We start from the raw sequence: 57,671 nt of genomic DNA on the forward strand, positions 1-57,671 counted from the left end.
CATCATCGTATTGGTCACTCAGTTCATTGAAACCTAAATTGTTTCCGAAGAAACTATTTGGATTATCATCAACGAGTACCCACACAGATTGATAGGTCTATATTGTTAAAGAGCTTTTTCTAACTGACTAGGCGCTCTGCGTCTTGCCGTTAGGGGTGCGAATAATACGCTCCCATTTTTGAGAGTCAAGAATTTTTTCAAACTTTCTTTTTCTCTCTTTACCAACTCGTCGTGTGACTTCCGTCTCACTCCGTGTCGGTGAGGCGGCATTATAGGGAGATCAGAATGGATGACAAGTCTTTTTTCAAAATTAATTTCCAAGTGAATAATTTTCAATCAAAAGTCGAATTATCGAATAAAATTTCAACATTTGAAGGGTATCACAGCAATTGGTTGGAATTTCATCATGCTTAAACGTAAGATCTGTGTGTCTATTATGTTAATAGCGCTTTGCATCTTATTACTTCACAATTTCAATGTAGTATTCAGATATGAACTCAAAAAAATCTTATTTATTAGTTATCGCACTGGCAGTATTGGGCGCTGCAGCCTTTTCACAAATTGCAGTACCACCAGCTACCGCTTTTATCATTGGCGTTTTTACTTGCGCGCTTATCTTATCCCTTTCTAACCCTTCTTCAGAGCAAGCAAGTAACGACAAATCAGCTACGACCACTCTTTATGTGGGGAATCTTCCTTATAAAGCTAACGAGACCCATGTTCGGCAGTTGTTTTCGAAACACGGACAAGTATTCGCTGTTAGGTTAATGAAGGACAAACGTACAGGTAAACGAAGAGGATTCGGCTTTGTTGTTGTATCAAGGGAAGACACAGACAAAGTCATTCAAGAATTAAATGAACAGGACTATATGGAGAGAACGCTTAAAGTTAGAGTCGCCAACGACCCTAAACATCCAGAAACGGCTGAATAACTGTTTCGGAAAAACCCATCTTTTTTAATGTAAAATTAAGTGCATCATCGCCTCGTGGTGGTGCACTACAAAAAATCTGATTTAACTGTTTCCTCTCTAACCCCGAGTTTGCTTTCAAAAGAAAAGCGACACGGCGAGCAATAGCGTTACCAGAATCTATCAATACAACGTCTTTCAACACTCGACTAATTTCATCTTTCAGAAGTGGGAAATGTGTACACCCTAAGACCGCAACATCTATTTGGTTAATAAGAGGCGAGAGCAAAGCCGTCATTTCTTTCGGACAAACCATTTCCGATCGTAGTTTTCGCTCGGCCATTTCCACAAGTTTTGTTGAACCTAATAGCTTTACTTCTGTGTCTTTAGCAAAGTCTTTGATGAGTTCGTGTGTATAGTCACGGGTTATCGTCGCTGGGGTTGCAATAAGGCCGACACCTATTTTGGAGATCAACGATGCTGGTTTTATAGCGGGAACCACTCCCACAATTGGAATGGATAACGCAGCCCTTAAGTGGGGTAAGACCAATGTACTGGCCGTATTACAGGCGATAACCACTAAGTCGATATCGTATTCTCGACAATATTGAGTGATCAAGGTTTGAACGCGATACACCAGCGTATCGCCATCCAGCTCTCCATATGGGTATGCCGCATTATCAAAAAGATAGAGGTACTCCAATTGCGGAAGCAACGCTTTCAGTTCTATGTATACGGAGAGACCTCCAACACCAGAATCAAAAATGAGCACTCTCTTTTCTGTTTTTTTATCCACGTTCGTTCATACCCCAATAAAAGCTGGACGTATATTACTGGTAAAGTGACTCCTCGCCAATATTAGCCACATAACGTAAGTGGTGAAATCGCTCGGTGCACTCGATGGAAATAGACCGCAAGCATAAATTATGGCTAAAACAAGGAGCTGATGTCACTAAAGTGTGAAATTCACCATTCTCTCCGCAGGGATCTATTCCGTTAGGTAAGTTAGCGATCAACTCTTTGCTATAACACTCACCACATAGGCTGGAAGGCAATTTGTTCCCATCCACTGTCACTACAATGGTTTCAATGCCTCTATCCAGTATTTCATTCGCTAATTCTGTACTGGGTGTCCCCATCAACGGAAATACACACTCCCACCCCTCTTTTTCAATATAGCTTTTTCGATATTCAATGATGCCATTACAAAACATATCGCCAAACGCAACAGCATCTATCTCTAGCTTTGAGTTTTTTAACCCTTTAACTATCGAACTCTGATACACCTCGTTGGGTGGAAATACTTCTGGAAGTTGAATCGTGACTAACTGCAAATTGGCGAGTGCCGCTTGCATTTTTACAACCGAAATGGGTGTGACTTGAAATGGGACTTCGCCGTCTACGTGAGTCGTGTACAACCCGACGACTTCATATTGAGGGTCTTCGAGTAGACGAATGAGCGTTAGCGTAGAATCTTTACCTGATGACCAACTGATGATGACTTTTTTGGGATTCTTCATGTTGTATATTGTAAAAAAACCGCCCGGAGGCGGTTTTTATTTTTAGAATTTGTAATCCAAGTTAATAAAGAAGCTTCTCTCTTGAGTATTGTAGCCCTTTGCCAAAACATAATTTTGGTCGAACAGGTTTGCAATTCGGCCTCGAGCTGTCAACTGTTCAGTAACAAAGTAACTTGCAGCCACATCGACTAAAGAGTAAGCACCTAATTCAGTCTTACCGTCATTATCTACGCGTTTACCCTGATAAAGGTAACTGATATCTGCTTGCCATTCGTCAGCAACATACGTTACGTTCCATTTTGCACTTTGCTTTGCACGGCGACTCAATTGAACATCATTGACTTTATCTTTTGGATCCATGAAATCTAAGCTTACTTCATGGGAGAATGCGCCAGTTTCAAATAAACCAGATAATTCAACACCTTTTATTTCAGCTTCACCCACATTTTTCGCTGGCCAACCAATTAACATATCTTTTATCTTGTTTTGATAGGCAGCTACACGCCAGTCAATCCAGCTTTGGCGACCTTCTAATGCCAATTCGTAATTTGTTGATTTTTCGGGTTTGAGGTCAGGATTACCTGAACCTGGCCAATATAGGTTATTAAATGTTGGGGCTTTAAAAGCTGTACCTGCATTTGCAGTTACGCGGTGGTTATCTGTAACTTTATAGCCCAGACCTACCTGCCATGTAGAGTTTTTTCCATAACGCTGGTTATCATCTCCACGTAACGCAAGCTCAGCTTGAAACGCTTGATTGTCAAAAAAACCACTCACATATGCAGACTTGTTGGTGCGAGAGGTCTCCGCATATTCAGTGGAAGTTTCTGATACATCATCTTTGTACCAATCTACACCAGCGCCAATTGAAAACTCTGAATTAACCAAATATAGGTTTGTGAAAGCAACTGATTGGCTGTCTGTTTGGTACGTACCATTAGATGAAGGGAAATAGCTTGAGTCTTGGGCTTTACTCACTGCTAGTTTACTTGAAAGGTTTTCACCATCGTAGTTAGCACTACCAACAAGGCTATATAGCTGCTGACTCTTTTCTGAATCTGCTGGGTCATATTCTACTTCTCCATCCGAATAGGTAGAATTAAATTTAAATTCAACTTCATCATTCAATTCATGGCTTATAGATGCTGCGAATTCGGCAACTTTGTGCCCATCAGCATCCTCATTACCTGATGAACTTTGAACACTAAAGCCTTCTGTTTCAGCAAACTTCACCGCAAATGAGCCACTTGTACTTTCGCTTAGCTCTCCAGCCACTGCTAAGCTCGCTTTTTGGTAATTATTTGATCCAAAACCTAAGCTTGCTTTCGCTTCTGCAGTTGATGTATCGGTAATAATGTTAATTACACCACCTATTGCATCTGAACCGTAAAGAGCTGCTCGAGGCCCTCTTACAAACTCAATACGCTGCACACCAACCAAAGGAATCGCCGATATATTAGCACCACCAGAAGTAGCGCTTGCGGTTTTGACACCATCAATTAATACCAAAACATGGTCAGATGATGTACCACGAACAAAAATACTTTGAGTCTGACCATAGCCACCATTACTAGAAACCTGTACTCCAGGTAATCTACGTAATACTTCAAATAGGTCATTTGCCTGAATTGCTTCTATTTCAGCTTTAGTTATTACCACTACCGGAAGCGTTGTACTCTGAGTACTTTGCTCAAATCGGTTCGCTGTCACTACGAGAGTTTCGGTATCTGCCGCTTCTTGAGCTACAGAAATGGAGGCGTGTGTAAGCAGCGACGCTACTGTGGTCGCTAGAAGAGTTTTTTTCATTGTCATTTCCTAAATCGCGAGAATCCTTCTAAGACCAAGCAGTACGTTTCAACACTGCTAATATCCGCTTGGCTCTTATTGCTGGCAGGTATTCGGACTTAAGAGCTCACCCAAACCTATAGGAACACTAATTCCATACAGATTCTGATACCTAGCACCTCACTTCCCACTTACAGACAGTAAGCAGTGTTTGGATTTATTCCGAGGTGTTCGTTCTCTTTTACCGCTGCGCGTCAGTTCTGGATTTCCACCAGATTCCCTTTTCAGTCAAAAATTGACCACCAGCTTGGGCGAGGATACTAGTTCGCATTCTTATGGATGTCTAGACGTATTTCTTCTAACCTATTATCACTCTCGTCAATAGAACAAACATTCATCAAATTGATGGCGTTAATAGTAATGAGGTAATCTCACAGACCAACCAGAAAGACAAAGCTGGACAAATAAAGTGGATTGAATAAAATCTGCGCTCCCTGTACCTAAGCAATAAGGCATGACTCCATGGCATCACTTGATGTAAACCCAGAGCATTATCAAGCACAACTTGCTGAGAAAACCCAGCGCCTAACTGAGATGTTTGCTCCTTTCAATGCACCAGAACTGGAAGTGCATGAGTCTCCGGAGCAGCACTACCGCATGAGAGCGGAATTTCGAGTTTGGCACGAAGGTGAAGAGCTCTACTACATCATGTTCAACCAAGAGACACGTGAAAAATACCGTGTGGATGCGTTCCCTGCCGCAAGTCGTTTAATCAATGATCTTATGCCCTTATTGATCGACGCGATGAAAGATAACGATACGTTGCGCCGAAAGCTGTTCCAGGTGGACTTTTTATCCACACTCAGCGGCGAAATCTTGGTGTCTTTGCTTTATCACCGTCAATTAGATGAAGACTGGATTTCGCAGGCAAAAGCCCTAAAACAACGGCTCAATGATGAAGGGTTCAATCTCAACTTAATTGGTCGAGCTCGAAAAATGAAAATCGTGCTCGATAAAGATTACGTTATCGAGAAGCTGAACGTGAATGGCGATACTTATGTGTATCAGCAGGTAGAAAATAGCTTTACGCAGCCTAATGGGATCGTTGCTCAGAAAATGTTGGAGTGGGCAGTTGATTGCACCCAAGAGAGTGCAGGGGATCTTCTAGAGCTTTACTGCGGAAACGGAAACTTCTCGTTGGCGCTGGCACAGAATTTCGAGCGCGTTTTGGCAACAGAGTTAGCTAAACCTTCTGTCGATTCTGCACAATTTAATATTGAAGTGAACAACATCAACAACGTACAAATTGTCCGGATGTCAGCGGAAGAATTTACAGAAGCAATGGAAGGCAAGCGAGAGTTTCGCCGTCTGAAGCAACAGAATGTCGATCTGACAAGCTATAACTGCAACACCATCTTTGTTGACCCTCCTCGTGCTGGCATGGATATCGACACATGTAAAATGGTTCAAGGGTACGAACGCATTATGTACATTTCTTGTAATCCAGAAACATTGAAAGATAACTTAGATATTTTGAGTGAAACTCACCATATCACTCGCTTTGCATTATTCGATCAATTCCCATATACCCATCATATGGAAGCGGGTGTTTTCTTAGAAAAAAAAGCATAAACAAAAAAACCGCTCATATGAGCGGTTTTTTTAGCTAGAATTTGGTGTTCTACTGAGGTTTCGCGATATACCCAAGCTTCTTACCGACCCAAACTAGGAGAAGCAGCGTCACTATAATCGAGAAGAAATTTGATCCTGACTCTGGGTGCTGCGCCCCTAAGAACGCCGAATAACCAAACGCCCCAACAAAGAAACATGCTAAAGCAACCATAGGGATTTCTTCAGAAACAGGGTGGCGTAGATATTCTTGATACAGATTCTGAACTGCCAATACCAATGCTATCAATGGAAACACTGAGAAAGCCACTTCACTGACTGTCAATGCTGACAACAGGGCATTACCACACATACCCGCGATTAGAGCTAAGAGGAGAGTTTTCTTTTCTGACCCTTGGTCAGCGATAGGAGCTTCATTCGACATTGCTTTGTCCTGCCTTATTCTTCTTTAGTTCATTTTCTTTTCGGTACACATGGGCACCTTTTGCAATCATTCTGAGCTGGGTTATCAAGCGATTCGCCAGTTCAGTTCGTTCATCTTTTTCTAAATCTAGAGCTTCTGCACCAGAGCTAAAAACCAGTGTGACAGATGCTTCGGCCTGAGTGAAAGCGCCTTCTCTAGATACACCATTGATTACTAAATATTCAGTAAGTTCCGCAACAAAGTGCTGAATTTCTCGAGCAACAGCTGCACGAAACTCAGACGATGTCCCCGAACGTTCTCGTAACAACAACCGAAAAACGTTTGGGCTGCTCTCGATAAACTCCATAAACGTGTCTACCGATGTTTTAATCACACTGCCTTCTTTGGCAATACGCTGCCTAGCTTGGCGCATTAATTGACGGAGCAGTAAACCGCCTTCGTCGACCATCGTCAATCCAAGCTCATCCATGTCTTTAAAGTGACGATAGAAAGACGTCGGAGCGATACCCGCCTCTCTTGCCACTTCACGTAAGCTTAGATTAGAAAAACTGCGATCGGCACTTAACTGACTAAAAGCGGCATCGATTACTGAACGTCGGGTTTTTTCCTTTTGTTGAGCTCGGATACCCAAACTCTTTTTTATATTCTCGTTTGTCATTCTTAACTACGCTTTATAGAGAAACTGACCTAACAGGCAAGCCTTACTATACCGTGAATGCAGTAAGAGTCTATGAGACAACCGCGGATACTTTACGGATTTTTCGCGGAAATGCTCGCCTGTTACTTGAAGTTACTGATGACTTCACAAATTCTGATTGAAACACAACGTGATCCTCACCACTGTCTACTGGTGAGACCATTTACCTGTAAAATGAAGTCGTTAAAATATCGCTACAGCAATGTTAACTATCATTACAAAAGGCAAATATATGACCTCAACGCACTTCGATGCAATAGTAATAGGCAGTGGTCCTGGTGGTGAAGGGGCTGCAATGGGCTTAACAAAATCGGGGTTAAACGTTGCAATCATTGAGCGGGAGAGCAGTGTTGGTGGGGGGTGCACTCATTGGGGTACCATACCTTCTAAAGCACTGAGACATGCGGTTAGCCGCATCATAGAATTCAATAATAATCCTCTCTTCTGCCACAATAATTCCAGCCTCCACTCTACGTTTTCCAATATTCTTGGTCACGCAAAAAGCGTTATCGACAAACAAACTCGCCTAAGACAAGGCTTTTACGATAGAAATGAGTGTTCTCTGATTTTTGGTGAAGCTCGATTCATCGCCAGCAATACGATAGAAGTGCTTCAACCTGATGGCACTGTGGAACAATACACCGCAGATAAGTTTGTCATCGCAACTGGCTCTCGCCCATACAGGCCAGCCGATGTTGACTTCACTCATGACCGTATATATGACAGCGATTCAATTTTGTCGCTAGAGCACGACCCACGCCACATCATTATTTATGGTGCAGGTGTCATCGGCTGTGAGTACGCTTCAATTTTCCGTGGGCTCGGTGTAAAAACCGACCTCATCAACACACGCGACAGGCTGCTATCTTTCCTAGATAACGAAACCTCCGATGCACTGTCTTATCACTTTTGGAATAGCGGTGTCATTATTCGCAATGATGAAACTTATGAGCGAATTGAAGCCTCCGATGAAGGTGTTGTGATTCATTTAGAATCGGGTAAAAAAATGCGAGCAGACTGTATCCTGTACGCCAATGGACGAACAGGTAATACGGATAAGTTGAAGTTAGAGAATGTGGGTCTAACCCCTGACTCTCGTGGTCAGCTCAGCGTGAACACCAATTACCAAACCGATGTAGAACACATTTATGCTGTTGGTGATGTAATTGGTTACCCAAGTCTTGCTAGTGCAGCATACGACCAGGGTCGATTTGTTGCTCAGGCCATCACGAAAGGTCAGGCCGATAATCACCTGATTGAAGATATTCCGACGGGTATCTACACCATCCCTGAAATCAGCTCTGTGGGTAAAACCGAGCAAGAACTAACAGCTGCGAAGATCCCGTATGAAGTGGGTCGTTCGTCATTTAAACATCTTGCAAGGGCGCAAATTGCAGGAAAAGATATTGGCTCTTTAAAAATACTCTTCCACCGTGAGACAAAAGAAATATTGGGCATTCACTGTTTTGGTGAGCGTGCAGCGGAAATTATCCATATCGGGCAAGCCATCATGGAACAAAAAGGCGAGGCGAACACGATCGAGTACTTCGTCAACACTACCTTTAACTACCCGACAATGGCAGAAGCGTACCGAGTCGCGGCATTGAATGGTTTAAACCGTTTGTTCTGATTTCACAGCTTCAAAGTAAGAGGGTCAGCATATGCTGACCCTTTTTTTGTAAAACAACACTGCACATAAAAACTAAGCAAGAAACTGATTTCTTCGCCATTGATAGACAAACACAATCGCTAACCCTAGCCCTCTCACCCCCATAAAGCTCAACATAGCCAACCATAAAGCATGGTTACCGAAGTCAGAAAAAGTGAAAAAGACAAGGAAGAAGCTGCACGTCGCAACAAACATGCTATTGCGCATTTCTTTGCCTTTTGTGGCGCCAATAAAGATGCCGTCGAATAGGAAACACCACATAGAAACCAAAGGCATTGCGATTAGCCATGGTAAGTAAACGTTGGCATGCTCTCGAACAATAGGAATGTCTGTGATCATAGAGATCAGCAGCGATCCCCCCAAGGCGAACACCAGCGTCAACAGTGCACAAATAATTAAACTCCAGAAAAACGTTCCTATCAGCGACAGTTTCAACTGCTTCTCATCTTTGGCTCCAATGGCTTTCCCTACCATTGCTTCCATCGCATAGGCAAACCCGTCCATGCCGTAAGAGATCATCATCAGAAAGCTCATCAATACTGCGTTTGCTGCTACCACGTCATCGCCAAAGCTAGCACCTTGGAAAGTCATAAACGTAAACGCTGCCTGTAAACACAATGAACGCAAAAATATATCGCGGTTAAGACGAACGAACCGCCCTATTCCATTGGTGAGCGCACCGAGTTGGCTGAAAACAGATGGCAAAGTGAGCTTAATCCATGTGCGATAGACAAAGAATAAACCTAAAGACATGCCCGTGTAGTCGGCCAGTACAGATGCCAATGCTGCCCCTTCTACTTTCCAGCCAAAACCCATAACGAAAAGAAGATCGAGCATAATATTTGTAAGGTTGGACACAATCACGATCCACATTGGGGCTTTCGCGTTTTGTGTACCTAATAGCCACCCAAGAATAACGAAATTAGCAAGTGCGGCTGGCGCACTCCATACGCGTATTGAAAAGTATTGTTGACCATAGAATTTCACCTGATCACTGGCGTCACTCAGAGCAAACACCCACTCTGAAACCCATGGGTGAAGTGAAAGGAATAGCAGCGCGAACATTCCAGCCATCATCAAGCCTTGAAGCAAAACAAGACAAAGCTGCTCCCCACTTTTTGCTCCAGTTGCTTGTGCTGTTAAGCCAGTTGTCGCCATACGCAGGAAGCCCAGTAGCCAAAACGACACACTTATCATCGTGCCGCCCAAAGCAACTCCCCCCAAATACCACGCATGATCTAGGTGTCCAATAACCGCAGCATCCACCAACCCAAGTAAAGGAATGGTGATATTGGACAAAACCATAGGAATAGCGAGCCAAAGCACTTGCTTGTGCAAAGACCAATTAGAAAGAAAGGATAGGTATTGGGATTTAATCACGTGGAACCTCGACAATTATGGCGTCGAGGTTAGCGTTTAGCGATTGATTAATCAATCACCATCGCATGTGTAGAAGGACGGGGGTCATTCGGTGCTTGAAGAAGGACATTTTTGATAGCCAGCGTTGCCAGCGTTTCCATCGACTGCAGTTTTTATCCATAGGAGAATGGACCGTAACCCATTGATACCAAGGAAGCCAGTTAAGCAATTTCTCTTTAGGTCGGCTGATTGCGTGTTTGTACCCCCCCCCACCAAGCTTTTTACCCCAATGAGAATTCGCTAAATCCCCCGCCAAAACAAAACACGCTTGAGCATGAATGAATCGGCGACCCAATATTCTAATAAACTGAGCAACCTGAGATTCGTTGCAATCAAGGAGTGCGTGTTCACAGACAATAAGAACAGGAGAAGATTCGGGAACGGGAAAATCGTCAAGCCAGTCGGTATCGACCACACTGCCGCATCGAAGTTGATAACGCTCACTTGGATGAAAAAGCTTTTGTCGCCAGAGTAAATTTTCGCTGATATCAAGTTCTAGCCAATGACAACGACCGTTATCTAAGCGGTAGAAACGGGTATCCAATCCAGCCCCAACGTTCAAGATCCAAGCTTCAGGGTTATCCATCAAAAAGCTTTTCACTCTTTCATCACACAGCTGGGTTAGAGTGGCATTCAGAAGTTGCTTCTGATCAACATCGCCAGACAAACACTCAGGTGCTAACTCACAACGCTGACAAGCACTAGCAGCAATAGGATCGTAAACCAATCCATCGTCAACCAAGCTTTCTCTGCTTCGCAACCACATAGGCTGAAGCAGATTCGCTGGAATCTGGTAGTGAGATTTAGGTCGCTTGAAGTGAGGTTGTGTCATTATCATCTTCCCTACAATAATAGCTAGATGATAATGACTATCATTTAATAATGCAAAATTTAATTACATCCAATCTGCATTTCTGATCACACCAACGGCAATACCTTCAATCGCTAAGTGCTGTGAGATGAGATCGACTTTGATCGGTTCAAACTCTTCGTTTTCAGCATGAAGCAGAACCGTAGAGCCTTTACGCTCAAGACGCTTAACCGTCACGTCCTCATCGACTCTAGCAACAACAACCTGTCCATCACGCACATCTGAGGTTTTATGAACAGCCAACAAATCGCCATCCATAATGCCAATATCTTTCATGCTCATACCGTTAACACGAAGCAAAAAATCGGCTTGCGGTTTAAACATGGCAGGATCAACTTGGTAATGTGTTTCAACGTGTTCTTGAGCCAGAATAGGCTCACCTGCTGCAACCTGACCAATCAAAGGTAAACCGTCTTCTTCTTCATCTTCTAGAAGAATTCGGATACCGCGTGAAGCACCGGGAATAATCTCGATCACTTCTTTTCTGGCAAGAGCTTTTAAATGTTCTTCTGCTGCATTGGCAGAACGGAAACCCAACTCACGGGCAATTTCTGCACGAGTGGGTGGCATACCGGATACATCGATCTTATCTTTGATTAAATCGAAAACTTGTTGTTGGCGCGGCGTTAATGGCTTCATGGTCCACCTGTCTTTTTATACAGTTAACTGTGAGTATATCCAGTAAATCGACGAAATCAAAGACAATTGTCTATTTTTTAACGGGTTTGTTGTTTTGGGTTCATGCTACGTCCATCTGCCTTCGATATGCTTTGCGAAATAAGAGCTCGATTCATCTCCGTTTCATTGATGCGAGCCGATGTAGCGCTTTAGAGATAGTGGCAAATTTGAATAAAAGGTTAGACCAGTTTCTGCTATCCTTGCAGCGCAATTAATCAAGTGGTGATGTTTTAGGGGCTGTTTATCTTTCGAGATGATTTTTGCAGCAATTTGTGGGTGATTTATACAAGGCAGAGCTCATTCGGTGTAGTCGCACTACATCAATGGGCGATAACGCAGTAGAAATAAGCCACAAATGCTGCCCAAAGGGTTCGTTTCTATGTCTTTTACTCTTTGTTGCAAGGTATTTGCTTAGAATGACTAGGCGTCACACCTTGCGCCGCGATTAAAAGACATAGAACTCGAACAAAATTTAACCACGAAAGATAAACAGCCCCTATACAACTCGCCATCGAAACAAACATGTTGAGGCAAACATTCGCTATGTCTTCTGGACAATCTCTTTCTCGAACTTTGATGAAGTTACCTTTGTCGGTATTGGTAAAAGGGACAACTATCCCATCGAATCCGGTGGAAGATTTGGGAATCGATGTTTCCAAACCCATCGTTTACGCACTGCCGTTTCGCTCTAACGTCGATCTACTGACATTCCAAAGGTATGCCCTAGAGCAAGGGTTACCCGATCCGTTGACCCCACTGGAAATTAATGGTCAGCCGTTTGGACGTTTTGTGTTTACCTCTTCACGACCTACGTTGATTCAGAATGATCACGATGCGCCCTCTGAGTCCGTTGATTTGTTTACGAAACTGCTCGGATTGCACAACAGTGACAGTGACTTAGATGTGCAAGTACTGCCTGTAAGTGTACTTTGGGGGCGAAAACCAGGAAAAGAAGAGAACCAAAAACCATACCTTGAAAGTTTAAATGGTCCTCAAAAAGCAAAAGCATTACTGCTTTCAGGGCGAGACTGTCTAGTGCGATTTAGCCCTGTGGTTTCACTGCGTTCAATGGCTGATAGCCACGGCACCGACCAAGAAATCGCTCACAAGTTAACACGAGTCGCTAGAATTCATTTTTCTCGCCAAAAATTGGCGGCGTCGGGTCCGAATCTTCCTAATCGCCAAGTTTTGTTTCAACGCTTATTGAAATCTGAAGCCATTAAAAAAGCGGTCGCAGACGAAGTCAAAAGCAAGAACATTAGCCAAGAAAAAGCCGAAAAAGAAGCCAAAGCGATCATGGATGAAATCGCCGCCGATTTTTCTTATTCATTGGTTAAACGCGGCGATCGCTTCTTAGGTTGGTTGTGGAACAAACTTTACCAAGGTCTAAGTATCAACAACGCTTCCACTGTGCGAAAGCTGGCGCAGGATGGCCACGAAATTGTGTACGTGCCTTGTCATCGAAGCCATATGGATTACTTGCTTTTGTCCTATGTGTTGTATCAAGAAGGGATGGTTCCTCCACACATTGCCGCTGGAATCAATTTAAACTTCTTCCCTGCAGGACCTATCTTCCGCCGAGGAGGCGCGTTCTTTATTCGTCGCAGCTTTAAAGGCAATAAACTGTATTCCACGATCTTCCGCGAATATCTTGCAGAACTGTTTGCCAAAGGGTATTCCGTTGAATACTTCAGTGAAGGTGGTCGCTCCAGAACAGGGCGATTATTGCAAGCGAAAACCGGCATGCTAGCCATGACGATTCAAGCAATGCTGCGAGGGTTAAATCGCCCCGTGACTCTAGTGCCTGTCTATATTGGCTATGAACATGTTATGGAAGTATCCACCTACGCAAAAGAACTCAGAGGCAAACGCAAAGAAAAAGAAAATGCGGGGCTTGTTCTGAAAACGTTGCGCAAACTGCGTAATTTCGGGCAAGGGTATGTGAACTTTGGTGAACCTATTCCACTGAACCAATACCTTAATGAACATGTACCAGATTGGACAAACGACATTGATGCCGTTAACAGCCCTAAACCTCAGTGGATGACACCCGTGGTTAACCATTTGGCTGAGAAAATGATGACGCACATAAACAAAGCAGCGGCCACTAATGCACTAACCTTGTGTGCTCTCGCTTTATCGGCATCTAGGCAACGCGCTTTGTCTCGCGAAACTTTGGTTCAGCAGATAGACAGCTATCTTGCGTTACTTCGCCAAGTCCCTTATTCCTGCACCAGCACCACACCAGATAGCAATGCGGAAGACTTGGTTCATCATGCAATAAGCTTAGATAAATTTGTCATTGAACCCGACAGTATGGGCGACATCATCTCCCTTGATCGCCAGCAGTCCATTCTGATGACGTACTACCGGAATAACATCATCCACTTATTTGCTATCCCCTCTTTGATAGCTCAACTGGTTGTTCAGCATGAAAATATCAAGTTATCTTCAATCATTGATTCGGTAACGACCTTGTACCCTTTCTTAAAGAAAGAGCTGTTTATCCATTATGACGAAAGTGATATCTCAGACGTGGTTACCAATACAATCGAAGAGTTTGCTCGGCAAGAACTGATTACCTTGAATGATGGAGATATATCTTTAAGCCAATGCCGGATACAGTCTCTGATTTTATACGCTAGGACCATACAAGAAACGCTGCAGCGTTATTCTATTGCCATTACCCAACTGGTAGCGGCACCTGAATTGGGCAGAACAGAACTCGAGCAACACAGCCAACAAGTGGCACAAAGGCTTGGTCGTTTACATGGTATCAACGCGCCAGAATTTTTTGACAAAGGAGTATTCGCCGCTCTATTTAGCACTCTAAAAGAGCAAGGCTACTTGGATATAGACGGACAATGTGATTTGGAAAAGACAAAGCAGCTGGCAGAAACGCTTTCAAAGCTACTGCCCACGGAAGTCAAATTGACCATACAAGAAAGCCGGCAATCGGAAAGTTAAAAAGCAATTCGAAAGTTAAAAAGCAATCAGAAAGTAAAAAAAGAGACCACCTAAAAGGTGGTCTTTTTGATTTGGCGATTTAAGTAATCGCAATCACTTCTGATGGCGTATGAGGCGCGACAGAATGCCCATAATGGTATTTAATAATGGTGCGGCGTTTTGCCATCTTCCCCTCATTAATCGCATCGTTCAGCACACTGGCTGGCAAACGGAAACGGATGGTATACCCCTTTCCTTGCTGGGCACTGTAGGATTGCAGTGCAATTAAATCAAACAACCGTTCAAGCTTGTCGATAGGCTCTTCGTGATACTCAGTTTCGGCATCGGAATCCAACTCGTAGTCGGGATGATCTTCTGCATTCCAAGCGGCACGTTTTCGACGCCTTTCCTCTAGCGTTGCCTTTCGCTCTGCACTCGACTTGGTCAATTCTGTAGCGGGTGCTATAGGCTCTTTGACTTTATTGTCTCGTGCGACTTGTTCGGTTTGTATATTGACCGACGGGGCAATCAGCGGAACGCTGGCACTGGTCGGGTTCACTAACATAACAAACCTCCCACAACGGTAACTTTGCCGTGAAACAGGTACATATAAGGAGTCTCACGACCTCTTGCCAATGATGGCAATGGCAAAACCAATCTGGTTACAGTTTAGCCTGCTTACACTTATAACGGCAGATTGTTCAATTTATTTACAGAAGTCGGTGATCTTTTCGCAAAACAGTTCGAGCTCTGTCATAAAAGGGGCGTGTGATGATTGTTCAAATGTGTGCTGATAACTGTTGGGCGCCCATGTTTGCATGTCTTTGGCAACTTTAATGGGGACCAGCCCATCCAAGCGCCCGTATACTCGTAGATAAGGCATCTTAATCTCAGCCATATCCGAGCGGAGATCAATATTCGCTAACATATCTAACCCCGCTAGCAACACCTTAGGATCGGGCAGTGGACGTGATAGCACCGCTTGTTTTAAATGCTTCACATCTTGACGAGCGGATGGGCTGCCCATGGCTTGGAGTGCCATGAAACGCTCAACGGTTTGCTGGAAATCCTCAACCAGCTGCTCTGTAAATAAGGTCAGCACATTAGGCTGAATACCGCGCCAAGGCTTTTCGGCTGCAAATTTTGGCGAGCTGGCTACCGTGATCAACTTAGCGACTCTTTCGCTGTGCTTTAGTGCTATGTGGGTTGCCACTAAGCCGCCCAATGACCACCCGACCCAAATTGCTTTTTCAGGCGCATCTTGCAGAATGCTCTCCGCTATTGTTTCAAGATTTTTTGCATGAGCTTGGTGGCTATGACCGTACCCGGGTAAATCCACAACGTGGACAGAGAAGTGGCGAGCCAGACGCTCTGCCGTTTGCTGCCACACCGCACCATTCATTCCCCATCCATGAAGCAATATCAAATCTGGACCTTGCCCGAATGATTGCCAATACAACGATGTTGTCATGCTTTTTTCCCTTAAAACGTATTTCGTACAGCAAATGTATTTAGTAACATATTCAACCTAATGAATACAAAAGACTTTATATGGCTTTTTCTCACTGGCTGAAAATTCAAATTCACCACCATTTTAAACTTCAATGCCCCTCATGTGGTCTGAACATTGAGGAAAGTACACCAGAAACAAGATGGTGTGACACGTGTTTAGATGATCTGAGAGAAAAACACCGGTGTTTACAATGTGGGCTGCCCACTCTCAATACGGTTGAGCAGTGCGGTCAATGCCTCTTAGCACCTCCACCATGGCAGCGCTTATATTGTGTGGGAGATTATCAGCCCCCATTATCGAACTATATTCATAGCTTCAAACATCAACATCAATTCTGGTTGTCTGGAGATCTCACCTATCTCCTTGCAGAGCAAATTTCTCAGCCCGCTGAGATTGTTACATCAGTCCCACTCCATTGGCGTCGGCAACTTTGGCGAGGCTACAATCAAAGCGATTACCTAGCGAAATCATTGTGCCAGCACCTTGGTATCACCGAGCGCTTTGACCATCAAATATTCAGACGCATAAAGCCCACTCGCGCACAACAGGGGCTCAATCGTAAAGCCCGTCTTCTCAACCTAAAAAATGCATTTACTCTCGATTCGTCTCGCGTGGCAAAACACATGGCGATTGTTGATGACGTCGTGACGACAGGCAGCACTATCCGACAATTATGCCAATTACTACTTGATGTTGGTGTAGAAAGGGTCGATATTTACTGCGTATGCCGAACCCCTGATCCGACTTAACGTAAATAAGTTATGACTTAAAAAGCTGGATCGAAATATCGACAGGGGTAAAATGGTTAAATACTTTACAAAATCACTCGGGTATTGGTCGTGTCAAATACAATTACTATTACGGAAAACGCACAATCGCACTTTGGGAAATTGCTTGAGCAGCAACCTGAAGGCACAAACATTCGTGTCTTTGTGGTAAACCCAGGAACGCAAAACGCTGAGTGTGGCGTGTCTTACTGCCCACCGGAAGCTGTGGAAGCCAGCGATACTGAATTAACATTTGAACTCTTTTCTGCGTTTGTCGACGAACTCAGCCTACCCTTCCTTGAGGATGCAGAGATCGACTTCGTCACAGATAAGATGGGATCTCAGCTTACGCTTAAAGCACCTAATGCAAAAATGCGTAAAGTGTCTGATGACGCATCATTAATGGAACGCGTTGAATACGCCATTCAAACTCAGGTTAACCCTCAACTGGCAGGGCACGGTGGTCACGTTAGTCTGATTGAAATTTCAGAAAGCGGTGTTGCACTGGTTCAATTTGGCGGTGGCTGTAACGGTTGCTCCATGGTTGATGTCACATTGAAAGAAGGGATTGAGAAAGAACTCTTGGCTCAATTCGAAGGTGAATTGACAGCGGTACGTGACTCTACCGAGCACGACCGAGGAGAACATTCTTACTACTAAGCACTAAATAGCCGCAGGTAGAAAGAACCAAACAGACGAAAGCCGGGAATAATGATTCCCGGCTTTTTATTTGGTTTAGCGTTGCTTTACCGCAAACTTAAACATCGATTACAACTTGCTCCAAGCATCATTCCAAGCCCATCCTGTACCTGGTGCATATGCCCCACCAGCCGAACACCAAAGTCCGCCAGGGAACCCTAGGCATTGGTAACGATTGCCATCTTCAGCCAGAACCACCGTACCAAATGTGTAGCTGCCAATATTTTGTGGGTACACGTGATCATAATTACCACCGCCACCACCAGCCGTTGTAGCATCTGCACTCACATTTGCTTGGTACGTACTTGTGCCTTGATCCGTTGAGAAGGAAAGCTGTGCCTTCGCTAGACCCGCTTGAGTTGCACCAAATTCGACAGCGACCTGACAGCTTTGGTTCGCAGTCAACGTTGTTTGAGAACAGGTATCACGACCAACTACTGCTGAGGTGGCGACACCGGACGCTACCGCGCGAACGTTATTCAAAGTAAACGACTGTGTGCCGTTATTTTTAATACTAAACGTATGAGATTTCGTTTCACCGACTTTGAACGAAGACAATGTCTGGTTCTTGGTGTATCCAACAGCGTAGCTGCCGCCAGGATTAGAGGTAATTACCGTATCTAGCCAGCTGCGTAAGGCAGCAATATCACTATAAACGCCATACTTACCTGGACGCGCACAACCAATACCCCAACTTACAATACCCAACTGAGTAATCACACCAGAACGATTGACAACAATTGGACCACCACTATCGCCCTGACAAGAATCCTTACCGCCAGCAGAGAAACCAGCACAGAATGCAACATTACCTACATTGGTATAGCTTCCACCTGCCGCTCGACACGTCGCATCGGAAATCAAAGGAACGTCAACAGACTGTAATTTATAAGGTGAGCTGCCTCCTTCAGAGGTACGACCAAGCCCTGCAACACTTAATGTATCACCAATGCCCGCATACTGACTCAAAGAACCGTCCGCTATCTCTACCTTCACAGCAGACGGAAGATCATTGGTCAATTTCAAAACGGCGATATCGTTTGTAAACGTACGTTTGTCGTAGTTAGGATGCATGTAAATCTTGCTAACATTAGCGCGCTGACCATCCGTTCCGTTGTAGATGAATCCACCTACTTTAACAGCAATACCAGATGGCGAATCCCCGTCTACACAGTGCGCAGCAGTTAGCACGTAACCATCACCTAAGTAGCTCGCACCACAGTAAGAACGGTTTCCGTAACGTGAAACAATTTGGGTATAAAATCCCCAGTCAGCAGTATTTGCGTTACCACCACCAACAATGCGTGGTGAAATTTCAAAACCGGCGCCTTGTACTTCTGCGCCTATGGATACCATAGGTGCAAGCATGGCTGTGACTAGGGCCATATTCCTTGTTATTTTCAAAATATTATCCTCATATTTTTTGTGTAATGCCGCTCTTTGTTATCTGGCGACGTTGTATACACAAGCACGTTTCTTGAAAAATCCAAGGCATGAATAGAGGAAAAAACCCATACTGCGACCACAATTTCACCAACAGGTAACTAACTTGTTTATCAGTATATTTTTCTTGGTTGAATAGCTTTCAATTACAGGATAGGAGACTGTAATTGAAAGCTATTTTAATCATGAGTTTTGAGAGGTTAGCTCAAATAACGAGCGTATAAAAAAGAATGGCTGAGCTACTTGTGAGCCAATAGAATCGAATTCCATGGCAGTTCCTCATCACCTAAAACAATAAAATTAGGATTTTCTAATGTTTCTCTTTCATTATAAGAAAGTGGTTCTAATTTAGTGCTGAGAATACGACCACCCGCTTCACTGACAATACACTGTGTCGCGGCAGTATCCCATTCCCCAGTTGGACCTAGTCTTAGGTAGCAATCTACTGCCCCTTCTGCGACTAAGCAGGCTTTAAGCGCTGCTGACCCTAACGGTACCAAGTCAAAATTCCAAGACGGGCACAACTTACTGGTAATGCTATTGATGTCTTGACGGCGGCTAATGGCAATCGCTAAAGATTGGCTTTCGCTGTGATGGCGATGCGTTTCAATCGCCACACTTTCGTCCATATCTGGGATTTTCCAAGCGCCTTTCCCTTTGTAGGCATAATAAGTGACGCCCGAAACTGGCGCATATACCACACCCATAACGGGCTCGTTGTCTTCAACTAGAGCAATAATAGTGGCAAAATCGCCACTGCGTGCAATGAATTCCTGAGTCCCATCTAAAGGATCGACGAGCCAGTAACGGCTCCATTGACACCGTTTTTCAAGGCTGATATCCGAATCTTCTTCCGACAAAACAGGGATATCGGGGGTCAATTCCGTCAACCGCTCGACGATCAATTTGTGCGCGGCAATATCTGCACTCGTAACCGGCGTAGCATCCGATTTGGTGTATTCTTCGTATTGTTTGTTTTCGTAGATATCATGTATGAGCTGACCAGCACTGCGGGCAACCGTGATAACTAAAGGGATAAGGTGAGAAAGATCTTCCGCCATAGGGCATTTCCTTACTCAGACGTGTTTAAATACCGCTGAGCTAACATCAGTGCAGTAATACTGCGGGCTTCACAAAAATCCAGATGGGTCAGCAGCTCATCAGCTTGCTGTAATGGCCAACGTACCAATTCTAGAGGCTCCGGCTCATCCCCTTCCAGTGATTCTGAATACAGGTCGCGTGCCAGAAACAACGTCATCTTACTTGAGAAGTAAGATGGAGCCAGCACCACCTCTTTAAGAGGGGTTAATTCTGTCGCTCCGTACCCAATTTCTTCTTTTAATTCTCGGTTTGCTGCCTCAATAGGCGACTCACCAGGATCCACTAAACCTTTAGGGAACCCGAGCTCATAGCGCTCTGTACCTGCTGCGTATTCACGAATTAAGAGTAAGTCCCCTTGCTCCGTGACAGGCACAATCATGACCGCAGAACGACCACTAGGCTTCATTCGCTCATAGATTCGCTCTTCTCCGTTTGAAAAACGTAAATCGAGAGACTCTATAGTAAATAGTTTAGATTGGGCGACCGTTTTTGTAGCTAAAATTTGTGGCTTTTTTTCACTTGCCATAACCTTTCCTTAAAAATCTGACCCAATCATTAACATGGAACAATATATCATCAAAAATAATGAACTGTTGGCATTTCGAGATTGATTTTTGTTCGTATTAGCTCAATCTACACTCAAACCATCTCCAAATACAGGACGCAGAGCTAACAACTTGAAGTGGTTTAAGTATAACGTTATCAGTAACAAAATGGCCCAGCAATGCTGAGCCATTTTAATTCATCTAATCGCTTCTATAGACGCCCAGAGTACTGAAAGGGAAACTGACCTTTGTTATTCGGGTTACCCAGCCAATTCAGCTGGCTCCCCATCGATTGAGGGAATTCGGCTCCAGGCTTGAACCATGCATTCACACTGTATTGCTGATCAGGCGTCAAGTTTGCATCAAACGCGCTCGTCACCTGAGCATGTTTTTGCTCGCCTTTTGCAGTCAATTTATTATCTTGGCATGCCAAGTCAGAAGTGACTTCACCTAAGATAAGGCTGCCTAATGGTGTGCCTAACGTGCCACCATTCCAAGCCAAATTACCCGTTGCACTTTCACACCATGGCTGAGCATATTGGAACTCTTTAATCGCTAGTTCAAATTGCCCCTCTACCTGAACCGGAGCGGGAATCTGCGCAAATCCCAATATTTTTTCAGCAGGCATAGACGCAAAAATGCTGTGACCATAAAGCCCGCCAAATCCCATGCCCAGAGCTCCTTTACCGTGTAATTGAAGCTCACTGCCGCGACCAAAGCGCACTTGATATTCAGCTTTACCAGTCATTAGCGCTGAAGGTTGAAAGTCCCAGCTAAGCTGACCAAAATTTTGCCCCTGCCACGTTAACTTGGATGCTTGTCCACGCCACAACGTCCCAGACAAACTTCCCACGCTCAACCCCTGAATTTTAGGGGCATATTGATACACAAATGCAACTGGCATGTGTACAACAAGGCTTACGACAAGCACTAAAACAAAAACGGACACATACCCAATTATACGCTTCAAGTTAACTGCCTCTTTTTAGCTGTAATCGGTTTACTTCAACTTGACCAGTGGTTTCTGTACGAGTGATATCAAGAAATTCCACTTCGATACCATGTTGCTCACGTAAATCCGCAAGCCAAGAGACTAACTGATTAAATGGCACTGGTTGAATCCATACTTGCAAGCTTTCGCTACGTGGCTGCATTCGGATAAGTTCAATTTGATATCGTCGCGTGGTCGAAGAAACAACTTGGTTAAGTGGCTGCCCAGATACATTCACGCTCCCACCCGATGCTGCTCTGAGCGTCGTAATGGAGTTCGCACTTTTTGTTACCCAATCTAAAAGCTGCTTTTCACTTGCGATTTTAGTCTGTGCTGCATCCGCTCTTTCATTTAGCGGCGCAATACCGCCCCAATATATAGCAAATGCCAGCACCAAAAAGCTGCAACCAGCCATTAGACGCTGCTCTCTTTGCGATATGGATTGCCACCATGCATTGACTTTATTCATGGTTTTCTCCTAATCACGTAACTGCCAAACACTTCACTGCCACTTCTATTCAACTGACCTTGCTCAACCTCAAATTGCTGTGCGAGATCCGCTCGTGCTGTTTCGAAGGTTTGAAAGTCTTTGCTTTTCGCTTGAATACGAATTTCGTTTCTAGCCCCGTCGTATTTCACACTTAAGACGTCAATAGCACCATTTTTTTTCAAGGCTTGTGGTAGCTGAGCTAACCATACCAACATGGATTCATCACCTCCGCCACCGGACAAACGAGACTCCTCATCACGCATTTGTCTTTTTAGGTAGCTGACGGTCGGAATTTTCCGCTTATTAGGAAATACCTGACGAAAAATTCGCTCGCTTTCCGTTCGATACTCTGCTGCTTGTGCTTCAAATGCATTCACTTGAAGTACATTTTGTGTGGTCAGTACACCTAATAAAAGCACCGCTGCAATGGCGGCTTTCTGCCACACTTTCCAGTGTTTAGTCAGAGAAGATGATGGCTTAAAGCTACCTGTAAGAAGGTTTACTTTCGATGCCAGTGCGCCTTGCGTCAGCAGCGACATTGCTAGTTCAGCGTCTTCAGCTTTCCAGTGACCTGGAAGTTGTTCGTGACCTTCAGGTAAGGGGCTATAACTGGATACAACTTTTTCTTGAAGCGTCTCTTCGTCTGACGGCTCTTCTGGATCGTCATCTTGATTTGAAACCAAACTAAATGGTTCCGGCGGCAGCAATGAAAGCCACTCATTTTGAAGAGTAAACCCAGAATGAGCTCCGCTACGGAATAGCCACTCATTGTTAATTTGGAGTGCACTTATCTCGCTGTCTTGCCTAGGCAGTGCAAGACAGTCAGGCATAATTTGCCTAACGTTAATATGGTGCTCGCGTAGATCACTTAATAGGTTATCTAAAAATTGACGATCTACAGCAGCAACATCGGCTTTTGCACCTCGTTTAGCCAGTACAGAAAAGTGCAACTCATCAACATCTTGTGCAACATCATCTTCGACCAAAAACGGTAACATGGTGTTTAGCTGTCGCGCTCCACCTGCAGGTATATCTACTTCTTTAAGCAATACATCACTACTAGACAACAACACAATGGTCGGGCGTTGGGTGGCATAACTCGCTATGTCACCCAGTTGATCGCGATGACTCAGGTCACCACTTGCGATCACCTCTTGCTGACTCGGAGACCAAACCAGCCACTGTATTGGGGCGTCTACCTGACTACTTACTCTTACGGTCAGAAACTCGCTCACTGATTCCTCCAAAACTACGACGGACGACCGTCGCTTGTTTTCTATCCTTACTGTAGAGCAGGCTACGTATCCTGACCCTTGATTCATCGACCATCACTTGAGCATCCAGCTCAAAGTATCGGCTGTCTACTGCAATATGCGCCTGTGCTTCCTTACGCACTTTTTCTTCAATTCCGTTAATGACTGGCTCTGACATAAAACTGTCTATGCTGTCCCACCCATCAAACTTTCGATTGGCGATAAGCTCTTTGGCGTTGCTGCTGCTTAAGTGCGGCTGAAATAAGGCTGCCAAAATGTCTGCCTGATCTTCGGAAATTGTATTTACGTTGAGTTTCCACTCGTTGGTTGGTAATGCGCATACTAAAGGGGACAATTTATCCATAATAGGCGCACTTACCTGCTGGATCGCCCTTAACTCTGAGCGATCTGCCAAAAATCCATTCGCAGTCAAATAAGGAGGCTGGAACCCCTCATAAGTACTGTCTTCTGCGCCATAACTTGTAAGCACATTGGCGTCATTATCGACAAAATCCCAACTGGAATCCGCGATCACTTCTGCGGTATAGGGTTCAACGTCTTGTTGCTCGATAATGTTTTGCCACACCTTAACAAGAAACGGCTTCTGGGCAGTTTCTACCCGAGCTTTAACACTGGTCAATACGTTGATGTTAAAGCACGCCTGCATATCAACTAACTTACCCTTGGCAGTGCCATAGTCCAGTGGGTATGTCTGTTCTTTTAACGCCCACGGCTGGCTGAGGTTGATTGTTTCATTATCTTTGTAACTTTGTTCTATACCGACTTTAGCTAACGCTTCAACACCAAGGCTATACCAATACGCTTGCTGATGATTGACCTGATTACCCGCTCGATGAAAATTGATGAACAGGCGCTCAGACATCGATGCCGCTATTGCCGTCATGACAGCCAGCAAGAGCAAAACTACGATTAAAGCCACGCCAGATTGGGAGGAACGCTTAACCATTATTTCCTCCGCTAGAATTTTCTCCCTCAGACCCTTGTTGCTGCTTGGGAGTAACAATAGAAAGTTCACCGCCAGGCGTCAGATACACTCGCTCTATTTCGCCGTAATCTTTCAATGTTAGTGTTATCGCAATCGCAGCAGGTAGTGCTCTAGGCTTAGTCCATTCCTCTTTCCATTCACCATTTTCGTAAAACGTTACGGAAAAGGCTTCAACATCTTCCAAAATTGGACGAGACAACGGTAATTGACCTGCTGGGGTGTCTGAGTATCGCCACCATACCCTTTCAAGCTTTTCTTCACGAATCCGATAACCTACTTTGGTGACTTCCCCTCGTGGGAAAACACTTTGCGGGTTTTGCCAACCTAACCGGTTAAAAATAATGCCTTTATCATCAGATTCTAAGACGTAGTCTCCGTAACTTAACAAGGTTTCAGACGGCGATTCTCCGTTGGTTCTCATTTGGCGTAACGCCATCTGTCTGAAATCGTTATCCATCCAGATAAGCGCTCTCTGCATAGTTTGCAGACGCTCTGTTTTTTCAATCGACTGCGCGTTGCTCAGCTGTACCTGATTAACAACTTGATACGCCGCCATGCTAAGGCTGGCAAACACTGCAATGGCCACCAGCACTTCAATGAGAGTAAATCCTGATGCTTTATAGTGACGCATAACTTCTCACCGTCACTATGGCGCTTTTGCCATCTGCTTCTTTAGAAACAGACACATCGAAAGCACTGATTACACCATTATCCGTTGGTACAGGTTTAACCAACCAATACCATGTTTGTCCTGCCAATTCTTCTTTGCCTTTGTTTTCTTTTTTTGGCGCTTTACCAAGCAGGACTTTCGCCATTTGGTTGTCCGCTACCATGGCAGCAAACATTTTTTCCTCTAGATAGCCGAGCGTATTGATATGCTGAGTGACCGCCCTCACCACACTGATGGCAGCCGTTGCAAAAATTGCGAGTGCTACCAGCACTTCTATCAAGGTCATACCACGAGTGCGATGGGCGCTTGGCCTATTCATCTTCATCGCGTTCTCCTGGTCTGAATATACTTATAAACCCATTATCGGCGGCTTTAATACGCCATCCATCTTGAAATTCATCCCCAACGTTGGGATAAAATGCAACTTGAAAAGGGGTTATCTCACCACTTGAAAGAACCATTACTTGAGGCGGAGGTGATTGTTTTTTCTTTTCTTCATCTGCGAACATCTCCTCATCAAACAGGCTTCCTGGCTCAAACAAGCGATCATCGTCGCCCCATTCATCACTGCCCAATTGCAAAGATATCGCAAATTCAGCTTCTAAATCCGACTCTGAGTAGTACCGATTTTCCGCCATTTTTTCCCAACCTTCATTGGTGAGCGTTACAAATCGATACTGCCCTTTGTCTTCATCAAACCAAACACCAAAATCCTTTCCATTCAACATGGCATCTTCATTAAGAAGCTGTAAGCGCTGAGAAAATCGCTGAGCATGTTCCTCAAGCCGATCATCACTTGAAGACGGCAGCGTCGTAATAACCGCTACCGCACTGAGTGACAAGAGCACCAAAACCAACATGATTTCTATTAATGTAAAGCCACGTTGTTTATTCATGCGTATTCGCTTACTACCAAATGAAAAATGGGAAGCCAGTAAAATTACTGGTAGTCCTGCATGTTCCAGTTACCAATGTCGGCTTGAACACCTTCACCACCCTCTTGACCATCAGCACCTAACGTAAAGACGTCGATTGTGCCGTTATCACCTGGGCTCAAATACTGATATTCATTACCCCAAGGATCGTTAGGTAGGCGTCGGATGTACCCGCCATCGCGGTAGTTACGCGGCTCTGGCGAAGCCGATGGTTTAGAAACCAACGCTTCCAATCCCTGATCCGTTGATGGGTACACACTGTTATCCAACTTGTACATATCTAAAGCATTTTCTAGAGCGACAATGTCAGTAATGGCTTTCTGTTGGTCTGCTGTTTCTTTGTTACCTAATAGGTTAGGTACAACGAAACTCGCCAGAATACCCAAAATTACAACCACAACCATGACTTCTAATAGCGTAAAGCCAGACTGCTTTTTATTACTTCTGTTATGCATGTTTCCTCCAAAATGCGCGCTGTAATCATTCTACGCGCACGTTACATTCCGACATTCAATTTGCTTAAAGCCGATTTCAATTCATTGAGCCGCTTTAAGCACAAATAAAATAAATTAAGACAAACGTCTTCGTTAACTCGATTCTTATTTACCTGACACCAAATTGTTGAGCTCTAACAGTGGCATAAGTGTCGCCACCACAATGAACAAAACAATGCCGGCCATGCAAACAATCAATAGTGGTTCAAATACCCCTAAAGCCATGTTGACCTGAGATTCAAAATCTCGGTCTTGATTGTCCGCAGCACGTGTCAACATTTGCTCAAGCTCACCACTTTGCTCTCCACTGGCGATCATATGCAACATCATGGGTGGAAAAAGACGAGTTTGTTCCAAGGATTTTCTCAAACTGGCCCCTTCACGGACTTTATCCGCAGCCAACAAGACTTGTTCTTTTACAAACTGGTTACTCATTACGTCTACTGCGACTTTCATACCATCCAACAAAGGAATGGCGCTGGAAGTACAAATCGACAGTGTGCGTGCAAAACGAGAGGTATTAAGACTACGTGCTACTTTGCCAATAACAGGTAATCCGAGGATCCAACGATCCCACTTTAAGCGAATAGACGGTTTTCGCAGTGCAGCTTGAAACAACACAATGCTGACCAGGGTCACCACAACCAAAACCACGCCCCAGTTCAGAACAAAGTTACTTGCCAGTAATAGAAATTCAGTGGATGCAGGCAGCTTTTGTCCCATTTGGACAAATTGGTCGACAATTTTAGGAACCACGGTCGCGAGAAGAAAAGCGATAACAGACACCGCGATCAACGTCAGCATGACAGGGTAAATCATGGCTTGTTGAAGCTTAGAGCGCATCTTCTGACGGTTTTCTGCGTAGTCGGCAAGGCGGTCTAACACCGTATCTAAATGCCCTGATTTCTCACCCGCAGCTACCATCGCTCGGAAAAGGTCATCAAACACATGTGGGTAATCACCTAAACTGTCTGAAAGCGTATACCCTTCAACAACTCGAGAACGAACTGCCACCATCATGGAGCGAATATGCGCTTTTTCGGTTTGTTCCGCGACGGCTTTCAAACACTCTTCTAGAGGCATTCCTGCCTGAACGAGTGTTGATAGTTGACGAGTCAGTAATGCTAAGTCGTTGGTGCTGATCCCACGCTTGAAAGAGAAACCAGACGAAGAGGCTTTCGCTTCTTTTGCTTTTGTTTCAATAACTTCAACAGGAATCAAGCCTTGTTCTTTTAACTTTTGACGAACTTGGCGTGCGTTATCCCCTTCGATAACACCTTTTTTCTGTTTTCCCTTAGCATCCAGAGCTTTGTATTCAAATGCCGCCATTATACTTCCTTGGTCACTCGCATGACTTCTTCAAGGGTCGTTTTCCCTTGGCGGACCTTACTCAAACCATCATCACGAATACTTGGTGTGGCACCACGTACATGTTTCTCAATGGCTTGTTCTCCGGCTTCACTGTGGATCAACTCTTGAACGTCATCATCGATAACCAATAATTCATGGATACCAGTACGCCCACGATAACCTTTAAAGTTACACGATTCACAACCGCACGCTTTGTACAACGTGAGGGGCTCAGATTCGGTCAGGCTAAACAGCTTTTTCTGCTCTTTATCCGCTTCATATGGCTGCTTACAATCAGGGCAAAGTGTACGAACCAGTCTCTGTGCTAGAACACCCAGTAGAGAAGACGAAATCAAGAACGGTTCGATGCCCATATCACGCAATCGCGTAATCGCACCTACAGCAGTATTGGTGTGTAAAGTCGACATCACTAAGTGACCCGTTAATGATGCTTGAACACCAATTTGGGCAGTCTCTAAGTCACGTATTTCCCCGACCATCACAACATCGGGATCCTGACGAAGAATTGCACGTAAGCCACGGGCAAACGTCATGTCTACTTTCGGGTTCACCTGAGTCTGACCGATACCGTCGATGTCAAATTCAATCGGATCTTCCACCGTCAAGATATTGCTCTCAGTGCTGTTCAGCTCTTGAAGACCTGCATACAAGGTGGTGGATTTACCTGAACCCGTAGGACCGGTGACCAAAATGATACCGTGAGGACGTTTGATCAGAGTTTGGAAGCCATCATGGTTGCGAGGCGTCATGCCAAGGCTATGTAAATCAAGGCGAGTCGCGTTTTTATCAAGAAGACGCATAACTACTCGCTCACCGTGTGATGATGGCATAGTCGACACACGAACATCGACAGCTCGTCCACCTATTCGCAGTGAAATTCGACCATCTTGAGGAACCCGCTTCTCCGCAATATCCAATTTCGCCATAACCTTAACGCGAGAAACCAGCAGTGGTGCTAGCTTTCGGCTTGGCGCAAGAACTTCACGCAAAACACCATCTACACGGAAGCGAATGGAAAGAGATTTTTCGAAGGTTTCGATGTGAATATCCGACGCGCCTTCTTTGATCGCTTCGCCTAGCATGGCGTTAATCAATTTGATGATTGGCGCATCATCTTCTGATTCCAACAAGTCTTCATTTTGTGGCAGCTCTTCAGCCAACGAGAAGAAATCGTCGTTGTCGGCACCAATATCTTCCATTAATTGACGCGCTTCGGAAGAATCTCGTTGATACAACTCGGTCAATTTGCTTTCAAAATCTTGAGCGGCAAGAGCAACAGGAATGAATGATTTTCTAACCACTCGACGTACTTCAGTGAGTACGTCAAGTGCTAAGGGTTCTACATAATAAAGGCTAGGTAAAGCACCCGGCTGAGTGGCGACTTCCATCGCCACTTTATGTCGGTTAGCAAAAGCAAAAGGTAAGCGAACAAAGCCTTCAGAAACGACCAGCGTATCCGCCATTATTTCGCCTCCAGCTGCTCAATGAATGCTCGCAATTCTTCAGGGTGGCGAATATCTTCACCATACTTAGGAAGGACAGGAACAAATTCATCACTCAGTAATTTCAGACCTTCTTCTGCTTTAAGAAGTTGCTCGGCACGAATGTAGTTGTATTTGCGCTGGCTAATGCCATCGGCAGTTACGCCATCTCGAATAATGGTTGGCTTGATAAAGACCATCAGGTTTTTCTTGGATACTTTTGTGCTGGTTGATTTGAACAAATGCCCAAGTATCGGAATGTCACCAAGTAATGGCACTTTCGCTTCACTCTCCAAAGCGCGTTCGTCGATCAAACCACCAAGTACCAACATTTGACCATCTTGAATCATTACCGACGTGTTAAGTTGACGCTTAGCGAATCGTACATCGACCGCTCCATCTGCACCCAATACATTCGACACTTCTTGTTCAATGGTTAATTGAACTGAATCGCCTTCGTTGATTTGCGGAACCACTTTCAGTTTGATACCGACTTCTTTTCGTTCAACCGTACTGAATGGGTTGTCATTGTTAGATCCAGTAGCAGAACCAGTCAAAACAGGCACTTCTTCACCAACAACGAATGACGCTTCACCGTTATCCATTACTGTAATGCTTGGGGAAGAAAGAATGTTCGAATTGGAATCACTTGAAACAGCACTCACTAGCGCAGTCCAATCACCAGCGATAAAACTAAGCGCGGCACCATTCACACCACCAAGCGCTTTAGCAAGGGTATCGTAGCTACCTTTAGTGGTGGTGGTTTCATTTCGCAAAAACTCCCCATCGGAGTTATACACCGCTTTTGTCTCAGTAGTATCTTTGGCTTCTTCTAAGCCAACCATAACACTGCCAATAGACGCTCCGGAATTCGCAAACTGTACAGCAGCACCAGTAGTTAAGTTACCCCACTGAACACCAAGGTTAGCGCCATCGCCTTCATCTAACTCCACGATCATGGCTTCGATAAGAACTTGGGCACGACGAATGTCCAATTGGGAAATCACATCTTCGATGGCACGCATAATATCTGGCGGAGCCGTTACGACCAGTGCATTGGTACCAACGTGAGCAGAGATCATGACTTCGTTACGCGCTTTTGCGCCACCGCCACCTTGAGCTCCGCCTTGCTTTTCAGCTTGCAGATTGTCGGAAACACCTTTAAGTACATCAACGAGGTCTTCCGCTTTGGCGTACTTAAGGTAGACAACTCGGTTATTGCCTTTGGTTGCCATTTCAACATCCAGCTGCATGATAAGCTTGCGTAGGCGTTTACGAACCTGCGGATCACCCGATATAAGAATCGAGTTAGTGCGCTCATCCGCCACTAGTTTAGGTTCTAGGAAAGCGGGGGTATTTTTCTGAGCCGTTGATTTGTTCAATGCCTCAACAATACGAACCATTTCAGCCGCAGATGCATTTCTAAGCTCTACAACTTCAATTTCTTTGTCACCGGCTCGGTCAACACGTTCGATAATTTCAGCAAGGCGGTTAACAACAGCCGCACGACCTGTGATCAAAATGATATTCGCAGGGTCATAGTGCACGACGTTACCCGCACCTGCATTGTCATTTAGCTGACGTAATAATGGAGAAAGTTCTCTTACGGATACATTTCGCACTGCCACAACTCGCGTGATAACGGCATCGCCTTGTACACGAGTCTCGTCCCCAACAACGGGAATAGCAGCCGTCTTGGCATCTTTATCACGTACGATCTTGAGTACGCCATTTTCCATTTCAACCGCTGCAAAGCCGTATACTTCCAAAACATTTAGGAAAAAGTGGTAGTACTGCTCTTCATTCAACACGTCATAACTTCGAACATCGATTTTTCCTCGAATTGCCGGATCGACAATGATGGTTTTTTCGAGGTTACGTCCAACAATATTGATGAACTCTTTAATATCGGTTCCCTTGAAACTGGCACTAAACTCACTTGCCACCAACACTGGTGACCATGCAAGGCTACCAGCAAGCAACCAGGTTCCTTTGTTTAACCACTGTTTCACGTGATACTCCCACTCATACCCCAACGCAGTTCTGCGTCGGTTTTAAAACTCAATAAAGATTTCGTGCCTTTGACCGTCGCGCTCGACTGTCAGGTTCAATTCCGTCATATCAGATATACTTTGCCATACTTTTCCCATGGCAGAAGGGTCACTCAGATCCGCTCCATTAAGTTGCGTCGCTATATCGCCTTCTTTTAATCCTACCGCATCAAACAAATCTCTTTGGCTACCAGGCCCCACTCTATACCCAACAATATCGCCTTCTCTTCTGACCTGAGAAAGACGAATGTATTGCATTATTTGTTGAGGGTTTTGAGAAATTTCGCGTCTGATCTGCTCAATTTCGTTAACACCTGGAAAGCTTCCGACATCTGAATCGGATGGTGGCGGTGGTTCTGATGCATTTTGTTGTGCCAGTTTGCTGTATTCGACACCTTCTAGCATCAAAGTTTCATCCTGCCCCTGATTATCGATAATGACACGATCAACCAATACCCCTTTCAATGAAGCGCGTGTGCCTTCGATCTGCTCACCAATACCATACGTTTGTTGCTGGCCTCGGTTAGCGATGACAGCCAAACTGCTGTCTATTGAGGAGCTTGCAACCACTCCAACCAAAACCAAACTTAAACGAGTTTTGGGTGCGTCTTTCACGACAGGCTTTGGCTTAGGTTTTGCCACTGGTTTATCAGAGTAACGACCGAATAGATGAGCATCGAGCAAAGAAGCGATGGCATCACCCGACGCCGCTTCGTTAGAGCCCGGACCAGCCTGTGTAGCCACGGTTGTTGGTGACCAGCGGGTGACACCACTGTCTTGAGGGATTAACTGCCAACTAAGCTGCCCGACAATCCAAGCAGAGATGGCAATCAGCAATAATGTCAACCAGGCACTCAGCTTTCCTTGTTGTTTGACGATGAACGCCAGAAAAGCGGTGAACTTCTGATCTAATTGATATTTTTGCACCACCGAAGATGACATGTATCATGCGCTCCCTGTATTAAAACTTCAGATATGTTAAGGCAGTCTGATAAATAAAAGTCAAAGCCTACACAAAGGCTTGCGCATTGTCATATAAATTGATGGATACCAAATATCGTTCTTATAAAGATTAGCAACAATTCACATTAACAGACTTTAGACTGATTACGTTTCATCCCATTTTAGGTTGAAAACCCCCATACTCGTCACCATTGTGTAAATAATGAGGCAAGTCAATCATTAGAGGCACGAATTTACTATGAGTTCAAATACTGCCACGGTTAGGCTCGACAAATGGCTTTGGGCCGCTCGTTTCTACAAAACGCGATCTATCGCACGGAATATGGTTGATGGAGGAAAAGTCCATTATAATGGTCAACGTTCCAAGCCGAGCAAAATTGTCGAACTTGGTGCAACTATAGTGCTGAGACAGGGGCATGAAGAAAAAACGGTGATCATTGAAAAGATATCCGATCAACGTCGCGGCGCTCCAGAAGCTCAACTGCTTTACCGAGAAACCGAAGACAGCCTTCTTAAACGTGAAGACAATGCACAAAAAAGAAAGCTGAATACCCTGTACAGCCCAAGCCCGGAAAGACGCCCGGATAAAAAACAGCGTCGAGACATCATTAAGTTCAAGAATCAATAAATGCTGGAGCTCCTCGCATGGCAAACAACCAATTGCATCGCTACTTATTTGAAAATTTATCCGTTCGTGGCGAATTGGTACAACTGGATAGTACGTACCAAGAAATCATTTCAAGCAAGGAATACCCAGTACCGGTTAAAAACCTGTTGGGTGAGCTTCTCGTTGCCACAACGCTACTGACTGCCACTCTAAAATTCGAAGGGTCTATCACACTTCAATTGCAGGGTGATGGTCCTGTTCCGTTAGTCGTGATCAATGGCGATCATGACCAGAAAGTTCGTGGAGTGGCTCGCTGGGAAGGCGACCTCGCCGATGACGCAACGCTGCATCAATTGATAGGCAAAGGTCACCTCGTGATCACCATTGCTCCTAAGCAAGGCGAGCGTTACCAAGGTGTGGTCGGTCTAGAAGGGGAAACGTTGTCGGAAGTTCTTGAAGTGTATTTTCAACGCTCTGAACAGCTTCAAACTCGTCTATGGTTCCGCCTTGGTGAGCATGAAGGTAAAGCACATGCAGCAGGTATGTTGTTGCAAACCATACCAGATGGCACTGGTTCGGCGAATGATTTTGAGCACCTAGAGCAACTCACCGACACGGTGAAAAATGAAGAGTTGTTTGGATTGCCAGCTAACGATGTACTTTATCGTCTTTATAACCAAGAGAAGGTACAACTATTCAAGGCGCAGCCAGTCGAGTTTTTCTGTGGTTGTTCGCGTGAAAGAAGTGGCGCTGCCATTATCACAGTTTCACGAGATGAAATTAATGACATTTTAGCGACTGAAGGATCCGTTTCTTTACATTGTGATTACTGCGGCACGGATTACTCGTTTAACGAAGATGACGTATCTGAGCTTTATGAGCAAGCCACTGACAGCAACGATACCCTTCATTAATCCATTATTTTTCACGCTTTAATAAGCACTTAGAATACTTTCTAAAAGCCAGCTCAATGCTGGCTTTTTTAATGCCTTTTCGCTACTAAAACACGCATTTATATCACCGTACGCTATACTTATTTTTGTCAAAGTATTAATACTTTTGATCTAGCGCAAAGGATTGCGCGAGCGATAAAATGAGCAAGCCAAACTGTGACAAGAGTGTAAAAACCCCACTCACCTCAGGGATAAAATATTCAACAAGACCTGAGATGAGAGTTGCTCAAAGTTGCCAAAGTGGTGAGCAGAAAACTATAAATAATTACAAAACCCCTACAATTTATACCCTACAAGGAGCACCTATGACCGTTATGGAACATACAAAGGCTGCACACATCGATCTTACCCGACACGGAATCACTGGCGTGACTGAGGTTTTGCGTAACCCAAGTTATGAGCAGTTGTTTGAAGAAGAAACACGCCCAGAGCTTGAAGGCTACGAAAAAGGTACAGTTACAGAACTTGGTGCCGTTGCTGTCGACACTGGTATTTTTACTGGTCGCTCACCGAAAGATAAATACATCGTTAAAGACGAGACGACCAAAGACACTCTATGGTGGTCAGATCAAGGGAAAAATGACAACAAGCCGATTACCCAAGAAACATGGAATGAGCTAAGAGATTTGGTGACAGACCAGCTTTCAGGTAAGCGTCTTTTTGTTATTGATGGTTTTTGCGGTGCCAACCCTGATACTCGCTTAAGTGTTCGAATCATTACAGAAGTTGCATGGCAGGCCCACTTCGTAAAAAACATGTTCATTCGTCCTACCGATGAAGAACTTGCCTCGTTCGAGCCAGATTTTGTTGTTATGAATGGAGCGAAGACAACCAATCCTAATTGGGAAGCCCAAGGTCTGAACTCCGAGAACTTCGTCGCTTTCAACCTTACAGAGCGTGTGCAAATCATCGGAGGCACATGGTACGGCGGCGAAATGAAGAAAGGAATGTTTGCCGTAATGAACTACCTTCTTCCTTTGCAAGGTATAGCGTCTATGCACTGCAGTGCTAACGTTGGCAAAGAAGGAGATGTCGCCGTGTTCTTCGGTTTATCAGGTACGGGTAAAACGACCTTATCAACCGATCCTAAACGCGAACTTATTGGGGACGATGAGCACGGCTGGGACGATGACGGTATCTTCAATTTCGAAGGAGGCTGTTACGCCAAAACGATTCGTCTATCCAAAGAAGCGGAGCCCGATATTTTCAATGCTATTCGCCGTGATGCTTTGTTGGAAAACGTGACCGTTCGCGCTGATGGATCTATCGACTTTGATGATGGCTCCAAGACTGAAAACACACGAGTTTCTTACCCAATTCACCACATCGATAATATTGTTAAACCAGTATCGAAAGCAGGTCACGCGCAGAAAGTTATTTTCCTTACTGCTGATGCTTTTGGTGTTCTTCCTCCAGTATCGAAGCTGACACCAGAGCAAACGAAGTACCACTTCTTGTCTGGATTCACAGCAAAACTGGCAGGTACAGAGCGCGGTATCACCGAACCTACGCCAACATTCTCTGCTGCATTTGGCGCTGCATTCTTAACATTGCACCCAACTCAGTACGCTGAAGTGCTGGTGAAACGTATGGAAGCCGCTGGTGCGGAAGCTTATCTCGTCAACACTGGTTGGAATGGAACAGGCGAACGAATTTCGATTCAAGACACTCGCGGAATCATCGATGCGATTCTAGATGGCTCGATTGACCACGCAGATACGAAAGTCATTCCAGTCTTCAACCTTGAAGTGCCAACCGCTTTACATGGTGTTGATACAGGCATTCTTGATCCTCGTGACACATACACCGATCCGCTTCAGTGGGATAGCAAAGCCGAAGATTTAGCCAATCGCTTTATCAATAACTTTGCCCAATACACAGACAATGATGAAGGTAAGTCATTAGTTGCGGCGGGTCCTCAACTCGGTTAATGCTTACGAAAGTGGATTAAAGTAGCAAATCCATTACCAAGCCCCTCTTTCGAGGGGCTTTTTATTGAATCCAATCGATAATTGAGCCAATCTGAAAGCTGGATTGAGGAATATGGAACAAGGAAGATGAGAAAAGCCTCCACGGTTGTGGTTTTATTCTTACTGCTGATCGTTGTTTCAGTGCTGGCATTATTTGGCAGCCTGCATACCCGCTATGCTACGTCGGTGGTGAATTTCATTGCCAATCAAGTGAGTAACCTCACGATCCAAATAGAAAACGTGGAGTATCAATCCCCATATCAATTAACACTTCATGGTGTTGAGCTTTCAACGCAGCCTGAACCCATGTTCATCGAAACGGCAAATATCTGGCTCGACCCTGAAATCTTTGATGGTACAAAAATCAGTATTGCGAGTTTGCAGCTCAGTGGGCTGCAACTACAAAAGGGTGTACCCAACATTAGCCCACTCTCTTTCATTAAAGTGCACCAGATCGCCGTGGACAACCTCGATTTCTCCAATCAAGAATGGATCGTAAGAGGGCTTAAATTCCAGATAAAACAGCCCGTTGTTAGCGATCATCCTGTATGGCGTTGGTATGGCGAAATTCAATTGAGCGCCGATCAAATCTATTGGCAAAATGAAGCTTTCAATCATGCATTGTTAGACGCCGATATTTTTGCGGACAGCAAGAAGATATACGGGCTCTCCTTTAGCTGGCGTGGAGGAACGCTATCTGGACAAGCTGAGTGGAAAGATGGGCACTGGAACGTCGTTAACGCTGCGCTGAATGAGCTGACGGTAACGAAAAACGATTGGAAAACCCTCAAAAAATTCAAATGGGCAAGTACCGACAGCTCAGAGATTGCCATAAACCGCTTAGATGTACTGCGTAGCGATCTTGAATTCCCTTCTTTCGCGATGGTTCAGGCAGATATGACACTGGAAGACATTCGCTTTCCTTTCGAATTATGGAAACAGCCCTCTGGCTCGATTTCACTCAATGCTGAAAGCATTGATTATGCCGATCAACTTTGGCTAGAACCCGCTCTTGAAGCCAGTTTTTCACCTGAGCTTATTACCGTGCACAGTGCCAATCTTGGAATGGATCAAGGCTATATCCAAGTCAATGGTGAGTTTACACCAGATACTTGGCATTTAGCGCAACTTAACTTAACGGGTATCGAATGGCATTCCGACAGCGAGCTGTCACTGACGCCTTTTAAAGAACAAGTCGACCGTCTCGCCAATCTAACTATTGACCAACTTTCCGTAAAACGTGCACAGTATATTGACCTAGAGTCAGAGCCAAAACGCCAGATCTCCGGCTTAAATATTCAGGGCAATCAATTAGATGTACTTAGAAATGGTCAAGTCGGCTTATGGCAAGGGCGACTAGCATTAACGGCAAACAGTGCCAACTTTGGAAAATTGATTGGCTCTCAATTACTTGTGGAAGCTCATGCCAATGCTGGAATCAGTTATTTGGATAAAGTCATCATCCCAGTTAATGATGGACTGATTCGCGCGCAAGGGCAGTGGGATTATCGTCAGCACAGCCGCCCATGGGCGCTCAAATTCCAAGGTGATGGTATTCCGATTGAGACACTTCAGCACGTTCACCCGCTACCTCTCGACTTGTCGGGTCTGACTGACACCCAATTTGAGCTCTCGGGGTTGTCTGGTGATGCGGCCTCGTTCAATCACAGCGTTTCAGGCTTCATTTCAACCCAATTTCGTGACCTAACGACCGCTTCTCACTTTGCTGCACTGATGGATCCCAGCATCCCTCTTGAGCTATCAAAGAAAGAGTCTGAGCCCGTCTCTGTATCTGACTTTATAATTGATGTCGATCGAGGAAGAATCACAATGCAAGAGTCGCGCATTCGAGGAGGTGACTTTACCGGATCGATACATGGAAATGTTGATTTGGTGAATGCGGAAAAGGGGAGCATTACGCTCATGTTAAAAGGGGAATGTGGAGAGTGGAGGTATCAGCCACTCTCTAGTGCTCCGATTACACGAGAAGACTGCCAAACACTAGAAAAGCTTGTACCTTAGCACTCCTAGCGCCCCAGCATTCCCTGATAATTAGGCAGAAGCATGTAAGTGCCGGTGAACTCCACAGCAGCATACTCACCACTGTAAATGGTCACATTAATGACCACGCGTGCTTTACGTCCGTTAGCTAACCTATCTAAGTCACCACTGATCCCATCGAGCGACGTTGCCGCAATTGGGCTCTGCTCAACCGCATGGCAGTAACGTATGCGACTATCCACCAGCACAATGTCAGCTTCCAACTCACGCTCTTTCATCAAAAGCCAAGTCATCCCCCAACCCGTTAACGTGGCTAAAGTAAACGCTGAACCGGCAAACAAGGTATTGTGAGGGTTTAAATTAGGGTTTAACTGAGCACTGCACTCGAAACGGTAACCCGTATATTGATTGATTTTAATTCCCATCTTGTCACTAATAGGAATTTGGCTTTCCCAACGATCTTGCAATTCTCCACACCAATCTGGGCGTCGTAATACATTCGCCAATGGATCCAGCGATTTAACCATTTGCTGGTGACGCATAGGACCACGTTCGTCATTGAGTTCACCTTGGCTTTCAAAACCATTTTTCTCGTAAAAGGCAATCGCGTCTTCACGTGCATTACACACCAAGCGTTTAACCCCTTCTTGGCGAGCAAACGACTCCAGCGCCACCAAGACTAACGATCCAATGCCTTTACTTCGACGATTCGGTTTCACCGCCATGTAGCGGATCTGACCTTCGTTATCAGGTGTGATATATAAACGCCCAATAGCCATCGGACGACCTTTACCGTCCACGATCATTCTGTGGTGGCTAAGTTCATCGTATTCATCCCTTTCCGAACCGACAGGCAAGCGCCAAGGTTCGCGCAGCATTTGCCAGCGAAAGTGGTAGTACTTATTCAGCTGGTTCGCTGTTTTTGGGGTGACTAGTTTAAACATGAGATTCCTTTGCTCGTTAGCACTCTTTACTGAGATCGAAAGCTTGTATACAGATTGAAAGCTTACATGCAAATTGAAAGCTTATACGGAGATTTGAAGCTTGGTCTTTCTGACTAAACCTGTAGCCAGAAAGTCACTGGTCCATCATTGACCAAGGACACTTTCATATCAGCACCAAATCGTCCTCTCTCTGTACTGATTTTTTCGGCGCATCGATCAGAGAAATAATCGTACAAACGCTCCGCTTCGACGGGATGAGCACCTTTAGAGAAGCCCGGGCGTGTCCCCTTTTTCGTGTCCGCCGGTAATGTAAATTGAGACACGACTAAAACACTTCCGTTCACTTCTTGGACATTCAGATTCATTTTTCCCTGATCATCTTCAAAAATTCGGTAGGTCAGAACACGTTCCATCAGGCGTTTCGCCTTGGCTTCGTCGTCTTCTCTTTCAACACCAAGCAGGATAAGAACCCCTTTATTGATCTCGCCAACTGCATTGCCATCAACATGGACTGCAGCCTCACTGACTCTTTGAATTAAGGCGATCATCCGTCGCTTCCTTGTTGTTCTTCTTTATTTTCGAGCTCGGTACTGTACCACATTTCTCGCTCTCCAAGGCTTGCTGTCACTTCTGCTCCTACCAGAACAATCAGCCAACTCAGGTAAACCCAAACAAAAAGAATCGGTATAGCTGCTAATGCACCGTAAATAAGCTGGTAAGACGGGAACTGAGTAATATACATAGCAAAGCCCTTTTTACTCAGTTCAAACAGTATGGCAGCCACGAGAGCGCCTAGCGCCGCGTCTTTCAACATTACCTTTTTGTTTGGCACTAACATGTATAGCCCCATAAATGCACAAAAAGATAAAATAAAAGGCAACCCACTCAATAATTCGGAGTACACCGTCGATATGGTCTTACTTTCAATTAAATTGAGAGACATGACATAAGACGTGGCGGCAATAGAAGTCCCAACAAGAATCGGTCCTAGCGTTAACACCATCCAGTACATTGAAAACGAATACACACGGCGACGCTTTTTTTCTACACGCCAAATATAATTTAAGTTTTTATCGATGTTGGAAATCAGCATCAAGGCAGCCACAAACAGAAAACCACCACCAACCGCGGTCATTTTTCCAGTATTAGCAACAAAGTCATTCAGTGCTGACTTCACTGCTGCTCCGGCTGCTGGCACGAAGTTAGTAATCACAAACTCCTGAAGAACGTCCCCTGCATTGGCAAACACCGGAAATTTAGAAAGCACCGAAAGCAATACGGTCAACATAGGGACAAGCGACAATAGCGTGATATACGCCATGTACCCTGCACTCACGGTTAAACGGTCATGTCCCATGCGCCCAAGTAGATAACGGAAAAATTGTTGAGAATGTACGGCGATCTCTTCGAACTTCAACTTGTATCTCCTTGTTAAGTCGTCCATAGTTCTTTCAATTCTATACGAAAAGGAAATCCAAATGCGTTTTGTTTTTGCTATGGCAATGTCTTTATTTTTTATTACTGGATGCCAATCAACGTATTATTCAGCGATGGAGAAAGTGGGCGTTCACAAACGCGACATCATGGTCGATAGGGTTGAAGATGCCAGAACCGCACAACAAGAAGCCCAAGAAGAATTTTCGAGTGCACTTGAAGCACTGTCTGCGCTAACGCAATTTGATGGCGGTGATTTGGAATCGATGTACAAGAAAATCAACGCCAAGTATGAAGACAGCGTAGATGCAGCTGAAACGGTTTCTAGCCGAATCAGTTCCATTGAAGATGTGTCGGATGCCCTTTTTGAAGAATGGGAAGAAGAACTCACCCTATACACTAGCAGTAAACTTCGCCGCGATAGTGAGTCCAAACTCAAGCAAACCAAGGCGTCATACAATACCATGCTACGTGCCATGAAACGGGCGGAGAAAAAAATGACGCCTGTGCTCAACACCTTGCAAGACAACACACTCTATTTAAAGCATAACTTAAATGCGAGTGCCATTGGGTCACTGCAAGGCGAGTTTATGAGTTTAGAGAAAGACATTGAAACGGCGATCAAAGAGATGAAATCCGCCATAGCAGAATCGGATAAGTTTTTGGCAAAGCTTAAATAAGCCGAACTTCAAACAGCTTTCGTTTTAAATCGCCTTCGTTCGATATAGGCAAAAGCCATATATACTCAAAACACCAAAAAGGGGTATCTAGCCCCTTTTGTTTATTCACGCATTTGAGTTTATCTAGATCACTCGCGAGAATTGCTGTTGTCGCGCTTTATCTCTCAGATACTTATCGAAGCACATACAGATGTTTCGAATCAACAGGCGACCGCGCAACGTGACGCGAATTTCGCTGCCATCCACTTCGACCAACCTGTCATCCACAAAAGTTTGCAACAGTTCTAAGTCTTCTTTGAAGTAGCGGTTAAACTCAACATCAAATTCATTTTCAATGAACGTTTTATCCAGCTTAAAGTTGCAGATTAGCTGTTTTATGACTTCACGTCTCAGCAGGTCATCGGAATCCAACGATACGCCCTTCCAAAGCGCATGACGCAGTTCATTAACTTGGGCGTAGTATTTCTTCAGCTCTTTTTGATTCTGAGCGTAGCTGTCTCCAATCATAGAAATCGCAGACACTCCAAATCCCACTAAATCGCAATCGCCTTGCGTGGTATAGCCTTGGAAATTACGGTGCAGAATGCCTTCGCGCTGTGCGACTGCAAGCTCGTCGTCAGGTTGTGCAAAGTGATCCATTCCAATGAATTGGTAACCTACGCCCGTCAACGTGCCTATGGTATCTTGAAGAATCGCCATCTTCTCACTTGGCGCAGGTAAATCAGCATCTTTGATTTTACGCTGTGCGGCGAATAACTGAGGCATGTGGGCATAGTTAAACACCGATAAACGACCCGGTTGCATTTTCAGCACTTGCTCTAACGTTTTCGCAAAAGAAGCTTGGGTTTGCTTGGGTAAACCGTAAATCAAATCCAGATTGGTAGAGCGAAAACCGATCTGTTTGGCTTTTTCAACCATGTCGATGATAAATTGCTCATCTTGCTCACGGTTAACCAGTTTTTGTACTTCTTTATCAAAATCTTGAACACCAATACTTAAACGGTTAAACCCTTCAGCACGCAGATGATCAAGCATATTTAGCTCAATTTCTCTTGGGTCAACTTCGATACTAATTTCAGCACTTGCGTCAAATTGAAACTCTTCCCGAAGTAGAGACATCAAGCGTGATATTTGAGCCTTATCAAGGAAGGTTGGTGTTCCCCCTCCAAAATGCAATTGCGTCACATGACGATGGTGCAGCAAAGAAGCACGTTGTCGAATTTCATGCTCTAGTACATCTAAGTATTCATCCGCTTTGTGCTGATGACGTGTGATCACTTTATTACAGCCACAGTAATAGCAAAGCTTGTGGCAAAACGGAATATGCACGTACAGTGACAATGGGCGCTCTGGGTATTGCGCGCAGGCCATATCGAATTCAGCAATGGTATAGGCTTCATGAAATTCCAACGCAGTTGGATAAGAGGTGTATCTCGGCCCTGAGTAATTGTATTTATCTAATACAGTTTGATCCCAAACAATTTGCTCACTCGACATTGTTTTGTGACTCGACATCGCTTTGTGCTTCCGGTTTAGTGCTTAGGGGCGTATTTTGCCATATCACAATGATAGTGACGGTATACGCTGTCGGATTTAATAATAGAAATGTTCAGAAGTGCTAGTGAGATCACTCGCACTCTGAGGTCGATCCCAGAACACGATCTGGGTCGATCCACATAATGATAAGTAAATCAGGAAGCGATCACATTGATATTGATCTGGTTGTTCAGCGGTTTGATTTTGTCTTTGAGTATTTTAAGCTCTTCGACAATGGCATCATTTAAACGGACTTCTGCTTTCTGGCGAGCTAGAGTCTGCTGCATGCGTTCTTTCTTCGCCAGTGTTTGCCTATCTTCTCCGCGAGCCATATCCTTAACAACATGATACAACTCGGCAATTGCAGGGTATTCTTTATCGAAGTCAATTCGATCTTCACCCTGCACGTAATCTAGGATGCAATACACACGAATGCTGATTTCAGACAAATCACATTGCCCCTGAATACCAGCCGCACACAGAGTATCTACGTTTTCAAAAATGTTGGCATTACGCTTATCAATCGCCAGCGCTTTATGTTTCGCTTGCAGTTCCTTCTGCTTTTTCAGTTGCAGTAAAAGATAACCTGCGTACGAGGCCAGCCCCAAAATGATGAGCCCACCTATCACAGCTAATACGGTTACTGACATTACTTTCTCGCCTATTCTTTCAAGTTATCTATATCTAGATCTTCGAACTGAGAGAGTAAATCATCGTCAGATTTCGCTTTAGCGGGTGCTTGAAACGCTTCTTCAACTTCTTCTACTTCTGGTTCCATCAACCCAAGTTGATTCATCAGAACTTCGATACGATCCAGTTTTTCATCCACGAACTGTTGTAGACCTTTACCCAAGCTTTCACCTGCGTCGATTCGATCTAGTAATACAGCCAGCTGTGCATCATTTTCCAACATTTCAAGCTCTTGCTCAGCAGAAAGGCGGCGCTCTTGCTTCGTTGGCTTTTTCGTTGGTTCAATAATCAACGGAATCTTTTTCTTGCTGCCCAAGCGAGGGTCACGTTTTTGACCGTTGCCAGAGTGCTTCGATTCAGAGGCTTCAGAATGACGGCTACCCGACTTCAAACCTTTACGTTTTTTCAGCTTTTTACGCAAACGACCTTCAACGTCAGATTCGCTGCGATTACGCGTTACAATTACTTCAGGTTCGCCGATTACGGCACCTGGTTTTCTAGATTTTTTACTTCGACTCATTACTGGGTTTCCTCAGTAAAATTACATCATTGCCAATAAACTCGAGTTGGAGTCCGTCCCGTCGTGCTAAGTATTGAAACGTTGCACGACTAAAAAAGATCACATGTGTAAGATCATTTTTATAATGCCATCCAGCAAAAGCTTCAAGACTAATCACCATTTTGGTCATTATCCCTAGCCATCCGCCTGGTTTGACTAAACTCAACCATTGCTGCCACACTTCATCGGGTTGATAGAGGTGCTCTATTACCTCGGTGGCAGTTACAAAATCATACGCTCTTTCAAGTACCCTCTTATCAGGATAATAGTAGAGATCGTAAAGAGAGACGGTATGCCCGCTCTCTTCTAACATGAGAGACAGTGCTGGCCCGGGCCCACAACCAAAATCCAGCCCATGTGAATGGGGTTTGACTCGCTCAACTATAGGTGTGGACATTCGGCTCAAAAAACGACGGTATCCTTCATCAGAAGGGTCATTTTCGTGCCAATCATACATGGTCTTTTCTTCTTCAGCCGTCAAGCGCTGAGTTGGATCAACAAACACCAATTCGCATTGCTGGCATTGATGATAACGTCGACGACGGTCTTCAAAGTAGTCTGAAGTCTGCGATGAGTCGCAGAGCGGACATACATGCATGTAGGCATCCTCAGTTAGGGATGCGAAACATACCAGAAAGTGAGGTTAGAGTGGAGTTTTATTGAGCACTTTCTGCTTAATCGTGGTAAAAAGAGCCGTTGATGGGATTGAAACGTAAAAAGCGGCAATAAAATCGCCGCTTTTAAGTCTCAATGAAGACGATATGAGGTTATCTTCTAGAAGGTTTAGTGCAAACCGCCCATGTATTTGGACAATATGTCAATGTCTTCGTCTGTCAGTTTTTTCGCGATATCACGCATCATAGCGTTCATATCGTTGTTGCGATCTCCAGAACGGAATTTAACCAATTGAGCTTTGATGTAATCAGGATGTTGACCCGACACTTTAGGGAATCCTGAAAGCTCGGTACCGTTACCACGAGGGCCATGACAAGCAATACAAGCTGTAACGCCACGTTGCATATCACCAGCGGCGTACAGCACTTTACCGCGATCGACTACTTCATCAGGAGTCGTACTTTCTGCGGTTGTCAGTGACGAATAATAAGCAGAAAGATCTGCGATGTCTTCGTCTGACAGTGGAACGGCCATGGCGCTCATAGCAGGATCATATCGACCTTGCTTTCCGCCTGTCTGCCCGCCTAGCTTGAGATCTTGTAACTGCTTCTCAAGATATTTGGCATGCTGACCAGCCAGTTTTGGATTAATTGGAATCAAACTGTTACCGTCTGCACCGTGGCAGGCTGCACATGTAAGAGATTTTGCTTTACCAGCTTCAATACTACCTTGGGCCCATACAGAGCAGCTGGCTAATAAACTCAAGATTAGCACTAATTTTTTCATGACATTCCATTATAATTATCAAGCTTCCAGTACCACATGATGTGGTTGGCTATTGGTACAATAAAACGACCTTATGCCGAGCAGGGATATTTTACACAAATTCACAAAAAAGTAATCAATCGACTACACAAAGACGAGATGGAGTTAACAGTGAGCGCAAAAATTCATTACCAGAACACACATTTTATTACCAGCGCCCCTGACATACGTCACCTGCCAGAGGACAAGGGAATAGAAGTTGCGTTTGCTGGTCGCTCTAACGCCGGTAAGTCCAGTGCACTAAATCGACTAACTAACCAAAGAAGTTTAGCAAAAACCAGTAAAACTCCAGGTCGTACTCAATTAATTAACCTATTTAAAGTATACGACAACTGCCACATTGTTGATCTTCCTGGCTATGGATTTGCTCAAGTTCCTTTAGAAATGAAGAAGAAGTGGCAGCAATCGTTAGGGGAATACCTTCAAAAGCGCGAGTCGCTTAAAGGCTTAGTGGTTCTGATGGACATTCGCCATCCGATGAAAGATTTGGATCAGCAACTTATTTACTGGGCTGTCGATTCAGGTATTCCGGTTCAAGTGCTGCTGACAAAAGCAGACAAACTGAAAAGCGGGGTGAGAAAAGCCACGCTCCTTAAAATCCGAGAAGCGTCACTGACGTTTGGTGGTGAAGTAAAAGTTGACGTGTTTTCTTCTTTGAAGGGCATTGGTGTTGACCAGTTGAGAGCGAAGATGGACGAATGGTTTGCACCAGCTCTAATAGAAGAGAGCGAAGAAGATGAAATCCCATCGCAACCAAATGAAGAATAAGCCGTTTTTCTCTTAGAGACAAAAGTCCCCACCTGTATTGGTGGGGCAACGGGAGAGAAATAGGAGGTATTATTATTATAGGTAAAAAGCATTCATGATCTCCCATCAAAACTCAAGGTCTTTCTCTACTTTTTTTTAAAAACTTGCCACTTGACACCTTTTACTATCAGGGCTTATTTGCATAAACCTCTTGTTTCACGCCTTCCATAACCAAATTTCACATCAAGCTTATTTTTCAACAAAAAACATCTTGTTGATAATGCGGTTTTTTACTACAAAAAGCTCTTCAGTGAAGAAATTCGAATAAATTTATTTACATGAAATCGAAGTTATTAACTTGGCTATGAGAGGATTAGTTTGCAAAATTCTAGCGAATACGTTTTGAAATGCATTTCATGGAGAAATGAGTTTGTGTGGAAAAGAGAAGCACTGAATGCTCGACATTACAATAATATGTTGTTTTTATTACAATAAAAAACGCCCCAGTCAAAAACTGACTGGGGCGGCTGAATCAGCCTAATCCAATAACGTGAAACAAAAGGTCTGAAAGATAGAACATCTTACCTCTGTACCCTACGAGAGATAATGTACAACATTTACTCAGGGAAGAAAACTATTTTTGTAGTTTTTTTTCATCAATAATTTGTAAAAGTACATTAACACTTTATTTTACACGACTTTTTTTAGCTCATAAAAAAGCCAACATGTGCGCTGGCTCATATATATTTGCTAGATTAGAGCAAGATTTGGCTAGTGGGCTTGATCCCAGTTGTCACCATGCCCTGCTTCTGCCACTAATGGAACATTTAGATCTGCTGCAGATTCCATCAGTTTTTGTACTTTACTTTCAACTTCGGAAAGAACTGACTCTTCTACCTCAAACACCAATTCATCGTGTACCTGCATTAGAAGCTTCACTTTGCCGTCGCCTTCAGCTTGTATCCACTCATCCACCAATAGCATCGCTTTCTTAATAATGTCTGCTGCGGTTCCCTGCATCGGTGCGTTAATCGCCGCACGTTCTGCTGCTTTACGACGCATACCGTTACGAGACTTTATCTCTGGTAGATGTAATCGACGACCTTCAAGTGTTTCAACAAAGCCTTGCTCTGCTGCATTACTTCGCGTGTCTTCCATGTACTGCATCACACCAGGGTAGCGTTCAAAATATTTGTCCATGTAACCCTGCGCTTCACCGCGAGGAATACCAAGTTGTTTAGCAAGACCAAACGCACTCATACCGTAGATGAGTCCAAAGTTGACGGCTTTAGCGCGGCGACGTTGCTCGCTGCTGACCTGCTCAATATCGACACCCATGACTTCTGCGGCTGTTGCAGAGTGAATGTCCTTTCCTTGGCTAAAGGCATCTAGAAGTGCTTGGTCACCCGATAAGTGCGCCATGATTCTCAATTCGATTTGAGAGTAATCGACCGCGAGAATCTTCCAACCATGAGGAGCAACGAATGCTTGGCGAATTCGTCGACCTTCTTCATTTCGAATAGGGATATTCTGCAAATTAGGATCGGTCGAAGAGAAACGCCCCGTTGCCGTTACCGCTTGATGATACGACGTATGTACTCGACCTGTTGTCGGGTTGATCATCTTAGGAAGTTTATCGGTGTAAGTAGATTTCAGTTTCGCTAAGCCGCGATACTCAAGAATCACTTTCGGCAACGGATAATCTAAGGCTAAATCTTGCAGGACTTCTTCATTCGTAGAAGGCGCACCCGATGGTGTTTTCTTTAAAACGGGTAACCCCATTTTTTCAAACAATATGGCTTGAAGCTGTTTTGGAGAACTTAGGTTAAATTTATCGCCAGCAAGCTCATACGCTTTTTGCTCCAGTTCATCCAACCGTACAGCAATTTCCTGCGATTGAGCACCTAATAACATGTCGTCAATAATAACGCCCGTTCGCTCTATACGTGACAGCACTGGAACCAAAGGTATTTCGATGTCTTTGTATATATAGTTAAGCTTTTCATCTTGCTCTAAATTGCTGTAAATACGATTATGCAAACGAAGTGTGACATCCGCATCTTCCGCCGCGTAGGGTGAGGCTTCTTCTAAATCGATTTGATTAAACGTCAGCTGATTTTTTCCCTTACCTGCGATCGATTCAAAAGACATGCAGCTGTGCTGTAGGAAGCGAAGCGCTAAGCTGTCCATATCGTGTTTACCGCCGACACTGTTATACACATAAGACGCTAACATGGTGTCGTGCTTGATGCCCTGCATTTCGATGTCATAGCGAGCCAATACACTGGCATCGTACTTCAAGTTCTGCCCCACTTTGGCAACATTACTGTCTTCGAGTAAAGGTTTGAGCTGCTCCAGTACCCAGTCCCGATCCAATTGCTCTGGTGCATCCAAGTAGTCATGTGCGACGGGTACATACGCAGCCACACCCTCTTCTATAGCGAACGATAAGCCAACAAGATTCGCTACCATATAATCCAAACTATCTGTTTCGGTATCAAATGCAATCAGCGGAGTAGCTTTCAACTTTTCTAACCAAGCGTTAAAGCTCTCTTGTGTTAAGACCGTTTCGTACTGACTTCGATCAATCGAAACAGCGCTGGTATCCATACTGTCTACAGAAGCAGAAGAAGTAGAATTCGCCCCAGACGAATTGTTACCAATGGCTTCTACCTCGCCAGTACCGCCTTCAAGCAATTCATTTAGCCAAGATTTGAAAACCAATTGCCCATACAGCTTGATCAACTCGTCTTTGTTGGGGGTTTCTTTTTTAAGGGTTTCAGGTGTCTCTTCTAGCTCAACATCCAGTTTAATGGTCGCTAACTCATAAGACAGGTATGCGTTCTCTTTGTTGTCTGTTAACTTTTTCGCCATGGTTTTTGAGCCACGGAAGCCAAGAGGTGCAATATCGTCTAAGTTTTCATAAAGCTTACTCAGACCGCCAATGCCTTGCAGCAAAGCCGTTGCGGTTTTATCACCAACACCTGGAACGCCCGGAATGTTATCGACTTTATCCCCCATCAATGCGAGGTAGTCGATAATCAATTCAGGAGGGATACCAAACTTGTCCACAACGCCTTCACGATCCATAACGACATTCGTCATAGTGTTAATCAGTGTGACGTTTTCATCCACAAGCTGTGCCATGTCTTTGTCTCCAGTACTGATCAGTACCGGCATTCCCGCTTTTGAAGCCTGAGCGGCCAATGTGCCAATCACATCATCGGCTTCAACGCCAGGCACACAGATAAGTGGAAGCCCCATGGCTTTAATAACATTGTGTAAAGGTTCTATCTGACAACGCAAATCGTCAGGCATTGGTGGGCGATTAGCTTTGTATTCCGGATACATATCATCACGGAATGTTTTGCCCTTAGCATCAAAGATGACCGCAATTCGTTCTGAACTAAACTGGCGCATCATACTGCGTAGCATGTTCACCACGCCATAAACCGCATTGGTCGGTATGTCGCCATTACTCATGGTACCGGGGTATGCGTGAAACGCCCGATAAAGATACGATGAGCCATCAATGAGAATCAAAGGGTTGTCTGGTATGGTTGCCATAATCTGTCTGTCCAAATACAGTGCGAGAAATAATGGGCTTAGAATGCCATGACTCGACTTGGGATACCACGTTCGCAAACTCAAAATGAAGCTGGAGCGCCATTTCTCAGCCCACTGTAAAAGCGAGTCCGGAAAAACACCTCTAAGAAAGAGGTTTGTTGCGCAACAAATCATAGCCATAACTGTGGATAACTCTGTTGGTAAAAGTTACCCACAGATGATTAACAGTCAAAAAAACACTCTCGTTTTCTTTTTAAAACCAATAAATACAACAACTTAAGCAAACTGAGATCCTAAGATCTTTGATCTTATTATGATCATGCCTTGTGGAAAATAGTTTTAGTAAGAGAAAATAATCTAAAAAATCAATAGAAATATTTGATATTTTAATCAGTATTTAGAGTACGACATTCGATAGTAACGTAAGAAAGAACCATACTGGGTGTTGAGTAGTCGATAACGAACGATCTATGGACCATTTGAGGTGAATTTACCACCATTTATATCATCTAAATACGATACCACTATTCGTGGTTTGTTAAGCTTTCGAGGTGATTATGAAGTAAAGGAAAACGAAGCCGTAAGGGAGAGAAAAAGTGAATTTTAGATAAAAGAAAGCGACATCTAATGATGTCGCCTAGCAGAAGTGGCCGAAATGATGAAATATATCACTTCGCCTTAAAGCTAAATTACACTGGAAGCAATGTGAGCAATGTCGTGTCATTCAAGAATCAGTGCAAGTTCGCTTGAAACTGAAATCAATTCCTTTTGAACTGTTCCTTATTCCCTAAGACGAGTTCAATAATAATGATTCTCATTTGCAGGTCAATAGCTAAACGAGAATTTTTCTCATTTATTTTTTAAATTATTTTATAAAATGAATTCGAGACTCTAGGATATTCGGATATTTTTCAACTATATCAACCAGATATCCGTTACACACTAAGATCCGAAGCATAGAAGGAAATTCATAATAACTCCAAACAAAAAAGCTGAACCATCAGGCTCAGCTTTTAAATGATAAAAACTACCGGCCAACATTTATTCTGGCTGGGTATTCTCTTTCGCTTGAGCGCCTTCTTCCGCAAGCCACTCAGCCACGTCTTTTGCAAAATAAGTCAGAATACCGTCTGCACCAGCACGCTTAAAGCACAACAGAGATTCAAGTACTGTCTCGCGTTCCTTTAACCAACCATTCTGAATGGCGGCTTTGTGCATCGCATATTCACCAGAGACTTGGTAAGCAAAGGTTGGAACCTGTAATTCGCTTTTCACGCGTCGAACCACGTCCAGATATGGCATACCTGGTTTAACCATTACCATGTCCGCACCTTCGTTGATGTCCATTGCGACTTCTTGCAATGCTTCATCACTATTAGCAGGGTCCATTTGGTAATTTTTCTTATCGCCACCTTTAAGGTTAGATGCCGATCCGACTGCATCACGGAAAGGTCCGTAATAGTGAGAAGCGTACTTCGCAGAATAGGCCATGATTTGAGTATGAATATGACCCGCCTCTTCTAACGCCTCGCGAATTTTGCCAATTCGACCATCCATCATATCGGAAGGGGCAACAACATCAGCGCCTGCTTCCGCATGAGAGATAGCTTGCTTGATGAGCACTTCCGTCGTTTCGTCATTCAATACATAGCCATCTTCATCAATGATGCCGTCTTGCCCATGTGTCGTAAACGGGTCTAACGCAACGTCCGTGATCACACCAATATTTGGGATATGCTCTTTTAACAGCTTAACAGCACGCTGCACTAACCCATCAGGGCTATACGCTTCTGTCGCACACAGGCTTTTAGCGTCTTGAGTGACAACAGGAAAAAGCGCAATCGCTGGAACACCCAATTTAGACAAATATTCCGCTTCTTCTAGCATCAAGTCGATCGATAAACGCTCAATGCCCGGCATCGATTCTACTGGCTCGCGTCGGTTCTTACCCATCAAGATAAAGATTGGGTAAATCAAATCGTTAACTGTTACTTGGTTTTCCGCCATTAAACGGCGGCTGAAATCATGCTTTCGCATACGTCGCATACGGCGACCTGGAAATTGACCTTGGATGGAAACAGACACGCTATTCTCCTTGTCTGGAAAAATTCTGGCAGAAACTATATCACTCTCGCCTGATCACGCCAGCAAGAATCCACAAAAATGCCCTTAGACGCAGAGTTTTAAAATCCCGAGTATGAGTTTCAACGTTCCGCGCATGAGTTTTAAAATCTCAGGTATACTGAGACAAGAATTTTGTCATTAACACTCAAATACCAACATGATAGATACTCACGCTCACATTTACGCCGCAGAATTTGATGAAGACAGAGAAGCCGTTATTACTCGTGCTTTAGAACAAAATATAGACCAAATTTTAATGCCGAATATCGATCTCGATTCGATTGCACCCATGCTAAAAACACAGGAACAATTCCCTGGTGTTTGCCACTCTATGATGGGGCTGCATCCTTGCTACGTGAATGCCGACGTCGAGAGCACTCTGGCTGAAATTTATTCTTGGTTTGATAAGCATAATTTCATTGCCGTCGGTGAAATAGGTATTGATCTGTATTGGGACAAAACTTTTAGAACCGAACAAGAAAAAGCCTTCACAACTCAGCTCAATTGGGCAAAAGAGTTAGATTTACCGGTTGTGATCCACACTCGAGACTCAATTGAGCAAACTCTGCCTTTACTTGCTAAAGAACAAGACGGTCGCCTTTCGGGCGTATTCCACTGTTTTGGTGGAAGCTTAGAAGAAGCCAAAGCGATCAATGATTTAGGTTTTCATCTTGGCTTGGGTGGTGTGTCTACGTTCAAAAATGGTGGGATGGATAAAGTGATCCCGCATTTAGATATGGATTACGTGATTGTAGAAACCGACTGCCCTTACCTAGCACCAGTCCCACATCGTGGAAAACGAAACGAGCCTGCTTACACTCAGCTTGTTGCCCAGCGCGTGGCCGATCTTAGAGAATTATCATTAGACCAAGTCGATCAACTAACGACACAGAATGCGAAAAAACTGTTCCGCTTATCGTAAGACTTGGTGTGAAAACATCGCCTCTAAAAATAAAAACTGCGCTCGAATGGCGCAGTTTTTTTATTCTTCCGGTTGGCCGATTTCTTGCGGTTCTCGTCGTCCATAGAAGCGAGCAAAGAACAGCCCCACCTCAAATAGCAAACACATTGGAATCGCCAATAAAGTTTGAGAGATCATATCAGGCGGCGTCAGCATCATGCCGACAACAAACGCTGCAACAACAATGTAAGGTCGTTTTTCACTGAGGGTTTTTACATCCGTTGCACCAGTCCAGCATAATAAAATAATCGCAACAGGCACTTCAAACGCTATGCCAAACGCCATAAACAGAGCCAAAACAAAGTCCAGATAACTGGATATGTCCGTCGCAAACTCTACGCCACCAAGGGAAATCGCAGTAAAGAAACCAAATACCAGCGGGAAAACCACAAAGTACGCAAATGCGACACCGCAATAGAACAACACTGAGCTCGAAAACAGCAGTGGCATGATCAACTTGCGTTCATGCTTGTAAAGACCAGGGGCAACAAAAGCCCAGATCTGATAAAGAATCAAAGGAACAGCAACAAAAATCGACGCCACTAATGTTAACTTCAGAGGCGTAAAGAATGGCGATGCCACATCGGTCGCGATCATCGTCGCACCTTCCGGCAACCTTTCAATTAAAGGCGCGGAAACAAACTCATAGATTTCGTTGGCAAACCAGATCAACCCTAAAAAAACCACCATCACCGACACGATTGCTTTCAATAGTCGGTTGCGCAGTTCAATTAAGTGGCTGATCAATGGTTGCGTTTGCTCAACAGAAGACATATCGAACCTCAACAACGGGGATCAAAAAAGAGCTGCCTGATGCAGCTCTTTACTTTACTCATCGGCTTTCTTATCTGAAGGTGCCGGGGCATCTTCTTTGTTTGCATAGGGCCTTTGTACATCCTGCGCTGCCTGTTTGAGTTCATCAACAGACGCTTTCAAATCGGGAGAGAGATCTTCCATCCCCATTTGTTCCGCTTTACGCAGGTTATCTTGCAGCTCTTGCACTTTCAGCTCGTGCGACAATTCGTCTTTAACGTTATTTGCCATGCTCTTCGCTGCACCGATGAATCGGGAAACACTACGAATGGCAACGGGTAACCGCTCCGGACCTAAAACCACCAGCCCGACGACAGATATTAATACCAGTTCCCAAAAACCGATATCAAACACGTGTTACGCCTGCTCTTTGTTTTTAGCGGTATCAGTATCAGAAGTTGCGTCTGTTTTCTTCTGTTCGATGTTTTGCGTCTCAAAGTCAGCGTCTTTCTTTTCAGTCGATGCTTTGTCTTCGTCGCTCATCGCTTTTTTGAAGCCTTTAACAGCACCGCCTAAGTCACCACCAATGTTACGAAGCTTCTTAGTTCCAAACAGCAATAGCACAATAACGGCTATAATAATTAGTTGAGTTACACTAATACCCATTTCGCTCACCTCGGGTTAGTTTTTGTAAAAATATAATCTTTTAAAGAAAGTCTACCGCCTATTTACGGTAAGCACGCCAACTAAACAACCAAAATGTGACACCAACGAGGCTACTGCTTAAAGCAAATGGTTCATATTGACTATCAAGTAAGATAGCCCCGCACACAATTAAAGTTGCCCCAATCCCAAACAAAAACCTTCCGGTTCCTTGTTGGCGTTTGGATTGACGGTATCCTTGATAAAGCCTATCCATGCGCTGATCTAAAGCCCTACCTTGCTTAAGGCTATCGTACAACAGCTCAGGCAATTCTGGCAGTTTTTCTGCCCAAAATGGCGCTTTATCTTTTACTGCATTGATCACAGCCTGTGGACCTACTTGATTTGCCATCCAAGTTTCTAGAAATGGCTTCGCGGTTTTCCACAAATCAAGCTGAGGGTAGAGCTGACGCCCCAACCCTTCCACATAAAGAAGCGTTTTCTGCAAAAGTACCAACTGTGGTTGCACTTCCATGTTAAAACGTCGGGCGGTATTGAAAAGGTTGAGCAGTACATGCCCAAACGAGATCTCCCCCAGTGGCTTGGCAAATATCGGTTCACACACCATGCGGATAGAAAATTCAAATTCCTGCACATTGGTGTCGGCGGGTACCCAGCCAGAATCCACATGTAACTCAGCAACTTTACGATAATCGCGGTTGAAAAACGCCAACAGGTTTTCAGCCAAGTAGCGCTGGTCTTCCCTGTTCAAGGTGCCAACAATGCCACAATCCAAGCCAATCCACATTGGGTCGTCTGGATGTTCAGGCTTCACAAAGACATTCCCTGGGTGCATGTCTGCGTGAAAGAAGCTGTCGCGAAATACCTGAGTAAAGAAAACGCTAACAGCGCGCTCAGACAACAGGCCCATGTTCGTGCCGTTAGCGTGAAGCGCTTCTATATCAGATACCTGAATGCCATAAATCCGTTCAGATACCATCAAGGTTTCGCTGCTTAAATCCGAAATCACTTCGGGTACATACAGCTCTTTACTGCCTTCAAAGTTGCGTCTTAGCTGAATCGCATTGGCGGCTTCTCGTCTAAGGTCGAGTTCGTCCAGCAATGTTTTTTCGTATTCTCGAACCACTTCAACAGGTTTTAATCGCCTAGTTTCTGGCAATGCTTTGGCAACGATTTTCGCCATCCGATACATTAACTTCAAATCCGCGTCGATCACGGGCTTGATGTCTGGACGAATAATTTTCAGCACCACTTCGCGTCCGCTGTCTTTCAGCTTTGCTGTATGGACTTGCGCAATCGAAGCTGAGGCAAGCGGTTTGATATCAAAATCCGTAAACCAATTATCTAGGCTGCCGCCAAGTGCTTTCTCCATTTGATCTTTCGCTAGCTGACCATCAAAAGGGGCAACTTGATCTTGCAGCAACGCCAATTGGTCAGCGATGTGAGGAGGAAAGAGGTCGCGGCGAGTCGACATCATTTGACCGAACTTAATCCAAACAGGACCTAACTCTTGCAGCGCCAAACGAATGCGATTGCCGAGATCTTTGTCTTGATGCTTATTTTTAAGCCAAAACAGCCCCTTACGAGCAAGAAGTGGGGCACGGGTCAGGTGATGTTCGGGTAATAATTCATCCAGCCCATATTCAAGCTGAACTTTTACAATTCGATATAGGCGGCGTAATTCAGCTGGTGTCATGCTTTCTCCAGCAGTGCATTAAGGCGAGATTCTGTACGTGCCACAGCACTGGCAATATCGTCCACTTGGTCACAAAAATGTGCGACTTCAAGAGGAGGAGGCGCAATACGCCACTCTTCCGTCAAAACTTGAGCGATATGGTCTTGCTTTTTTTCGGCATTTTTTTTGACCCACTCAACGCTTTGCTTCGCGCCAGAGACAAAAGTATGGGCAATCACATCCCCTGTTACACGAGAAAGCCACTCTTCGAGATCAGGTTTGGCATCCGTTAATAATTGAGAGAACTTTTGTGCCAGTTGAATATCGCCTTCCAGCACCAGTTTGTCTTGTTTGATCAGTTGCGTAATATTCGCCTGTTCACGTAACTCGGGCAAAACGCTTAGGCTCAAAGACAGATAACAGTCTGCCTCCCCTTCAAAATGTGCCAGCACATCGATCTGCTGGCTAAAAATAAAGGTGAGGGTTTTGTTGATTTCTTTTACGTGAACCTGAATCACCTGCCCTTTCAGACGGGTCATGCGTTTCACTAAGGCAGGGTCATCCTGAATCAGGGTATTAAGCGTGGTTTCCACCACAGCGGTGACCAAAGGTTCAAATGGCATAGTAACCTCAGTATTTAAAGCCACGGTGTAATGCAACAATACCGCCTGTTAAATTGTAGTATTTGGTTTGCTCAAAGCCGGCTTCGTCCATCATGCCTTTCAGTGTTTCTTGGTCTGGGTGCATTCGGATGGATTCCGCCAAATAGCGATAACTTTCAGCATCGTTGGCAATCAACTCGCCCATTTTAGGCAATAAATGAAACGAATAAGCGTCGTAGACTTTAGAAAGCGGCTCGAATACAGGTTTAGAAAACTCCAGAACCAGCAGACGACCACCAGGCTTAAGCACGCGATACATTGAACGAAGCGCTTTTTCTTTATCCGTTACATTCCGCAAACAGAAACTGATGGTAATACAATCGAAGTGATTGTCTGGGAAAGGCAGTTCTTCCGCATTGGCTTGAACATAATTAACGTTACCTACGATGCCTTTATCGCGCAGTTTATCGCGACCAACATTCAGCATGGAATTGTTAATATCGGCAAGGATCACGTTCCCTTTTTCACCGACAATACGAGAAAATTTCGCCGTCAGATCGCCCGTACCACCACCCAAGTCGAGAACACGCTGACCAGGGCGTACGCCACTGCAGTCAATCGTGAAACGTTTCCACAACCGATGAATACCACCAGACATCAAATCATTCATGATGTCGTATTTCGCTGCAACCGAGTGGAATACTTCGGCCACTTTCTCCACTTTTTCTTCCTTGGCTACGGTTGTGAAGCCAAAATGTGTTGTGTCGTCAACGGGTGAAGCAGGGGTATTCTGAACGTTTGTTTCTGTCATCATTTTTCCTCGTAAACAATCCCTTGGGCATTGCGAGCGCTTAGTCTACTTTATCCTCAAGCGGTTGTCTTTCCACTAAAGTGTCATTTTGCGCTATTTCCAATAGGGTATCTGGAATACTACGTTTAACTTCGACCCCAAGATCTTTGAAACTCTCCGCTTGCCGCACAACATTGCCTCTTCCGGTAGCCAATTTGTTCATGGCTCCCTGAAAATTCTGATTGGCTTTATCCAGTGCTCCGCCCAAACTCTCCATGTCTGTTAGGAATAGTCTGAGCTTGTCGTACAGCTTGGCCGCTCGCTCAGCAATGATTTGCGCGTTTTGATTTTGCCTGTCATTACGCCACAAATTGTCGATGGTTCGCAGAGCCACCAGCAAGGTGGTTGGGCTCACTATGATGATGTTGTGCCTCATGGCATCTTTCACCAAGCTTGGGTCGGCTTGAATGGCAACCTGAAATGCGGGTTCAACTGGCACGAACATCAGCACGTAATCCAAGCTCTGAATGCCTTTGAGTTTCTGGTAATCTTTTTGACTGAGCCCTTTTATGTGCGCACGCAACGCGAGTAGGTGCTCACTTAATGCTGCATCGCGTTCAGAATCGGTGTCGGCGTGAAAATAGCGCTCGTAGGCA

At 44.6% G+C, this 57,671-nt stretch carries 56 protein-coding genes and 1 riboswitch (1 of these 57 running past the window's edge); of the genes, 13 read left to right on the forward strand and 43 right to left on the reverse strand.

Going from position 1 to position 57,671, the window contains the following annotated elements; genetic code table 11:
• Positions 1 to 491 precede the first annotated feature (491 nt).
• Positions 492 to 932 carry an RNA recognition motif domain-containing protein gene (locus Q8W40_RS21805; RefSeq protein WP_305400219.1) on the forward strand — a complete coding sequence of 147 codons (441 nt, stop codon included), beginning with the start codon at positions 492 to 494 and terminating at the stop codon, positions 930 to 932.
• On the opposite strand, the gene murI is transcribed toward Q8W40_RS21805, so the two are convergent.
• The 3 genes from murI to Q8W40_RS21820 are packed head-to-tail and all read right to left on the reverse strand — an operon-like array spanning position 907 to position 4,234.
• A complete protein-coding gene (gene murI / locus Q8W40_RS21810; RefSeq protein WP_305400220.1) occupies positions 907 to 1,704 on the reverse strand; it encodes a glutamate racemase in 798 nt (265 codons plus the stop codon). The two genes, Q8W40_RS21805 and murI, sit on opposite strands and share 26 nt — an antisense overlap.
• Positions 1,705 to 1,738: 34 nt before the next feature.
• A complete protein-coding gene (locus Q8W40_RS21815; protein WP_305400221.1) occupies positions 1,739 to 2,428 on the reverse strand; it encodes an ATPase in 690 nt (229 codons plus the stop codon).
• Positions 2,429 to 2,470: 42 nt separating this feature from the next.
• Positions 2,471 to 4,234, reverse strand: coding sequence for a TonB-dependent receptor domain-containing protein (locus tag Q8W40_RS21820; protein ID WP_305400223.1), 1,764 nt, complete (start codon positions 4,232 to 4,234; stop codon positions 2,471 to 2,473).
• A gap of 66 nt (positions 4,235 to 4,300) precedes the next feature.
• Positions 4,301 to 4,535: riboswitch (cobalamin riboswitch) on the reverse strand.
• A gap of 200 nt (positions 4,536 to 4,735) precedes the next feature.
• On the opposite strand from Q8W40_RS21820, the gene trmA reads away from it, so the two are divergent.
• Positions 4,736 to 5,845: a tRNA (uridine(54)-C5)-methyltransferase TrmA gene (gene trmA / locus Q8W40_RS21825; protein WP_305400225.1), complete on the forward strand. Its 1,110-nt coding sequence runs from the start codon at positions 4,736 to 4,738 to the stop codon at positions 5,843 to 5,845.
• A 49-nt stretch (positions 5,846 to 5,894) separates the two neighbouring features.
• Here the strand turns inward: trmA and Q8W40_RS21830 are convergent, their stop codons facing one another.
• Complete coding sequence (locus tag Q8W40_RS21830; protein ID WP_101114513.1) at positions 5,895 to 6,266, reverse strand: YijD family membrane protein; 372 nt, start codon at positions 6,264 to 6,266, stop codon at positions 5,895 to 5,897.
• Positions 6,256 to 6,924: an HTH-type transcriptional repressor FabR gene (gene fabR / locus Q8W40_RS21835; RefSeq protein WP_104400170.1), complete on the reverse strand. Its 669-nt coding sequence runs from the start codon at positions 6,922 to 6,924 to the stop codon at positions 6,256 to 6,258. The genes Q8W40_RS21830 and fabR overlap by 11 nt, the downstream gene beginning before the upstream one ends.
• A gap of 271 nt (positions 6,925 to 7,195) precedes the next feature.
• On the opposite strand from fabR, the gene sthA reads away from it, so the two are divergent.
• Positions 7,196 to 8,593: a Si-specific NAD(P)(+) transhydrogenase gene (gene sthA, locus Q8W40_RS21840; protein ID WP_305400228.1), complete on the forward strand. Its 1,398-nt coding sequence runs from the start codon at positions 7,196 to 7,198 to the stop codon at positions 8,591 to 8,593.
• A gap of 72 nt (positions 8,594 to 8,665) precedes the next feature.
• Here the strand turns inward: sthA and dinF are convergent, their stop codons facing one another.
• From dinF to lexA, 3 genes are all read right to left on the reverse strand, one after another.
• Positions 8,666 to 9,937, reverse strand: a complete 1,272-nt coding sequence (gene dinF, locus Q8W40_RS21845) for an MATE family efflux transporter DinF (RefSeq protein WP_370693421.1) — start codon at positions 9,935 to 9,937, stop codon at positions 8,666 to 8,668.
• A gap of 130 nt (positions 9,938 to 10,067) precedes the next feature.
• Positions 10,068 to 10,883 (reverse strand): class I SAM-dependent methyltransferase, encoded by an 816-nt coding sequence (locus tag Q8W40_RS21850; protein WP_305400232.1) that lies wholly within the window; start codon positions 10,881 to 10,883, stop codon positions 10,068 to 10,070.
• Positions 10,884 to 10,946: 63 nt separating this feature from the next.
• Complete coding sequence (gene lexA / locus Q8W40_RS21855) at positions 10,947 to 11,561, reverse strand: transcriptional repressor LexA (protein ID WP_305400234.1); 615 nt, start codon at positions 11,559 to 11,561, stop codon at positions 10,947 to 10,949.
• A gap of 582 nt (positions 11,562 to 12,143) precedes the next feature.
• Between lexA and plsB the strand changes: the two genes are divergently transcribed.
• Positions 12,144 to 14,567: a glycerol-3-phosphate 1-O-acyltransferase PlsB gene (gene plsB, locus Q8W40_RS21860; protein WP_305400371.1), complete on the forward strand. Its 2,424-nt coding sequence runs from the start codon at positions 12,144 to 12,146 to the stop codon at positions 14,565 to 14,567.
• Between the two features lie 79 nt (positions 14,568 to 14,646).
• On the opposite strand, the gene Q8W40_RS21865 is transcribed toward plsB, so the two are convergent.
• Both Q8W40_RS21865 and bioH read right to left on the reverse strand, forming a co-directional pair.
• On the reverse strand, positions 14,647 to 15,111 hold the full coding sequence (locus Q8W40_RS21865) for an ATP-dependent Lon protease (protein ID WP_126606122.1): 465 nt from the start codon (positions 15,109 to 15,111) through the stop codon (positions 14,647 to 14,649).
• 141 nt (positions 15,112 to 15,252) lie between these two features.
• Complete coding sequence (gene bioH, locus Q8W40_RS21870) at positions 15,253 to 16,017, reverse strand: pimeloyl-ACP methyl ester esterase BioH (RefSeq protein ID WP_305400235.1); 765 nt, start codon at positions 16,015 to 16,017, stop codon at positions 15,253 to 15,255.
• 80 nt (positions 16,018 to 16,097) lie between these two features.
• Here bioH and Q8W40_RS21875 point away from each other — a divergent pair, with 80 nt between their 5' ends.
• Both Q8W40_RS21875 and nfuA read left to right on the forward strand, forming a co-directional pair.
• Positions 16,098 to 16,808: a ComF family protein gene (locus tag Q8W40_RS21875; RefSeq protein ID WP_305400237.1), complete on the forward strand. Its 711-nt coding sequence runs from the start codon at positions 16,098 to 16,100 to the stop codon at positions 16,806 to 16,808.
• 90 nt (positions 16,809 to 16,898) lie between these two features.
• A complete protein-coding gene (nfuA, locus tag Q8W40_RS21880; RefSeq protein WP_101114522.1) occupies positions 16,899 to 17,486 on the forward strand; it encodes a Fe-S biogenesis protein NfuA in 588 nt (195 codons plus the stop codon).
• Between the two features lie 108 nt (positions 17,487 to 17,594).
• Here nfuA and Q8W40_RS21885 read toward each other — a convergent pair whose 3' ends face one another.
• From Q8W40_RS21885 to gspC, 15 genes are all read right to left on the reverse strand, one after another.
• On the reverse strand, positions 17,595 to 18,893 hold the full coding sequence (locus tag Q8W40_RS21885; RefSeq protein WP_305400373.1) for a trypsin-like serine protease: 1,299 nt from the start codon (positions 18,891 to 18,893) through the stop codon (positions 17,595 to 17,597).
• Positions 18,894 to 19,207: 314 nt separating this feature from the next.
• Positions 19,208 to 20,029 carry a 3'(2'),5'-bisphosphate nucleotidase CysQ gene (gene cysQ / locus Q8W40_RS21890; protein ID WP_305400239.1) on the reverse strand — a complete coding sequence of 274 codons (822 nt, stop codon included), beginning with the start codon at positions 20,027 to 20,029 and terminating at the stop codon, positions 19,208 to 19,210.
• Between the two features lie 11 nt (positions 20,030 to 20,040).
• On the reverse strand, positions 20,041 to 20,595 hold the full coding sequence (gene nudE / locus Q8W40_RS21895) for an ADP compounds hydrolase NudE (RefSeq protein WP_305400240.1): 555 nt from the start codon (positions 20,593 to 20,595) through the stop codon (positions 20,041 to 20,043).
• A gap of 230 nt (positions 20,596 to 20,825) precedes the next feature.
• Positions 20,826 to 21,584, reverse strand: a complete 759-nt coding sequence (locus tag Q8W40_RS21900) for a type II secretion system protein N (RefSeq protein WP_305400241.1) — start codon at positions 21,582 to 21,584, stop codon at positions 20,826 to 20,828.
• A 1-nt stretch (position 21,585) separates the two neighbouring features.
• Positions 21,586 to 22,074: a type II secretion system protein M gene (locus Q8W40_RS21905; protein ID WP_305400242.1), complete on the reverse strand. Its 489-nt coding sequence runs from the start codon at positions 22,072 to 22,074 to the stop codon at positions 21,586 to 21,588.
• Positions 22,071 to 23,330 carry a type II secretion system protein GspL gene (gene gspL / locus Q8W40_RS21910; protein WP_305400243.1) on the reverse strand — a complete coding sequence of 420 codons (1,260 nt, stop codon included), beginning with the start codon at positions 23,328 to 23,330 and terminating at the stop codon, positions 22,071 to 22,073. The genes Q8W40_RS21905 and gspL overlap by 4 nt, the downstream gene beginning before the upstream one ends.
• Positions 23,299 to 24,315: a type II secretion system minor pseudopilin GspK gene (gspK, locus tag Q8W40_RS21915; protein WP_126606116.1), complete on the reverse strand. Its 1,017-nt coding sequence runs from the start codon at positions 24,313 to 24,315 to the stop codon at positions 23,299 to 23,301. Before gspK ends, gspL begins: the two co-directional genes overlap by 32 nt.
• Positions 24,308 to 24,985 (reverse strand): type II secretion system minor pseudopilin GspJ, encoded by a 678-nt coding sequence (gspJ, locus tag Q8W40_RS21920; RefSeq protein WP_305400244.1) that lies wholly within the window; start codon positions 24,983 to 24,985, stop codon positions 24,308 to 24,310. The genes gspK and gspJ overlap by 8 nt, the downstream gene beginning before the upstream one ends.
• Positions 24,972 to 25,349, reverse strand: a complete 378-nt coding sequence (gene gspI / locus Q8W40_RS21925) for a type II secretion system minor pseudopilin GspI (RefSeq protein WP_305400246.1) — start codon at positions 25,347 to 25,349, stop codon at positions 24,972 to 24,974. The genes gspJ and gspI overlap by 14 nt, the downstream gene beginning before the upstream one ends.
• A complete protein-coding gene (gspH, locus tag Q8W40_RS21930; RefSeq protein ID WP_101114531.1) occupies positions 25,336 to 25,920 on the reverse strand; it encodes a type II secretion system minor pseudopilin GspH in 585 nt (194 codons plus the stop codon). Before gspH ends, gspI begins: the two co-directional genes overlap by 14 nt.
• Positions 25,921 to 25,964: 44 nt before the next feature.
• A complete protein-coding gene (gene gspG, locus Q8W40_RS21935) occupies positions 25,965 to 26,414 on the reverse strand; it encodes a type II secretion system major pseudopilin GspG (RefSeq protein WP_126606114.1) in 450 nt (149 codons plus the stop codon).
• A gap of 144 nt (positions 26,415 to 26,558) precedes the next feature.
• Positions 26,559 to 27,782 carry a type II secretion system inner membrane protein GspF gene (gene gspF / locus Q8W40_RS21940; RefSeq protein ID WP_305400249.1) on the reverse strand — a complete coding sequence of 408 codons (1,224 nt, stop codon included), beginning with the start codon at positions 27,780 to 27,782 and terminating at the stop codon, positions 26,559 to 26,561.
• Positions 27,782 to 29,287, reverse strand: coding sequence for a type II secretion system ATPase GspE (gene gspE / locus Q8W40_RS21945; protein ID WP_305400251.1), 1,506 nt, complete (start codon positions 29,285 to 29,287; stop codon positions 27,782 to 27,784). Before gspE ends, gspF begins: the two co-directional genes overlap by 1 nt.
• Positions 29,287 to 31,317 (reverse strand): type II secretion system secretin GspD, encoded by a 2,031-nt coding sequence (gspD, locus tag Q8W40_RS21950; RefSeq protein ID WP_305400253.1) that lies wholly within the window; start codon positions 31,315 to 31,317, stop codon positions 29,287 to 29,289. Before gspD ends, gspE begins: the two co-directional genes overlap by 1 nt.
• 42 nt (positions 31,318 to 31,359) lie before the next feature.
• Positions 31,360 to 32,298 (reverse strand): type II secretion system protein GspC, encoded by a 939-nt coding sequence (gene gspC, locus Q8W40_RS21955; protein WP_305400255.1) that lies wholly within the window; start codon positions 32,296 to 32,298, stop codon positions 31,360 to 31,362.
• Between the two features lie 259 nt (positions 32,299 to 32,557).
• Here gspC and hslR point away from each other — a divergent pair, with 259 nt between their 5' ends.
• The 4 genes from hslR to Q8W40_RS21975 all read left to right on the forward strand — a co-directional run bounded on the left by hslR (position 32,558) and on the right by Q8W40_RS21975 (position 37,871).
• The gene (hslR, locus tag Q8W40_RS21960; RefSeq protein ID WP_305400257.1) at positions 32,558 to 32,947 is read left to right on the forward strand and encodes a ribosome-associated heat shock protein Hsp15; all 390 of its coding nucleotides are present in this window, start codon (positions 32,558 to 32,560) and stop codon (positions 32,945 to 32,947) included.
• 17 nt (positions 32,948 to 32,964) lie between these two features.
• Entirely contained in the window at positions 32,965 to 33,840 is an 876-nt protein-coding gene (gene hslO, locus Q8W40_RS21965) for an Hsp33 family molecular chaperone HslO (protein WP_305400259.1), read from the forward strand.
• 344 nt (positions 33,841 to 34,184) lie between these two features.
• Positions 34,185 to 35,810: a phosphoenolpyruvate carboxykinase (ATP) gene (pckA, locus tag Q8W40_RS21970; RefSeq protein WP_305400260.1), complete on the forward strand. Its 1,626-nt coding sequence runs from the start codon at positions 34,185 to 34,187 to the stop codon at positions 35,808 to 35,810.
• Positions 35,811 to 35,936: 126 nt separating this feature from the next.
• Positions 35,937 to 37,871 carry an AsmA family protein gene (locus Q8W40_RS21975; protein ID WP_305400262.1) on the forward strand — a complete coding sequence of 645 codons (1,935 nt, stop codon included), beginning with the start codon at positions 35,937 to 35,939 and terminating at the stop codon, positions 37,869 to 37,871.
• A 5-nt stretch (positions 37,872 to 37,876) separates the two neighbouring features.
• Here the strand turns inward: Q8W40_RS21975 and Q8W40_RS21980 are convergent, their stop codons facing one another.
• From Q8W40_RS21980 to Q8W40_RS21990, 3 genes are all read right to left on the reverse strand, one after another.
• On the reverse strand, positions 37,877 to 38,794 hold the full coding sequence (locus tag Q8W40_RS21980; RefSeq protein WP_305400263.1) for a bifunctional GNAT family N-acetyltransferase/hotdog fold thioesterase: 918 nt from the start codon (positions 38,792 to 38,794) through the stop codon (positions 37,877 to 37,879).
• Positions 38,795 to 38,907: 113 nt separating this feature from the next.
• On the reverse strand, positions 38,908 to 39,342 hold the full coding sequence (gene dtd / locus Q8W40_RS21985) for a D-aminoacyl-tRNA deacylase (protein WP_305400265.1): 435 nt from the start codon (positions 39,340 to 39,342) through the stop codon (positions 38,908 to 38,910).
• Positions 39,339 to 40,238, reverse strand: a complete 900-nt coding sequence (locus tag Q8W40_RS21990) for a virulence factor BrkB family protein (protein ID WP_305400267.1) — start codon at positions 40,236 to 40,238, stop codon at positions 39,339 to 39,341. The genes dtd and Q8W40_RS21990 overlap by 4 nt, the downstream gene beginning before the upstream one ends.
• A 34-nt stretch (positions 40,239 to 40,272) precedes the next feature.
• Here Q8W40_RS21990 and Q8W40_RS21995 point away from each other — a divergent pair, with 34 nt between their 5' ends.
• The gene (locus Q8W40_RS21995; RefSeq protein WP_305400269.1) at positions 40,273 to 40,908 is read left to right on the forward strand and encodes a DUF2959 domain-containing protein; all 636 of its coding nucleotides are present in this window, start codon (positions 40,273 to 40,275) and stop codon (positions 40,906 to 40,908) included.
• Between the two features lie 123 nt (positions 40,909 to 41,031).
• Here the strand turns inward: Q8W40_RS21995 and hemN are convergent, their stop codons facing one another.
• The 5 genes from hemN to Q8W40_RS22020 form a co-directional block, all read right to left on the reverse strand.
• Complete coding sequence (hemN, locus tag Q8W40_RS22000) at positions 41,032 to 42,405, reverse strand: oxygen-independent coproporphyrinogen III oxidase (protein WP_370693422.1); 1,374 nt, start codon at positions 42,403 to 42,405, stop codon at positions 41,032 to 41,034.
• 194 nt (positions 42,406 to 42,599) lie between these two features.
• On the reverse strand, positions 42,600 to 43,094 hold the full coding sequence (locus tag Q8W40_RS22005) for a DUF2489 domain-containing protein (protein ID WP_305400271.1): 495 nt from the start codon (positions 43,092 to 43,094) through the stop codon (positions 42,600 to 42,602).
• A gap of 11 nt (positions 43,095 to 43,105) precedes the next feature.
• On the reverse strand, positions 43,106 to 43,654 hold the full coding sequence (gene yihI / locus Q8W40_RS22010) for a Der GTPase-activating protein YihI (protein WP_305400272.1): 549 nt from the start codon (positions 43,652 to 43,654) through the stop codon (positions 43,106 to 43,108).
• Positions 43,641 to 44,291, reverse strand: a complete 651-nt coding sequence (locus tag Q8W40_RS22015; RefSeq protein WP_305400273.1) for a class I SAM-dependent methyltransferase — start codon at positions 44,289 to 44,291, stop codon at positions 43,641 to 43,643. Before Q8W40_RS22015 ends, yihI begins: the two co-directional genes overlap by 14 nt.
• Positions 44,292 to 44,476: 185 nt before the next feature.
• The gene (locus Q8W40_RS22020; RefSeq protein WP_305400274.1) at positions 44,477 to 45,094 is read right to left on the reverse strand and encodes a c-type cytochrome; all 618 of its coding nucleotides are present in this window, start codon (positions 45,092 to 45,094) and stop codon (positions 44,477 to 44,479) included.
• 150 nt (positions 45,095 to 45,244) lie between these two features.
• On the opposite strand from Q8W40_RS22020, the gene yihA reads away from it, so the two are divergent.
• A complete protein-coding gene (gene yihA, locus Q8W40_RS22025) occupies positions 45,245 to 45,901 on the forward strand; it encodes a ribosome biogenesis GTP-binding protein YihA/YsxC (RefSeq protein ID WP_305400275.1) in 657 nt (218 codons plus the stop codon).
• Positions 45,902 to 46,412: 511 nt separating this feature from the next.
• Here the strand turns inward: yihA and Q8W40_RS28170 are convergent.
• The 3 genes from Q8W40_RS28170 to hemB all read right to left on the reverse strand — a co-directional run bounded on the left by Q8W40_RS28170 (position 46,413) and on the right by hemB (position 51,532).
• Entirely contained in the window at positions 46,413 to 46,460 is a 48-nt protein-coding gene (locus Q8W40_RS28170) for a hypothetical protein (protein WP_438356636.1), read from the reverse strand.
• A 191-nt stretch (positions 46,461 to 46,651) separates the two neighbouring features.
• Complete coding sequence (gene polA / locus Q8W40_RS22030; RefSeq protein ID WP_305400277.1) at positions 46,652 to 49,447, reverse strand: DNA polymerase I; 2,796 nt, start codon at positions 49,445 to 49,447, stop codon at positions 46,652 to 46,654.
• A 1,041-nt stretch (positions 49,448 to 50,488) separates the two neighbouring features.
• Positions 50,489 to 51,532 carry a porphobilinogen synthase gene (gene hemB / locus Q8W40_RS22035; protein ID WP_126607809.1) on the reverse strand — a complete coding sequence of 348 codons (1,044 nt, stop codon included), beginning with the start codon at positions 51,530 to 51,532 and terminating at the stop codon, positions 50,489 to 50,491.
• Positions 51,533 to 51,728: 196 nt separating this feature from the next.
• Here hemB and Q8W40_RS22040 point away from each other — a divergent pair, with 196 nt between their 5' ends.
• Positions 51,729 to 52,493, forward strand: coding sequence for a TatD family hydrolase (locus tag Q8W40_RS22040; protein WP_305400279.1), 765 nt, complete (start codon positions 51,729 to 51,731; stop codon positions 52,491 to 52,493).
• A 60-nt stretch (positions 52,494 to 52,553) separates the two neighbouring features.
• On the opposite strand, the gene tatC is transcribed toward Q8W40_RS22040, so the two are convergent.
• The 7 genes in view from tatC to rmuC are tightly spaced (at most 58 nt apart) and all read right to left on the reverse strand, a layout consistent with a single transcriptional unit that may run on beyond the window.
• On the reverse strand, positions 52,554 to 53,306 hold the full coding sequence (tatC, locus tag Q8W40_RS22045; RefSeq protein WP_305400281.1) for a twin-arginine translocase subunit TatC: 753 nt from the start codon (positions 53,304 to 53,306) through the stop codon (positions 52,554 to 52,556).
• Positions 53,307 to 53,360: 54 nt separating this feature from the next.
• Positions 53,361 to 53,699, reverse strand: a complete 339-nt coding sequence (gene tatB, locus Q8W40_RS22050; RefSeq protein ID WP_104400206.1) for a Sec-independent protein translocase protein TatB — start codon at positions 53,697 to 53,699, stop codon at positions 53,361 to 53,363.
• Positions 53,700 to 53,702: 3 nt separating this feature from the next.
• The gene (gene tatA, locus Q8W40_RS22055; RefSeq protein WP_101114556.1) at positions 53,703 to 53,951 is read right to left on the reverse strand and encodes a Sec-independent protein translocase subunit TatA; all 249 of its coding nucleotides are present in this window, start codon (positions 53,949 to 53,951) and stop codon (positions 53,703 to 53,705) included.
• Positions 53,952 to 54,009: 58 nt separating this feature from the next.
• Positions 54,010 to 55,644, reverse strand: a complete 1,635-nt coding sequence (gene ubiB, locus Q8W40_RS22060; RefSeq protein ID WP_305400283.1) for a ubiquinone biosynthesis regulatory protein kinase UbiB — start codon at positions 55,642 to 55,644, stop codon at positions 54,010 to 54,012.
• Positions 55,641 to 56,246: a ubiquinone biosynthesis accessory factor UbiJ gene (locus Q8W40_RS22065; protein WP_305400285.1), complete on the reverse strand. Its 606-nt coding sequence runs from the start codon at positions 56,244 to 56,246 to the stop codon at positions 55,641 to 55,643. The genes ubiB and Q8W40_RS22065 overlap by 4 nt, the downstream gene beginning before the upstream one ends.
• A gap of 7 nt (positions 56,247 to 56,253) precedes the next feature.
• Entirely contained in the window at positions 56,254 to 57,036 is a 783-nt protein-coding gene (gene ubiE, locus Q8W40_RS22070; RefSeq protein WP_101114559.1) for a bifunctional demethylmenaquinone methyltransferase/2-methoxy-6-polyprenyl-1,4-benzoquinol methylase UbiE, read from the reverse strand.
• A 40-nt stretch (positions 57,037 to 57,076) separates the two neighbouring features.
• Positions 57,077 to 57,671: the final stretch of a DNA recombination protein RmuC gene (gene rmuC, locus Q8W40_RS22075; RefSeq protein ID WP_126607814.1), read on the reverse strand. 908 nt of this gene lie beyond the right edge of the window; only the last 595 of its 1,503 coding nucleotides appear in the window; the start codon falls outside the window, past its right edge; it ends in the stop codon at positions 57,077 to 57,079.

The organism is Vibrio penaeicida, from assembly GCF_030689305.1.
Taxonomy (GTDB): domain Bacteria; phylum Pseudomonadota; class Gammaproteobacteria; order Enterobacterales; family Vibrionaceae; genus Vibrio; species Vibrio penaeicida_B.

What these genes read in the sequence shown, in the direction of transcription:
- Q8W40_RS21805 (WP_305400219.1), top strand. Translation starts at nt 492, where the DNA reads ATGAACTCAAAAAAATCTTATTTATTAGTTATCGCACTGGCAGTATTG.
- Q8W40_RS21815 (WP_305400221.1), bottom strand. Translation starts at nt 2,428, where the DNA reads ATGAAGAATCCCAAAAAAGTCATCATCAGTTGGTCATCAGGTAAAGAT.
- Q8W40_RS21820 (WP_305400223.1), bottom strand. Translation starts at nt 4,234, where the DNA reads ATGAAAAAAACTCTTCTAGCGACCACAGTAGCGTCGCTGCTTACACAC.
- trmA (WP_305400225.1), top strand. Translation starts at nt 4,736, where the DNA reads ATGGCATCACTTGATGTAAACCCAGAGCATTATCAAGCACAACTTGCT.
- Q8W40_RS21830 (WP_101114513.1), bottom strand. Translation starts at nt 6,266, where the DNA reads ATGTCGAATGAAGCTCCTATCGCTGACCAAGGGTCAGAAAAGAAAACT.
- fabR (WP_104400170.1), bottom strand. Translation starts at nt 6,924, where the DNA reads ATGACAAACGAGAATATAAAAAAGAGTTTGGGTATCCGAGCTCAACAA.
- sthA (WP_305400228.1), top strand. Translation starts at nt 7,196, where the DNA reads ATGACCTCAACGCACTTCGATGCAATAGTAATAGGCAGTGGTCCTGGT.
- dinF (WP_370693421.1), bottom strand. Translation starts at nt 9,937, where the DNA reads ATGGTTTTGTCCAATATCACCATTCCTTTACTTGGGTTGGTGGATGCT.
- Q8W40_RS21850 (WP_305400232.1), bottom strand. Translation starts at nt 10,883, where the DNA reads ATGACACAACCTCACTTCAAGCGACCTAAATCTCACTACCAGATTCCA.
- lexA (WP_305400234.1), bottom strand. Translation starts at nt 11,561, where the DNA reads ATGAAGCCATTAACGCCGCGCCAACAACAAGTTTTCGATTTAATCAAA.
- plsB (WP_305400371.1), top strand. Translation starts at nt 12,144, where the DNA reads ATGTCTTCTGGACAATCTCTTTCTCGAACTTTGATGAAGTTACCTTTG.
- Q8W40_RS21865 (WP_126606122.1), bottom strand. Translation starts at nt 15,111, where the DNA reads ATGTTAGTGAACCCGACCAGTGCCAGCGTTCCGCTGATTGCCCCGTCG.
- bioH (WP_305400235.1), bottom strand. Translation starts at nt 16,017, where the DNA reads ATGACAACATCGTTGTATTGGCAATCATTCGGGCAAGGTCCAGATTTG.
- Q8W40_RS21875 (WP_305400237.1), top strand. Translation starts at nt 16,098, where the DNA reads ATGGCTTTTTCTCACTGGCTGAAAATTCAAATTCACCACCATTTTAAA.
- Q8W40_RS21885 (WP_305400373.1), bottom strand. Translation starts at nt 18,893, where the DNA reads ATGCTTGCACCTATGGTATCCATAGGCGCAGAAGTACAAGGCGCCGGT.
- cysQ (WP_305400239.1), bottom strand. Translation starts at nt 20,029, where the DNA reads ATGGCGGAAGATCTTTCTCACCTTATCCCTTTAGTTATCACGGTTGCC.
- nudE (WP_305400240.1), bottom strand. Translation starts at nt 20,595, where the DNA reads ATGGCAAGTGAAAAAAAGCCACAAATTTTAGCTACAAAAACGGTCGCC.
- Q8W40_RS21905 (WP_305400242.1), bottom strand. Translation starts at nt 22,074, where the DNA reads ATGAATAAAGTCAATGCATGGTGGCAATCCATATCGCAAAGAGAGCAG.
- gspK (WP_126606116.1), bottom strand. Translation starts at nt 24,315, where the DNA reads ATGGTTAAGCGTTCCTCCCAATCTGGCGTGGCTTTAATCGTAGTTTTG.
- gspJ (WP_305400244.1), bottom strand. Translation starts at nt 24,985, where the DNA reads ATGCGTCACTATAAAGCATCAGGATTTACTCTCATTGAAGTGCTGGTG.
- gspI (WP_305400246.1), bottom strand. Translation starts at nt 25,349, where the DNA reads ATGAAGATGAATAGGCCAAGCGCCCATCGCACTCGTGGTATGACCTTG.
- gspH (WP_101114531.1), bottom strand. Translation starts at nt 25,920, where the DNA reads ATGAATAAACAACGTGGCTTTACATTAATAGAAATCATGTTGGTTTTG.
- gspG (WP_126606114.1), bottom strand. Translation starts at nt 26,414, where the DNA reads ATGCATAACAGAAGTAATAAAAAGCAGTCTGGCTTTACGCTATTAGAA.
- gspF (WP_305400249.1), bottom strand. Translation starts at nt 27,782, where the DNA reads ATGGCGGCATTTGAATACAAAGCTCTGGATGCTAAGGGAAAACAGAAA.
- gspE (WP_305400251.1), bottom strand. Translation starts at nt 29,287, where the DNA reads ATGGCGGATACGCTGGTCGTTTCTGAAGGCTTTGTTCGCTTACCTTTT.
- gspC (WP_305400255.1), bottom strand. Translation starts at nt 32,298, where the DNA reads ATGTCATCTTCGGTGGTGCAAAAATATCAATTAGATCAGAAGTTCACC.
- hslR (WP_305400257.1), top strand. Translation starts at nt 32,558, where the DNA reads ATGAGTTCAAATACTGCCACGGTTAGGCTCGACAAATGGCTTTGGGCC.
- hslO (WP_305400259.1), top strand. Translation starts at nt 32,965, where the DNA reads ATGGCAAACAACCAATTGCATCGCTACTTATTTGAAAATTTATCCGTT.
- pckA (WP_305400260.1), top strand. Translation starts at nt 34,185, where the DNA reads ATGACCGTTATGGAACATACAAAGGCTGCACACATCGATCTTACCCGA.
- Q8W40_RS21975 (WP_305400262.1), top strand. Translation starts at nt 35,937, where the DNA reads ATGAGAAAAGCCTCCACGGTTGTGGTTTTATTCTTACTGCTGATCGTT.
- Q8W40_RS21980 (WP_305400263.1), bottom strand. Translation starts at nt 38,794, where the DNA reads ATGTTTAAACTAGTCACCCCAAAAACAGCGAACCAGCTGAATAAGTAC.
- dtd (WP_305400265.1), bottom strand. Translation starts at nt 39,342, where the DNA reads ATGATCGCCTTAATTCAAAGAGTCAGTGAGGCTGCAGTCCATGTTGAT.
- Q8W40_RS21990 (WP_305400267.1), bottom strand. Translation starts at nt 40,238, where the DNA reads ATGGACGACTTAACAAGGAGATACAAGTTGAAGTTCGAAGAGATCGCC.
- Q8W40_RS21995 (WP_305400269.1), top strand. Translation starts at nt 40,273, where the DNA reads ATGCGTTTTGTTTTTGCTATGGCAATGTCTTTATTTTTTATTACTGGA.
- hemN (WP_370693422.1), bottom strand. Translation starts at nt 42,405, where the DNA reads ATGTCGAGTGAGCAAATTGTTTGGGATCAAACTGTATTAGATAAATAC.
- Q8W40_RS22005 (WP_305400271.1), bottom strand. Translation starts at nt 43,094, where the DNA reads ATGTCAGTAACCGTATTAGCTGTGATAGGTGGGCTCATCATTTTGGGG.
- yihI (WP_305400272.1), bottom strand. Translation starts at nt 43,654, where the DNA reads ATGAGTCGAAGTAAAAAATCTAGAAAACCAGGTGCCGTAATCGGCGAA.
- Q8W40_RS22015 (WP_305400273.1), bottom strand. Translation starts at nt 44,291, where the DNA reads ATGCATGTATGTCCGCTCTGCGACTCATCGCAGACTTCAGACTACTTT.
- Q8W40_RS22020 (WP_305400274.1), bottom strand. Translation starts at nt 45,094, where the DNA reads ATGAAAAAATTAGTGCTAATCTTGAGTTTATTAGCCAGCTGCTCTGTA.
- polA (WP_305400277.1), bottom strand. Translation starts at nt 49,447, where the DNA reads ATGGCAACCATACCAGACAACCCTTTGATTCTCATTGATGGCTCATCG.
- Q8W40_RS22040 (WP_305400279.1), top strand. Translation starts at nt 51,729, where the DNA reads ATGATAGATACTCACGCTCACATTTACGCCGCAGAATTTGATGAAGAC.
- tatC (WP_305400281.1), bottom strand. Translation starts at nt 53,306, where the DNA reads ATGTCTTCTGTTGAGCAAACGCAACCATTGATCAGCCACTTAATTGAA.
- tatA (WP_101114556.1), bottom strand. Translation starts at nt 53,951, where the DNA reads ATGGGTATTAGTGTAACTCAACTAATTATTATAGCCGTTATTGTGCTA.
- ubiB (WP_305400283.1), bottom strand. Translation starts at nt 55,644, where the DNA reads ATGACACCAGCTGAATTACGCCGCCTATATCGAATTGTAAAAGTTCAG.
- Q8W40_RS22065 (WP_305400285.1), bottom strand. Translation starts at nt 56,246, where the DNA reads ATGCCATTTGAACCTTTGGTCACCGCTGTGGTGGAAACCACGCTTAAT.
- ubiE (WP_101114559.1), bottom strand. Translation starts at nt 57,036, where the DNA reads ATGACAGAAACAAACGTTCAGAATACCCCTGCTTCACCCGTTGACGAC.